The sequence below is a fragment of the Pseudomonas sp. 21LCFQ02 genome (assembly GCF_024129895.2).
Lineage (GTDB): Bacteria > Pseudomonadota > Gammaproteobacteria > Pseudomonadales > Pseudomonadaceae > Aquipseudomonas.
Map to the genome: position 1 here is coordinate 4284734 of NZ_CM178749.1, position 57043 is coordinate 4341776.

General features: G+C 61.5%; 50 protein-coding genes, 1 pseudogene and 2 riboswitches (2 of these 53 cut by a window edge). Of the genes and pseudogenes, 29 read left to right on the forward strand and 22 right to left on the reverse strand.

The annotated features are described in order from the left end of the window. Window positions 1-128, reverse strand: partial view of a glycosyltransferase gene (locus NJC40_RS19585; protein WP_253140885.1) — the start only. Its footprint begins 1186 nt before the window's first position; 128 of the gene's 1314 nt are visible here — the first part of the coding sequence; the start codon lies at window positions 126-128; its stop codon lies off the left edge, out of view. Continuing rightward, window positions 115-480 (reverse strand): response regulator, encoded by a 366-nt coding sequence (locus NJC40_RS19590; protein ID WP_253140884.1) that lies wholly within the window; start codon window positions 478-480, stop codon window positions 115-117. The genes NJC40_RS19585 and NJC40_RS19590 overlap by 14 nt, the downstream gene beginning before the upstream one ends. Window positions 481-734: 254 nt before the next feature. On the opposite strand from NJC40_RS19590, the gene NJC40_RS19595 reads away from it, so the two are divergent. The 5 genes from NJC40_RS19595 to NJC40_RS19615 all read left to right on the forward strand — a co-directional run bounded on the left by NJC40_RS19595 (window position 735) and on the right by NJC40_RS19615 (window position 7471). Next, complete coding sequence (locus NJC40_RS19595; RefSeq protein WP_253140883.1) at window positions 735-4256, forward strand: response regulator; 3522 nt, start codon at window positions 735-737, stop codon at window positions 4254-4256. Between the two features lie 48 nt (window positions 4257-4304). Further along, window positions 4305-5126 carry a CheR family methyltransferase gene (locus NJC40_RS19600; protein WP_492180400.1) on the forward strand — a complete coding sequence of 274 codons (822 nt, stop codon included), beginning with the start codon at window positions 4305-4307 and terminating at the stop codon, window positions 5124-5126. Next, the gene (locus tag NJC40_RS19605; protein ID WP_253140881.1) at window positions 5123-5734 is read left to right on the forward strand and encodes a chemotaxis protein CheB; all 612 of its coding nucleotides are present in this window, start codon (window positions 5123-5125) and stop codon (window positions 5732-5734) included. The genes NJC40_RS19600 and NJC40_RS19605 overlap by 4 nt, the downstream gene beginning before the upstream one ends. Continuing rightward, window positions 5728-6927 (forward strand): hybrid sensor histidine kinase/response regulator, encoded by a 1200-nt coding sequence (locus NJC40_RS19610; protein WP_253140880.1) that lies wholly within the window; start codon window positions 5728-5730, stop codon window positions 6925-6927. The genes NJC40_RS19605 and NJC40_RS19610 overlap by 7 nt, the downstream gene beginning before the upstream one ends. A 166-nt stretch (window positions 6928-7093) precedes the next feature. Beyond that, window positions 7094-7471, forward strand: a complete 378-nt coding sequence (locus tag NJC40_RS19615) for a response regulator (RefSeq protein ID WP_045490917.1) — start codon at window positions 7094-7096, stop codon at window positions 7469-7471. Window positions 7472-7515: 44 nt separating this feature from the next. On the opposite strand, the gene NJC40_RS19620 is transcribed toward NJC40_RS19615, so the two are convergent. Both NJC40_RS19620 and NJC40_RS19625 read right to left on the reverse strand, forming a co-directional pair. Beyond that, window positions 7516-9540, reverse strand: coding sequence for a response regulator (locus NJC40_RS19620; RefSeq protein WP_253140879.1), 2025 nt, complete (start codon window positions 9538-9540; stop codon window positions 7516-7518). After that, window positions 9537-11021 carry an ATPase domain-containing protein gene (locus NJC40_RS19625; RefSeq protein ID WP_253140878.1) on the reverse strand — a complete coding sequence of 495 codons (1485 nt, stop codon included), beginning with the start codon at window positions 11019-11021 and terminating at the stop codon, window positions 9537-9539. Before NJC40_RS19625 ends, NJC40_RS19620 begins: the two co-directional genes overlap by 4 nt. 221 nt (window positions 11022-11242) lie before the next feature. On the opposite strand from NJC40_RS19625, the gene NJC40_RS19630 reads away from it, so the two are divergent. Continuing rightward, window positions 11243-12055, forward strand: a complete 813-nt coding sequence (locus NJC40_RS19630) for a crotonase/enoyl-CoA hydratase family protein (RefSeq protein WP_253140877.1) — start codon at window positions 11243-11245, stop codon at window positions 12053-12055. A gap of 25 nt (window positions 12056-12080) precedes the next feature. Further along, on the forward strand, window positions 12081-12911 hold the full coding sequence (nudC, locus tag NJC40_RS19635; protein ID WP_253140876.1) for an NAD(+) diphosphatase: 831 nt from the start codon (window positions 12081-12083) through the stop codon (window positions 12909-12911). Here the strand turns inward: nudC and NJC40_RS19640 are convergent. The 3 genes from NJC40_RS19640 to NJC40_RS19650 all read right to left on the reverse strand — a co-directional run bounded on the left by NJC40_RS19640 (window position 12879) and on the right by NJC40_RS19650 (window position 15041). Further along, the gene (locus NJC40_RS19640) at window positions 12879-13658 is read right to left on the reverse strand and encodes a TSUP family transporter (protein ID WP_045490926.1); all 780 of its coding nucleotides are present in this window, start codon (window positions 13656-13658) and stop codon (window positions 12879-12881) included. The two genes, nudC and NJC40_RS19640, sit on opposite strands and share 33 nt — an antisense overlap. Window positions 13659-13763: 105 nt before the next feature. After that, window positions 13764-14531 carry an SDR family oxidoreductase gene (locus tag NJC40_RS19645; protein WP_045490928.1) on the reverse strand — a complete coding sequence of 256 codons (768 nt, stop codon included), beginning with the start codon at window positions 14529-14531 and terminating at the stop codon, window positions 13764-13766. 192 nt (window positions 14532-14723) lie between these two features. Continuing rightward, complete coding sequence (locus NJC40_RS19650; RefSeq protein ID WP_045490930.1) at window positions 14724-15041, reverse strand: SCP2 sterol-binding domain-containing protein; 318 nt, start codon at window positions 15039-15041, stop codon at window positions 14724-14726. 248 nt (window positions 15042-15289) lie between these two features. Here NJC40_RS19650 and sohB point away from each other — a divergent pair, with 248 nt between their 5' ends. After that, on the forward strand, window positions 15290-16315 hold the full coding sequence (gene sohB / locus NJC40_RS19655) for a protease SohB (protein ID WP_253140875.1): 1026 nt from the start codon (window positions 15290-15292) through the stop codon (window positions 16313-16315). A gap of 493 nt (window positions 16316-16808) precedes the next feature. Here sohB and NJC40_RS19660 read toward each other — a convergent pair whose 3' ends face one another. Both NJC40_RS19660 and NJC40_RS19665 read right to left on the reverse strand, forming a co-directional pair. Continuing rightward, window positions 16809-17303 carry a DUF934 domain-containing protein gene (locus tag NJC40_RS19660; RefSeq protein WP_045490934.1) on the reverse strand — a complete coding sequence of 165 codons (495 nt, stop codon included), beginning with the start codon at window positions 17301-17303 and terminating at the stop codon, window positions 16809-16811. Next, window positions 17287-18945 (reverse strand): nitrite/sulfite reductase, encoded by a 1659-nt coding sequence (locus NJC40_RS19665; protein ID WP_253140874.1) that lies wholly within the window; start codon window positions 18943-18945, stop codon window positions 17287-17289. Before NJC40_RS19665 ends, NJC40_RS19660 begins: the two co-directional genes overlap by 17 nt. A 594-nt stretch (window positions 18946-19539) precedes the next feature. Between NJC40_RS19665 and NJC40_RS19670 the strand changes: the two genes are divergently transcribed. Beyond that, on the forward strand, window positions 19540-20610 hold the full coding sequence (locus NJC40_RS19670) for an ABC transporter substrate-binding protein (RefSeq protein ID WP_253140936.1): 1071 nt from the start codon (window positions 19540-19542) through the stop codon (window positions 20608-20610). On the opposite strand, the gene NJC40_RS19675 is transcribed toward NJC40_RS19670, so the two are convergent. Further along, a complete protein-coding gene (locus tag NJC40_RS19675) occupies window positions 20592-20822 on the reverse strand; it encodes a DUF2970 domain-containing protein (RefSeq protein WP_253112516.1) in 231 nt (76 codons plus the stop codon). The two genes, NJC40_RS19670 and NJC40_RS19675, sit on opposite strands and share 19 nt — an antisense overlap. Window positions 20823-21131: 309 nt before the next feature. On the opposite strand from NJC40_RS19675, the gene NJC40_RS19680 reads away from it, so the two are divergent. Next, window positions 21132-23078 (forward strand): putative bifunctional diguanylate cyclase/phosphodiesterase, encoded by a 1947-nt coding sequence (locus NJC40_RS19680; RefSeq protein WP_253140873.1) that lies wholly within the window; start codon window positions 21132-21134, stop codon window positions 23076-23078. A 114-nt stretch (window positions 23079-23192) separates the two neighbouring features. Here the strand turns inward: NJC40_RS19680 and metH are convergent, their stop codons facing one another. Further along, window positions 23193-26912 (reverse strand): methionine synthase, encoded by a 3720-nt coding sequence (gene metH, locus NJC40_RS19685; protein ID WP_253140872.1) that lies wholly within the window; start codon window positions 26910-26912, stop codon window positions 23193-23195. Window positions 26913-27085: 173 nt separating this feature from the next. On the opposite strand from metH, the gene NJC40_RS19690 reads away from it, so the two are divergent. The 3 genes from NJC40_RS19690 (at window position 27086) to nfuA (ending at window position 31285) form a co-directional block, all read left to right on the forward strand. Continuing rightward, window positions 27086-29395, forward strand: coding sequence for a fatty acid cis/trans isomerase (locus tag NJC40_RS19690; protein WP_253140871.1), 2310 nt, complete (start codon window positions 27086-27088; stop codon window positions 29393-29395). Between the two features lie 188 nt (window positions 29396-29583). Then, complete coding sequence (locus NJC40_RS19695) at window positions 29584-30603, forward strand: acyltransferase family protein (RefSeq protein ID WP_253140870.1); 1020 nt, start codon at window positions 29584-29586, stop codon at window positions 30601-30603. A gap of 88 nt (window positions 30604-30691) precedes the next feature. Continuing rightward, entirely contained in the window at window positions 30692-31285 is a 594-nt protein-coding gene (gene nfuA, locus NJC40_RS19700) for a Fe-S biogenesis protein NfuA (protein ID WP_045490950.1), read from the forward strand. A gap of 175 nt (window positions 31286-31460) precedes the next feature. Here the strand turns inward: nfuA and cobM are convergent, their stop codons facing one another. From cobM to NJC40_RS19720, 4 genes are all read right to left on the reverse strand, one after another. Further along, window positions 31461-32207 (reverse strand): precorrin-4 C(11)-methyltransferase, encoded by a 747-nt coding sequence (gene cobM / locus NJC40_RS19705; RefSeq protein WP_253140869.1) that lies wholly within the window; start codon window positions 32205-32207, stop codon window positions 31461-31463. An 80-nt stretch (window positions 32208-32287) separates the two neighbouring features. Beyond that, window positions 32288-32689 (reverse strand): cobalamin biosynthesis protein, encoded by a 402-nt coding sequence (locus NJC40_RS19710; protein ID WP_253140868.1) that lies wholly within the window; start codon window positions 32687-32689, stop codon window positions 32288-32290. Window positions 32690-32696: 7 nt separating this feature from the next. After that, complete coding sequence (locus tag NJC40_RS19715) at window positions 32697-33398, reverse strand: CbtA family protein (RefSeq protein ID WP_253140867.1); 702 nt, start codon at window positions 33396-33398, stop codon at window positions 32697-32699. A 13-nt stretch (window positions 33399-33411) separates the two neighbouring features. Further along, a complete protein-coding gene (locus NJC40_RS19720; RefSeq protein WP_045490958.1) occupies window positions 33412-33597 on the reverse strand; it encodes a CbtB domain-containing protein in 186 nt (61 codons plus the stop codon). A 95-nt stretch (window positions 33598-33692) separates the two neighbouring features. Next, window positions 33693-33904, reverse strand: a riboswitch (cobalamin riboswitch). Window positions 33905-33960: 56 nt separating this feature from the next. Then, window positions 33961-34168: riboswitch (cobalamin riboswitch) on the forward strand. A gap of 89 nt (window positions 34169-34257) precedes the next feature. Here NJC40_RS19720 and cobW point away from each other — a divergent pair. From cobW to NJC40_RS19740, 4 genes are read left to right on the forward strand one after another with little or no spacing between them, the layout of a single operon-like run. Then, complete coding sequence (gene cobW, locus NJC40_RS19725; protein WP_045494723.1) at window positions 34258-35325, forward strand: cobalamin biosynthesis protein CobW; 1068 nt, start codon at window positions 34258-34260, stop codon at window positions 35323-35325. A 3-nt stretch (window positions 35326-35328) separates the two neighbouring features. Next, window positions 35329-39093: a cobaltochelatase subunit CobN gene (gene cobN, locus NJC40_RS19730; protein WP_253140866.1), complete on the forward strand. Its 3765-nt coding sequence runs from the start codon at window positions 35329-35331 to the stop codon at window positions 39091-39093. A 27-nt stretch (window positions 39094-39120) separates the two neighbouring features. After that, window positions 39121-40137 (forward strand): magnesium chelatase ATPase subunit I, encoded by a 1017-nt coding sequence (locus tag NJC40_RS19735; RefSeq protein WP_253140935.1) that lies wholly within the window; start codon window positions 39121-39123, stop codon window positions 40135-40137. A 53-nt stretch (window positions 40138-40190) separates the two neighbouring features. Continuing rightward, window positions 40191-40802, forward strand: coding sequence for a vWA domain-containing protein (locus NJC40_RS19740; protein ID WP_253140934.1), 612 nt, complete (start codon window positions 40191-40193; stop codon window positions 40800-40802). A gap of 138 nt (window positions 40803-40940) precedes the next feature. Here the strand turns inward: NJC40_RS19740 and NJC40_RS19745 are convergent, their stop codons facing one another. From NJC40_RS19745 to NJC40_RS19755, 3 genes are all read right to left on the reverse strand, one after another. Further along, window positions 40941-42119, reverse strand: coding sequence for an AAA family ATPase (locus NJC40_RS19745; RefSeq protein WP_253140865.1), 1179 nt, complete (start codon window positions 42117-42119; stop codon window positions 40941-40943). A gap of 5 nt (window positions 42120-42124) precedes the next feature. Next, window positions 42125-42307: a hypothetical protein gene (locus tag NJC40_RS19750; protein ID WP_045490969.1), complete on the reverse strand. Its 183-nt coding sequence runs from the start codon at window positions 42305-42307 to the stop codon at window positions 42125-42127. 465 nt (window positions 42308-42772) lie between these two features. Beyond that, window positions 42773-43039, reverse strand: coding sequence for a hypothetical protein (locus NJC40_RS19755; RefSeq protein WP_045490971.1), 267 nt, complete (start codon window positions 43037-43039; stop codon window positions 42773-42775). A 391-nt stretch (window positions 43040-43430) separates the two neighbouring features. On the opposite strand from NJC40_RS19755, the gene NJC40_RS19760 reads away from it, so the two are divergent. Further along, window positions 43431-44756: a sigma-54 dependent transcriptional regulator gene (locus tag NJC40_RS19760; protein ID WP_045490973.1), complete on the forward strand. Its 1326-nt coding sequence runs from the start codon at window positions 43431-43433 to the stop codon at window positions 44754-44756. On the opposite strand, the gene NJC40_RS19765 is transcribed toward NJC40_RS19760, so the two are convergent. After that, the gene (locus NJC40_RS19765; RefSeq protein ID WP_045490975.1) at window positions 44757-45281 is read right to left on the reverse strand and encodes an AAA family ATPase; all 525 of its coding nucleotides are present in this window, start codon (window positions 45279-45281) and stop codon (window positions 44757-44759) included. It lies immediately after the preceding gene. After that, window positions 45278-45841, reverse strand: a complete 564-nt coding sequence (gene pnuC, locus NJC40_RS19770; protein WP_045490978.1) for a nicotinamide riboside transporter PnuC — start codon at window positions 45839-45841, stop codon at window positions 45278-45280. The genes NJC40_RS19765 and pnuC overlap by 4 nt, the downstream gene beginning before the upstream one ends. Window positions 45842-46094: 253 nt before the next feature. Here pnuC and NJC40_RS19775 point away from each other — a divergent pair, with 253 nt between their 5' ends. From NJC40_RS19775 to NJC40_RS19790, 4 genes and pseudogenes are all read left to right on the forward strand, one after another. After that, entirely contained in the window at window positions 46095-46925 is an 831-nt protein-coding gene (locus NJC40_RS19775) for an undecaprenyl-diphosphate phosphatase (protein ID WP_045490981.1), read from the forward strand. After that, complete coding sequence (locus NJC40_RS19780; protein ID WP_253112489.1) at window positions 46925-47371, forward strand: DUF1294 domain-containing protein; 447 nt, start codon at window positions 46925-46927, stop codon at window positions 47369-47371. Before NJC40_RS19775 ends, NJC40_RS19780 begins: the two co-directional genes overlap by 1 nt. A gap of 119 nt (window positions 47372-47490) precedes the next feature. After that, a complete protein-coding gene (gene pcaD, locus NJC40_RS19785; protein ID WP_253140864.1) occupies window positions 47491-48282 on the forward strand; it encodes a 3-oxoadipate enol-lactonase in 792 nt (263 codons plus the stop codon). 74 nt (window positions 48283-48356) lie between these two features. Then, window positions 48357-48921: pseudogene (locus tag NJC40_RS19790) on the forward strand (LysR family transcriptional regulator); the annotation flags it as partial. A gap of 40 nt (window positions 48922-48961) precedes the next feature. On the opposite strand, the gene NJC40_RS19795 reads toward NJC40_RS19790, so the two are convergent. After that, entirely contained in the window at window positions 48962-50185 is a 1224-nt protein-coding gene (locus tag NJC40_RS19795; RefSeq protein WP_253140863.1) for an RNA-guided endonuclease InsQ/TnpB family protein, read from the reverse strand. Between the two features lie 237 nt (window positions 50186-50422). On the opposite strand from NJC40_RS19795, the gene NJC40_RS19800 reads away from it, so the two are divergent. Together NJC40_RS19800 and NJC40_RS19805 are read left to right on the forward strand one after the other, a co-directional pair. Continuing rightward, window positions 50423-50812, forward strand: coding sequence for a LysR substrate-binding domain-containing protein (locus tag NJC40_RS19800; protein ID WP_290447656.1), 390 nt, complete (start codon window positions 50423-50425; stop codon window positions 50810-50812). Between the two features lie 71 nt (window positions 50813-50883). Further along, window positions 50884-51489, forward strand: a complete 606-nt coding sequence (locus tag NJC40_RS19805; protein ID WP_045490993.1) for an FMN-dependent NADH-azoreductase — start codon at window positions 50884-50886, stop codon at window positions 51487-51489. Window positions 51490-51491: 2 nt separating this feature from the next. Here NJC40_RS19805 and NJC40_RS19810 read toward each other — a convergent pair whose 3' ends face one another. Further along, window positions 51492-52517, reverse strand: coding sequence for an AraC family transcriptional regulator (locus NJC40_RS19810; RefSeq protein WP_253140862.1), 1026 nt, complete (start codon window positions 52515-52517; stop codon window positions 51492-51494). Between the two features lie 292 nt (window positions 52518-52809). On the opposite strand from NJC40_RS19810, the gene NJC40_RS19815 reads away from it, so the two are divergent. The 5 genes from NJC40_RS19815 to NJC40_RS19835 all read left to right on the forward strand — a co-directional run. Continuing rightward, window positions 52810-54051, forward strand: coding sequence for a dienelactone hydrolase family protein (locus NJC40_RS19815; protein WP_045490999.1), 1242 nt, complete (start codon window positions 52810-52812; stop codon window positions 54049-54051). 1 nt (window position 54052) lies between these two features. Continuing rightward, window positions 54053-54856 carry an SDR family oxidoreductase gene (locus tag NJC40_RS19820; RefSeq protein ID WP_253140861.1) on the forward strand — a complete coding sequence of 268 codons (804 nt, stop codon included), beginning with the start codon at window positions 54053-54055 and terminating at the stop codon, window positions 54854-54856. A gap of 84 nt (window positions 54857-54940) precedes the next feature. Next, window positions 54941-56179: a styrene monooxygenase/indole monooxygenase family protein gene (locus NJC40_RS19825; RefSeq protein WP_253140860.1), complete on the forward strand. Its 1239-nt coding sequence runs from the start codon at window positions 54941-54943 to the stop codon at window positions 56177-56179. Window positions 56180-56212: 33 nt separating this feature from the next. Further along, window positions 56213-56749: a flavin reductase family protein gene (locus NJC40_RS19830; protein WP_253140859.1), complete on the forward strand. Its 537-nt coding sequence runs from the start codon at window positions 56213-56215 to the stop codon at window positions 56747-56749. Between the two features lie 39 nt (window positions 56750-56788). After that, window positions 56789-57043: the 5' end (the start) of a SphA family protein gene (locus NJC40_RS19835; RefSeq protein WP_253140858.1), read on the forward strand. 687 nt of this gene lie beyond the right edge of the window; only the first 255 of its 942 coding nucleotides appear in the window; it begins with the start codon at window positions 56789-56791; the stop codon falls past the right edge of the window.

Genomic DNA, 57043 nt, shown 5'->3' on the forward strand with positions numbered 1-57043 from the left:
ATGAAGCATTGCAGCAGTTGCATCACGTGGCCGCTGGCGGCAGAAGAGCGCGGTTCGGGCCAGACGTAACCGATAAACAACAGGCGGGTCAGTTGTCCGTCGCGGTGGTGCAGATCATGGGTTGCCAAGAATGTGTTTTACCTTGTCGCGTAACTGGTCGATGGAGAAGGGCTTGCCGATTGAATGCATGCCTTCGGGAATATCGATGATTTCTGCATAGCCGCTGGCGAACAATACCGGCACCTGCGGGCGGATCTGCCGCGCCTGGCCGGCCAGCTCGGTGCCTTTCATGTCAGGCAGGCCCTGATCGGTCATCAGCAGATCAATATGTATTGCGCTGTCAGACAGCGTTTTCAGGGCTGCAGCGCCGTCTTCGGCTTCCAGCACGGCGTACTCGAGTTCTTCCAGAACATCGACAATCAGCATGCGCACGATGTCGTCATCTTCGACCACGAGAATGGTGCTGGTCTGGGCAGGCATGGGTAACTCCCTAAAAAATGGCATTGAAAGCCGCACTGCGGTGGCTCCCTATGTCTGTAAGTAAAACACCCTCAGAAGTTCCCTTAATGGCTCTGCGCCATAGTACTGCTCCGGTTGCTTGTCGCCATTCTGTGATGCAGGCGACTTATTGCCAATTTATGTCTGAAATTTCAATCCCGTATGGGCGAAAACGGAATCTTTTTGTTAAGTTTGCGTCACACTGTGTCATTTCACCGGGCCATCAGGGATTTTTCATGAATCGTCTGTCCACTGTCGATGAGCAGCGCTTTCGCAAATTACTCGGACGTAACGTCAGCCTGCCGCTGGGTGTCGGCGTGCTCAGCGCGGTGTTTTTCATCATTCTGATCAACTACCTGCTGGCCGCGATCCAGTGGGTCGAGCACACCGATCGGGTGATCAACAACACCAACCGCTCGCTGAAACTGTCGATTGATATGGAAACCGGCCTGCGTGGTTACCTGCTCACCGGCGACGCGCAGTTTCTCGACCCCTATGAGGTCGCCCGGCCGCTGCTCAAGGCCGAGCTGCAAGGTTTGCAGACGCTGGTCAGCGACAATGCGACGCAACTGGACCGCTTCCGCCGCCTGTCGACCCTGCAGGATGAGTGGGACAGCTTTGCCCAGGAGATGATCCAGTTGCGCCGCAGCGCGGGTGATTTCCTGACCCCGACGCGTAATGGGCGTGGCAAGCGGATCACCGATCAGATCCGTGGCGAGTACGACCAGGCGGTGGCCATGGAGCAGCAGCTGCGCCTCAATCGCAACGCTGACGTTACGCGTATCACCATTCTTTCGGTGACGCTCTACCTGGTCTTCGTACTCAGTGTCAGTGCCATCCTGGCCTGGATGGGGCGTCGCGATTTACTCACCTTGTCAAACACTTACGGCACCAATCTGAAGCTGCAGGAAGACAATGCCGAGCGTCTGGAGAAGGTCGCCTGGCTGCGTAACGGTCAGAGTGAGCTGGCCGAGCAGGTGATCGGTCAGTTGACCCTCAATCTGGTCGGCCGCAATGTGCTGCAGTTCTTTGCCCGCTACATGGGCGCTGCGGTGGCGGCGGTGTACGTGCGCCAGGAGCACGGCGGTCTGGTCCGGGTGGCCGCTTACGGTTTTTCTCGCGAGCAGGAACAACACGAGCAATCGCTGTACGCCGGTGAAGGGGTTATTGGTCAGGCGGTCGATGAACAACGGATCCTGACCCTCGATTCGCTGCCCACCGACTATTTCAAGATCAGTTCCGGGCTGGGCACTGGCAACCCGTCCAGCGTGGTGATTGTGCCGACCCGCAATGACGAGCAGGTCAACGGCGTCATTGAGCTGGGCTTTCTGCGTCCTCTGGCTGAGCGTGACATCGAGTTTCTTGAATTGGTGGCCGGCAATGTCGGTACCTCCATCGAAGCGGCGCGTTATCGGCAGCGGCTGCAAGAGGTGCTGAGCGAGACCCAGCAGCTCAATGAAGAGCTGCAGGTGCAGCAGGAAGAATTGCGCACCGCCAATGAAGAGCTGGAAGAGCAATCACGGATCCTCAAGGAATCCCAGGCACATCTGGAAACCCAGCAGGCTGAACTGGAGCAGACCAATGTGCAGTTGGCTGAGCAGGCCCAGGCGCTGGCCGAGCAGCGTGATGCTCTGGACCGCAACAATGACGAACTGAGCAATGCGCAGATCGAATTGCAGGCACGTGCCGACCAATTGCAGCGCTCCAGCCGCTACAAGTCAGAGTTCCTGGCCAACATGTCCCATGAGCTGCGTACGCCGCTCAACAGTTCGCTGATTCTCGCCAAGCTGCTGGCGGAGAACCCGACCCGCAACCTCAGTGACGAACAGGTCAAATTTGCCGAGTCGATCTATTCGGCGGGCAATGATTTGCTCAACCTGATCAACGATATCCTCGATATCGCCAAGGTCGAGGCCGGCAAACTTGAGGTGCGGCCGGAAAACTGCAGCCTGGAGCGACTGCTCGAAGGGCTTGAACGGATGTTCCAGCCACTGGCCCGCCAGAAGCAGCTGCAATTGAGTGTCGAGCTGCAACCCGGTACGCCTGCGCTGTTGCACACCGACGCGTTGCGCCTGGAGCAGATTCTCAAGAACTTGCTGTCCAACGCAGTCAAGTTCACCGAGCGGGGCAGCGTCAGCCTGATCGCTTCGGCGCGGCCTGAGGGCGGCGTGGCGTTTGCTGTCTGTGACTCCGGGATCGGGATCGCCGCTGATCAGCAGCTCAGTGTCTTCGAGGCATTCCATCAGGCTGATGGCACCACCAATCGTAAATATGGCGGCACCGGGCTGGGGCTGTCGATTTCCCGTGATCTGGCCGCCCTGTTGGGTGGTTCGATCAGCGTCTCGAGTACGTTGGGCAAAGGCAGCGTGTTCACCCTGTTGATGCCCCAGGTCTGGGTCGCCTCCGGCGAGGGCAGTGAGCACGTCATTAGTCCGGTGGTCAGCACACCCTCGGCGGGTTTCAGCGCTGCAGCCTTGCCGGTCAGCACCCCGCAACCGGCGCTCGCACCGCCAGAGCCGGGCGAGCCAGCGCTGCCGGCATTCGCCGATGATCGTGAGCTGGCACCCTTTGTGGGGCGTTGCATTCTGGTGATCGAGGACGACGTGACGTTCGCGCAGATCCTCTTCGACCTGGCGCACGAACTGGGTTACCGCTGCCTGGTCGCCCATGCGGCCGATGAAGGGTTTGATCTGGCGGTGCAATACTCGCCCGATGCGATCCTGCTCGACATGCGCCTGCCGGATCACTCTGGCCTGACCGTGTTGCAGCGCCTCAAGGAACAGCCCGGCACCCGGCATATTCCGGTTCATGTGATTTCTGTCGAGGACCGTCAGGAAGCGGCGCTGCATATGGGCGCCATTGGCTATGCGGTCAAACCCACCACCCGTGAAGAACTCAAGGATGTGTTTGCCAAGCTTGAGGCCAAGCTGACCCAGAAGCTCAAGCGTGTGCTGCTGGTCGAGGACGATGCGTTGCAGCGCGACAGCATTGCCCGACTGATCGGTGATGACGACGTGGAGATCACCGCGGTGGGCTTTGCCCAGGAGGCGCTGGACCTGCTGCGCGAGCACGTCTACGACTGCATGATCATCGACCTGAAGCTGCCGGACATGCTCGGCAACGAACTGCTCAAACGCATGGCCGGCGAAGGCATTCGGTCGTTCCCGCCGGTGATTGTCTACACCGGGCGCAATATGACCCGGGATGAAGAAGCCGAGCTGATGAAGTATTCGCGTTCGATCATCATCAAAGGCGCACGCTCGCCGGAACGGCTGCTCGATGAAGTGACGCTGTTCCTGCACAAGGTCGAGTCGCAGTTGTCCAACGAACGGCAGAAGATGCTGCTGACCGCCCGCAGCCGCGACAAGGTGTTCGAGGCGCGGCGCATCCTGGTGGTCGATGACGATGTGCGCAATATCTTCGCCCTGACCAGCGCCCTGGAACATAAGGGCGCGGTGGTGGAAGTGGCGCGCAATGGCCTGGAAGCCATCGACCGTCTTAACGAGGTTCCGGATATCGACCTGGTGCTGATGGATGTGATGATGCCGGAGATGGACGGCTTCGAAGCCACCGCGCAGATTCGCAAGGATCCGCGCTGGCGCAAACTGCCGGTCATTGCGGTCACCGCCAAGGCGATGAAGGACGATCAGGAGCGTTGCTTGCAGGCCGGGGCCAATGATTATCTGGCCAAACCTATTGATCTGGACCGGCTGTTTTCGCTGATCAGGGTATGGCTGCCGAAAATGGAACGTATTTAAGTGCGTGCGGCCAAAGCAGCACGCTGATTTACCTGCTCAGGTTTGTACATGTCCTATGACAAAAACGTCGATATCGAGCTGCGCTTGTTGATTGAGGCGATTTACCTCAAATACAGCTACGATTTTCGCGAGTATTCCGGTGCTTCGATCAAACGCAGGGTGCAACATGCCCTGCGTCAGTTCGAGTGCGGCACCATCTCGGCCTTGCAAGAGCGGGTGCTGCACGACCCGGCCGCGTTCATGCAACTGCTGCAATGGCTGACCATCCCGGTCAGTGAGATGTTTCGTGACCCGTCACACTTTCTGGCGATCCGTCAGGAAGTGGTGCCGCTGCTGCGCACTTACCCATCGCTGAAAATCTGGATTGCCGGTTGCAGCACGGGTGAGGAGGTCTACTCCATGGCCATTTTGCTGCGTGAAGAGGGTCTGCTGGAGCGCGCCATTATTTACGCTACCGATATCAATCCCTATTCGCTGGACAAGGCCAAGCAAGGCATCTTCTCGCTGGACAGCGTAAGCGGCTGGGCGCAGAACTACCGACTGGCCGGCGGTCAGGGCGAGCTGTCGGACTACTACACCTCGGCCTACGATTACGCGATCTTCGACAAGAGCCTGCGCGAGAACGTCACCTTCGCTGACCATAGCCTGGCGACCGACAGCGTATTTTCCGAGACGCACCTGATCTCTTGTCGCAATGTGCTGATTTATTTCAACAAGAAGCTCCAGGATCGGGCGTTCGGGCTGTTCCATGATTCGCTGTGTCATCGCGGTTTCCTGTCGCTGGGCAGCAAGGAAACACTGGATTTCTCGGCCTACAGCGACGTGTTCGAGACGTTGATCAAGCCGGAACGGATCTACCGCAAGTCATGAAAACCCTCTTCGATGAGCACGCTGCTGGCGGGCTGCCGGTTGTGCAGGCGGTGGTGATCGGGGCGTCAGCGGGTGGGGTCGAGGCTTTGCTCACACTTACCGAGGGCATCGCGGCCGACTTTCGGCTGCCGATTCTGGTGGTGCTGCATTTGCCGGAACAACGCAGCAGCCAGCTGGCTCAGGTATTCCAGAACCGGTTGCCGATTGCGGTCCATGAGGCGCGGGACAAGGAAACTATTGTTGCCGGCACCCTGTATTTCGCGCCGGCGGGCTATCACTTGTCGGTGGAGGATGATCTGAGTCTGTCGTTGAGCCAGGAAGACAAAGTGTTTCACTCGCGCCCCAGTATCGACATCCTGTTCGAGTCGGCAGCCGATGCCTATGGCCCAGGGCTTGCCGGTGTGTTGCTGACCGGTGCCAATGACGACGGTGCCCGCGGGCTTGCGCGGATCAGGGCGCTTGGCGGCCTGACCGTGATCCAGAACCCGCAGACCGCCGTAGCGCGGACCATGCCTGAAGCCGGGCTGCGTTTGCAGACCCCCGATTACTTGTTGTCCTTGCCCGAGATCAGGGCCTTGCTGACCCAATTGGAACGAATTGCATGCTGAGTCAGATCCAGGCAAAACTGCTGATCGTCGACGACCTGCCGGAGAACTTGCTGGCCCTCGAAGCGTTGATCCGCCGTGAAGACCGCATCGTCTATAAGGCGCTGTCGGCCGATGCCGCGTTGTCGCTGCTGTTGCAACATGAGTTCGCCCTGGCGATTCTCGATGTGCAGATGCCGGGCATGAACGGTTTCGAGCTGGCCGAGATGATGCGCGGCACAGAAAAGACCAAGAGTATTCCCATCGTGTTCGTCACCGCTGCCGGTCGCGAGATGAACTATGCGTTCAAGGGCTATGAAAGTGGTGCGGTGGACTTCCTGCACAAGCCGCTGGACATCCATGCGGTCAAGAGCAAGGTTAATGTGTTCGTCGAGCTGTACCGCCAGCGCAAGGCCATGAAGCAACAGGTCGAGGCGCTTGAACAGGCCCGCCAGGAACAGCAGGTGCTGCTGGAGCAACTGCAGAGCGCCCAGGCCGACCTGCAGCGCGCTGTGAGCATGCGCGACGACTTCATGTCGATTGTCTCTCACGAAGTGCGTACGCCGCTCAACGGACTGATTCTGGAAACCCAGCTGCGCAAACTGCATCTGGCCAAGAACAACGAAGCGGCGTTCAGCATGGACAAGCTGCGCGGCATGGTCGAGCGGGACGAGCGGCAGATTCAGAGCCTGATCCGGCTGATCGAAGACATGCTCGATGTCTCGCGGATCCGCACCGGCAAACTGTCGATTCGCACCAGCGCGTTCGATCTCGGTGAACTGGTCGGTAACTTGCTGGAAAATTTTGCCGCGCAAGTGGCGGCAGCCGGTTGCAGCCTGCAGTTGACCACCTGTGAGGCGGTCATTGGCGTGTGGGATGAGTTCCGTATCGAACAGGTGCTGGCCAACCTGCTGACCAACGCGTTGCGCTATGGTGCCGGCAAGCCGATTGCCGTCAGGGTCTACGTCGACAGCCGCCGCAACCAGGCGCGGGTCGACGTGACTGATCAGGGCATTGGTATTTCTGCCGAGAACCAGGCGCGGATCTTCCAGCAATTCGAACGCGTCAACGCCGGCCATGCAGTCGCCGGGCTGGGGCTGGGGCTATTTATTTCCGAACAGATCGTCATGGCCCACGGCGGCGAGATACTGGTTGAGAGCGAAGAGGGCAAGGGCTCGACGTTCAGCCTCTGCCTGCCGTTGCAGCCGGTCGTTTAACAGGCGGTTATATGCGTTGGTGGTGCGCAGGGTCATAGTCCTGTCGCAGGCGTGACAGGCGGGGGCCGGTTTTTTCACGGCAATCGCAAATTGTCAGGCAATCTTCGCAACCTCCGTCGTGCACCGTGGTCGTATTGGCAGCTATTTGAAGATTGAAGGCCGTTCCATGAGCGTTGATGCGCAAGACGTTGTACTGATCGTCGAAGACGAACCCCTGATCATGATGCTGCTGGCCGATTATTTGTCCGGCGAGGGCTATCGTGTATTGCAGGCCGAGAATGGCGAGCAGGCGTTCGAGATTCTCGCCACCCGGCCACACCTTGACCTGATGATCACTGACTACCGCCTGCCGGGCGGTATTTCCGGGGTGATGATTGCCGAGCCAGCGGTCAAGCTGCGCCCGGATCTGAAGGTTATTTTCATCAGTGGCTACCCGGCGGAAATCGCCGAGTCCGGCAGCCCGATCGCTACCCGGGCGCCGATTCTGGCCAAGCCGTTCACGATGGAAACCCTGCATACGCAGATCGAGAAGCTGCTGGCCTGAGCCGGCCAGCAGAGACCGGCGACGGTCTCGGGCTGGCACGGGGGTCAGGCCTCGATCATCTCGCGCACTTTGGCGGTCAGGTGGTCGAAGGCGAAGGGCTTACTGATCATCTGCATATCACTGCCAAGAAACTCGCCCCTGACTGCCGCATGTTCGGCATAACCGGTAATAAACAGCACCTTGAGGCCAGGACGTAGCTGGCGGGCAACTTCCGCCAGTTGGCGGCCGTTCATGCCCGGCAAGCCGACGTCACTGATCAACAGATCAATACGCGTCTCTGACTCCAGCAGCGGCAGTGCCGAAGGCGCGTCTGCGGCCTCGACGAAGGCATAGCCCAATTCGCTGAGGACCTCGCTGACCAGCCGCCGTACGGCCGGGTCGTCCTCGACAATCAGCACGGTTTCGCCGGCCCTGGCATAGCTGGCGGCGCTTTGGAATGTCAGTTGATCGTCCTCTTGCTGGCCTCTGTAGCGCGGCAGGAACAGTTTCACCGTGGTGCCACGGCCAACTTCGCTGTCGATGGCAACATGACCGCGTGATTGCTTGCAGAAGCCATAGATCATCGACAAGCCCAGGCCGGTGCCTTGGCCGATGGGCTTGGTGGTGAAAAACGGGTCGAAGGCGCGGTTGACGATGTGCTCGGGCATGCCACTGCCGCTGTCACTGACGCTGAGTAATACATAGTCACCGGGCAACAGGTTTTCATGGGCATCGGTGAAGCGCCGCTCCAGGCGCTGGTTGCGCGTTTCAATGCGCAACCGGCCGCCGTTCGGCATGGCATCGCGGGCATTGAGCACCAGATTGAGCAGTGCACTTTCCAGCTGATTCGGGTCGGCCTCGGCGGTCCATAACCGGGGTTCAAACTGCATATCGAGCTGAATGCTTTCGCTGACGCTGCGCTGGATCAATTCATCCATGGCCTTGATCAGATGATTCATCTCAACCGGTTTGGCGTCCAGCGACTGGCGCCTTGAGAATGCCAGTAAGCGGTGGGTGAGGGCGGCGGCGCGATTGGCCGACGTCACCCCCAGATCGATCAGGCCGCCGAGATCATCGGTGCGCCCGCGAGCAATACGCCGACGCAGCAGTTCCAGGCTGCCGATGATGCCGGTGAGCATGTTATTGAAATCATGGGCAATGCCGCCGGTGAGCTGGCCGACCGCTTCCATTTTCTGCGACTGGCGCAGCGCTTCTTCATTCTGGCGAAGCTGGACGGTGCGTTCTTCGATCTGTTGTTCAAGGGTCTCGTTTAGGCGCCGCAGTTGTACTTCGGCCTGCTTGCGTTCGCTGATATCAGAGGTGACGCCGACCAGCGCGGTGATCTGGCCATTCTTGCCGCGGATCGCCCGGGCCCGCACATCGACCCAGTTCAGTGAGCCGTCTGGCCACAGGTTGCGATACTCGATAATGAAGTCGGCGCCGGTATCGAGACTGCGCTGCAAGGCTGATTGCATGCGTGGCTGGTCTTCGGCATAGACCGCATCGAGCCAGTCGTCATAGCTGAACAGGGTGTGCTCGTGACGACCGTAATGCGCCAGGCTGATCGCCGAGCAACTGAGTTGCAGAAACTCGGTCTCCAGTTGCCAGGAGCCCAGACGGCCTGCGGTCAAGGCGTTCTGCAAGCGCTTTTCGCTTTCCAGCAGATCATCCATGCGGCCCCTGGCCTCGTACTGGCGGCGGCGCCCGCGTATGGCGGTGGTCACCAGGCTGACCAGGGTCATGGGGTGAAAGGGCCGTTCGAGAAAGCTGACGTTGCCCAACTGGGTGCCCAGCCGGGTCGAGGGGTTTTGCTCCGGGCCGCCATGACGGGTCAGCAATACCACCGGCAAGTCCGACCAGGGCGGCTGTCTGGCCAGCAGCCCGAGCAACGGGTTGAGATCGGCGCCGCGCAGCGCCTCGTCGGCGATAATCGCCAGCCCCGCACCAAGGTTCAGTTCAGTGGCCAGCTCGTTGAGATCCTGCACCGCTTTGGCGAGTAAACCCGCCTCGTTGAGGATGTTTATCGCTATCTGGCTGTCGCGCCCGTTGGGCGCCAGGATGATCGCACGTTCGGAAAAGGCCGGGATCACGTCTGGTCATCCTGCAACAGCGGATGGTTGTCGCCAAAGTAGCTGGGTACGCCGCGCAGTACGCCTTGAAACGCATGCAGGGGAGTGCCGATGCGCAGGCCGGTCTGGCCGATCTTGTATTCACGGATCGTTGACTCATGGGTGCCGGTGCGTTTTTTGATAATGGAAATCGCCCGGCGCACCTCGCCCATGGCTTCGAAGTAACGCAGCAGGATGACCGTATCGGCCAGATAGGTGATATCAACAGGGGTGCGCATATCGCCGACCAGGCCATGTTGGGCAACGGTCATGAACGTCGAGGCACCCTGACGATTGAGATACAGCAACAGCTCGTGCATGTGCAGCACCAGCGCGTTCTCTTCCGGCATCGCTGCCTGATAACCGTTGAGGCTGTCGATGATGACCGTCTTGATCTGCTGCTGATCAACGCAGCGGCGTACCCGATGAGAGAACTCACCGGGCGACAGCTCTGCAGCATCCACCTGTTCGACCCATAAACGATCCTGGTCCTGGAACGCCTGCAGGTCGATGCCCATGGCACGCATGCGTTCGTACAACAAGCCTAGCTCTTCATCGAAAATGAACAAGCCGACGCGCTCGCCGCGCGCCATGGCCTGCACGGCGAACACCAGCGAGATCAGCGACTTGCCGGTGCCGGCCGGCCCCAGAATCAGGGTGCTGGAGCCGCTGTCGATGCCGCCACCGAGCAAGTCGTCGAGTTCCTGAATGCCGCTGGTGTACTGCTGGCGCTGGTAATCACTGCGGTGTTCGGCCGCCACCAGGCGTGGGAACACCTGGATGCCGCCCTGGGCAATGGTGAAGTCATGAAAGCCGCCACGGTATTTCTGGCCGCGGTATTTGATCACTTTGAGTCGACGCCGCTCGGCACCGTAGGCCGGGGTCAGTTCCTGCAGGCGAATCACACCATGGGCAACACTGTGCACGGTCTTGTCCAGTGTGTCAGTGGTCAGGTCGTCAAGCAGCAGCACCGTAGTATCGAAACGGGCGAAATAATGCTTCATGGCCAGTACCTGGCGCCGGTAACGCAGCGAGCTCTGGGCCAGCAGGCGGATTTCAGAGAGGCTGTCGATCACCACACGCGACGGTTTTATCCGCTCGACGGCTGCAAACACCTGAGCCACGGTTTCACCCAGCTCCAGGTCCGAGGAATACAACAGGCTTTGATGTTGCTCGGCACTGAGCAGGCTTTCTGGCGGGGTCAGCTCGAAGACCGCGATCGATCCGTCCAGCTCCCAGCCATGGGAGCGGGCGCTGTCGCGCAGCTCACCCTCGGTTTCCGAGAGCGTGATGTACAGCGAGGTCTCGCCGGCCTGCGCACCGGCCAGCAGAAACTGCAACGCCACGGTGGTCTTGCCGGTGCCGGGTTCGCCTTCGAGCAGAAACACATGCCCGCGGGAAAGTCCGCCGCTGAGGATGTTGTCCAGACCATCAATGCCGGTTGCTGCCTTGGATGTACTCAATGAATGCCCTCTCGATACTCGGCGCGTTCAGCCACTATCTGGCCAGTTTAGCTGCGTAGTCTCTGGACACCAGGCGCGGGTACGGGTTCCGGGCAGTCGCCAGGTTGTTTTGGGTGAGGCGCTTGAAGCGGTCCGGCAAATGGCACAAGCGTCGCCTTACGACGGTCATGGCTGCCTTGTTATAGTCCGGCGACGTTGCCTAGCCCGCCAGAGGTTCATTCATGTCTGACTATCAAGCTTTCAATGTCCAGCTCGTTGATAAGGTCGCTCACCTGCAGATCAATCGGCCAGACAAGCTCAATGCGATGAATGCGGCGTTCTGGCGCGAGATCGTCGAGATCTTCCACTGGATCGATGAACACGATGAAATCCGCGCGGTGGTGATCAGTGGCGCCGGCAAGCACTTTTCTTCCGGTATTGATCTGGCGCTGCTGGGCGCAGTGGCGGGTGAGCTGGGCGCTGACGCCGGGCGTAACGCACGGCTGCTGCGGCGCAAGATCGAGCAGTTGCAGGCGTCGTTCACGGCTGTGGCCGAATGCCGCAAACCGGTACTGGCGGCTATTCAGGGCTATTGCCTGGGCGGTGCCATCGACCTGATCGCTGCCTGTGACATGCGCTACGCGGCGCAGGACGCGCAATTTGCCATCCGCGAGATCGACATGGGCATGGCCGCCGACGTCGGCACCTTGCAGCGTTTGCCGCGCATCATCGGCGATGGCCTGTTGCGCGAGCTGGCTTACACCGGGCGCACCGTCGATGCTACCGAGGCCGAGCGTATTGGCCTGGTGAACCGGGTTTTTACCGACCCAGCGCAATTGCTTGAAGAAGTCATGGCCCTGGCCCGACAGATTGCGCAAAAATCGCCGATTGCCATTGAAGGCACCAAACGCATGATCGATTACATGCGCGATCACCGGATCAATGATGGCCTGGAACACGTTGCCATCTGGAACGCGTCCATGCTGCAATCGCCCGATCTCAAGCTGGCCATGCTGGCGCAGATGAACAAGCAAAAGCCGGTGTTCGACGATTGAACCCGGCCTGGACAGGAGTGTGTTGATGACCCGCCGTTGGACCACCGCCGTGCTCGACCCGCAATTGCCTGACGGGCGTGCCGTGGTATGCAGCCCGCAGGGCTTTTTACTGAGTGAAGAGGGCGTGCTGTTTTCCCGGCAATGGCTGGCCGGCCTGCAATTACCCTTGCTCTGTGAACATGGCATCGGCCATTTCGACGGTGAGCCGGTGTATGTCTGGGTGCTGCAGCGCGCCGTAGAGGTCGAAGGACTGGCCTGGCAAGGTCTGCGCCAGTTTATGCTGGAGGGCGATTTTGCGGTCTACCAGAAGCTGGGGTACGCCGCGCAGATCGCTACCTGGGCTCGCGAGCACCGCTTCTGCGGCGCCTGTGGCAAGCCCACCGTGCAGGTGTCCGGCGAGCGCGCGATGTACTGCGCCGATGATGAGCTGCGCTTCTATCCGCGTATCGCGCCGAGCATGATCGTGCTGATCACCCGCGGCGATGAAGTGTTGCTGGCCCGCTCGCCGCGTTTCGTCAGCGGCGTCTACAGCACCCTGGCCGGGTTTGCCGAACCGGGCGAGTCTGCCGAGGACTGCGTGCGCCGTGAGGTGATGGAGGAGGTGCAGGTCAAGGTGCGCAACATTCAGTACGTGGGCAGCCAGTGCTGGCCGTTTCCGCACTCGATGATGCTCGGCTTTCATGCCGAATACGAAAGCGGCGAGATTGTCTCGCAGCCCGACGAGATCGAAGATGCCCGCTGGTTCAGCATCTTTGATCTGCCGCCGCTACCGGCCAGCCGCTCGATTGCCCGCCACCTGATCGAGCTGTACCTGGCGCGCCGCTCAGGCGCCGCCGAACCAGTGCTGCCAGGCTAGCCGCACGGTCAGCGCCAGGACCATGATGATGAATACCGGGCGGATGAATTTGGCACCGCCCTTGATTGCCGTGCCAGCGCCAAAGTAAGCACCGGCCATGACCGCCAGGCCCATCAGCACACCAAGAATCACATCCACCTGGCCGGAGACGGCAAACACTGTCAGGGCCATGGCGTTGCTGACGAAGTTCATGCTGCGTGCCACGCCACTGGCCTTGACCAGGTCGATGGGGTAAGCCATCAGCGTGCTGACCGTCCAGAACGCACCGGTGCCGGGGCCGGCCACACCATCGTAAAAGCCCAGGCCCAGCCCTTGCGGGATCTGGCGCAGTTGTTTGATCGGCGCGTTGCTGTCGGTCGGCGCTTTGGGCGTACCGCCGAACAGCAGGTACAGGCCACAGCCGAAGACGATCAGCGGCAGCATCTGGTTGATCCACTCGGCAGGCAGGTAATGGGCGATTACCGCACCCAGCAGTGCGCCGATGGCGGTGCTGATCAACGCCAGCTTCCATTGCGAGGGATCGAACAGCTTGCGCCGGAAATAGGTGAAGCTGGCGGTGGCCGAGCCGAAGGTGGCACACAGCTTGTTGGTGCCGAGCACCATATGCGGCGGCAGGCCGGCGGTCATTAACGCAGGCGTGGTAAGCAATCCGCCGCCGCCGGCAATGGCATCGATGAAACCGGCCACAAAAGCCACGACGGCGAGCACGGCAAGCGTGAGGGGGTCAACACTGAGTTCAAAAGGCATGGCAAGGACTTGTCGGCAGAAGGGCGCAATGGCTGCCCTGAAGGGCCGACATTCTACCTCTCATCACCGGCCGCTGTCAGATTGACGTCAGTTATTGCACCCCGATCAGGACAGAAACCCACCATCGACATTCAGTATCGCGCCAGTGGTATAGCTTGACCCGGCGCTGGCCAGATACAGCACCGCACCGGCCATTTCATCAGGCGCGGCCACACGCTTGAGCGGGATATGACCCAGCGCCTGGTCGAGAATCGCCGGGTTGCTGACCAATGCCGAGGCGAAGCGGGTGTCAGTCAGGCCTGGTAGCAGGGCATTGCAGCGGATGCCAAACGCCGCACACTCCTTGGCGAACACCTTGGTCATATTGATCACCGCCGCCTTGGTGATCGAATAGATACCCTGGAACTCACCGGGCGAAACACCATTGATTGAGGCCACGTTGATAATGCTGCCGCCGCCGTGCTCGCGCATCAGCTTGCCGGCCTGCACCGACATGAAGAAATAGCCGCGAATGTTGACGTCGACGGTTTTCTGAAAGGCAGCAGGGTCAGTGTCCAGTACATGGCAGAACTGCGGGTTGGTGGCGGCGTTGTTGACCAGGATGTCCAGTCGCCCGAAGCGTTCGCGAATCATGGCGAACAGTTGCTCGATCTGCTCCGGTTCGCCAATGTGGCAGGCCAGCGCAGTAGCCATGCCGCCGTCGGCGATGATGCTCGCGGCTACCTGCTGACAGCCTTCCAGGCGCCGGCTGCTGACAATGACATGAGCGCCCTGGCTGGCCAGCAGCCGGGCGATCGCCTCACCGATACCCCGGCTGGCCCCGGAGACCAGAGCAATCTTGCCGTCGAGATCGAACAGGGTGGTTCTGGCCATGGTTACTCCCGGATTTCAGCGATTGTGTGGATGCGCGTAATAGTGCGTAGGAGCGACTTTAGTCGCGAACCACCATTTGCGCATCCTTCGCGGCTGAAGCCGCTCCTACGGGCGAACTGCTCTTCATGCCCGTTAAGCAGGCATAAAAAAACCGAAGCGCGCAGGCTTCGGTTTTTTGTTTTCCCGGCCAAATTATTGCGGGAACAGCTCGCTGAGCTTCATCGACAGCATCATGTCGCCTTCAATGCGCAGCTTGCCGCCCATGAACGCCTGCATGCCGTCGGTCTCGCCGCTGACGATGCCTTTGAGGGTTTCGCTGTCCATGATCAGGGTGACGTTGGCGTCAGGGTTTTCGCCTTCCTGCAATTGGCAGGTGCTGTCCTTGATGATCAGGGCAAAGTGTTTGTCTTCGTCGGTGACGTTGAAACCGAAGATCAGATCCAGGCCTTTGGCGGCGTCAGGATTGAACTTGGCGTGCATTTTCTGGACTGCATCGGCTACTGAGGTCATGTGTCGATCCTTATTGGAAGTGGGCTGCGCTCGTGCGAGCGGCTGCCATCGGTATCGTCCCGCAATGTGCAGGTGCAGGCGAGGTTAGGGGCATGGCACGGGCCTGTCAACCTGAAATCATACAGCTGTTTGAATTAGCTGTTTCAATGTTTGCACACGTTTGTCGGCTGGTGGTTGATCGGCCTGCTCGGTATGCTTGTTCATCGCGTGCCCGCTATAGAGAGCGCGCCAGCAATCAAGGAGTCGCCGTGGATTTTTTTGCCGATTACGCCAGCTTTCTGGCCAAGACCGTCACGTTGGTGGTTGCCATTGTGGTGGTACTGGTTGCCATCGCTTCGCTGCGCAGTAAAGGGCGTGGCAAGACGGCCGGGCAGTTGCAGGTCACCCGGCTCAATGATTTTTACAAGGGGCTGCGTGAGCGTCTGGAGCATTTGCTGCTCGACAAGGCCCGGCTCAAGGCATTGCGCAAAGAGCAGAGCAAAGCGCTGAAGAAGGAAAAGAAGCAGCCCGAGGCCAAGTCGCGGGTCTATGTGCTGGACTTCAATGGCGATATCAAGGCCTCGGCCACCGAGAGCCTGCGTCATGAAATCACCGCACTGCTGAGCCTGGCCACTGACAAGGATGAAGTTGTCCTGCGTCTGGAAAGCGGCGGCGGTCTGGTGCACAGCTACGGTCTGGCATCTTCGCAACTGGCGCGGGTGCGTCAGGCCGGCATCCCACTGACTATCTGCATCGATAAGGTCGCGGCCAGCGGCGGCTATATGATGGCCTGCATCGGCACCCGGATCATCAGCGCGCCCTTCGCTATCCTCGGCTCCATCGGTGTGGTGGCGCAACTGCCCAACGTCAACCGCCTGCTGAAAAAACACGACATCGACTTCGAGGTGCTGACCGCCGGTGAATACAAGCGCACCCTGACCGTGTTTGGCGAAAACACCGAAAAGGGCCGGGAGAAGTTCCAGCAGGACCTGGAAATCACCCACGAACTGTTCAAGGGCTTTGTCGCCAGCTACCGCCCGCAACTGGACATCGATGAAGTGGCCACCGGCGAGGTCTGGCTGGGGATGGCGGCGCTGGACAAACAACTGGTCGACGAACTCAAGACCAGCGACGAGTACCTGGCCGACAAGGCCAAGGATGCCGAGGTCTTCCACCTGCATTACGCCCAGCGCAAGAGCCTGCAAGAGCGGGTCGGCATGGCGGCGGCGGTTTCGCTGGATGGCATTGCGCTGCGCTGGTGGGAGCGGTTGAGCCAGCAGCGGTTTTGGTCCTGACTTATAGGTGGATGGTGTTGGTGTTGGTGTTGGTGTACATCCTCCACATTGATGTTGGTCTTTAGTCAGCTTTCCACTTTTACAGCGGGTCACTTTTGGTTTCTTTGAGCACAGATGGCACAGACGACGCCAATCGCGACTTGGGCGCTGGCCGAGTGGAGGTGTCGATTTGGTGGGAAAACCGGCAGGGAAGCCGGTTTTAGGCGCGCTGGGCAGGGATGCCCATCGTGCCGACCGCCAAATCGGCACCGGAGCGAGGGAACCCGAAGGGCCAAGCCAGGAGCAGGCGGTTTTGCCTACTTTTTCCAAGAAAAAAGTAGGTCGCCCAGCAGGGCGAAACCTGCCGCCCAGACGCCGCGAAAAGGGATTTTCCATCGCTCGAAATGGCAAGAGTGCTTCGCCAGCAGAGCTGCCTCCCACAACAGCAAAACACCCAACAAAAAAGCCCGGCCCCTTCAACAGGGGCCGGGCTTTTGCAGTACAGCAACAGCAATCAGCGACGACGGAACAGCGGCAGCGGCTCGTCGGTGGCGGCCTGATAGGTCACCGAGAAGTCCTTCAGACTCTCCAGCGCCTCATAGGGGTCTTTGTCCGGGCGGATGGCAAAGGCATCGAAGCCGCAGCGGCGCAGATAGAACAACTGGTCACGCAGCACATCGCCGATGGCGCGCAGTTCACCCTTGAAACCATAGCGATCGCGCAACAGTCGGGCATTGGAATAGCTGCGTCCGTCGGTAAAGGCCGGGAAGTTCAGGGCGATGACCTGGAAGTGCTGCACGTCATCACCGATTTCCTCGGCTTCTTCATCGCTGTCCAGCCACACGCCCAGGCCGCCGTCGCGGGCTTTGAGGGCATGGCCGTGCTCACGCCACAGCACCAGCGGTACGATCAGATCGTCGCAGTTCGACAGGCTGTCAAAGGTCGTGTCCTTGGGTAGCAGGTGCCAGGTTTCATCGACGACTTCGTTGTTCTTAATGATTCGCTGCATAGACGCGCTCCTTGAAAGGGTCGATGCCAATACGGTTGTAAGTGTCGATAAAGCGCTCGTCTTCGGTACGTTTTTCGATGTACACGTTGATCAGCTTCTCGATCACGTCAGGCATGACTTCCTGGGCGAAAGACGGGCCAAGGATCTTGCCCAGGCTGGCGTCACGGCTGGCGCTGCCACCGAGCGACACCTGGTAGAACTCTTCGCCTTTCTTGTCCACGCCCAGGATGCCGATATGACCCACGTGGTGGTGACCACAGGCATTCATGCAGCCGGAGATGTTCAGGTCCAGTTCGCCGATGTCGAACAGGTAGTCCAGATTGTCGAAACGGCTCTGGATCGATTCGGCGATCGGGATCGACTTGGCGTTGGCCAGCGAGCAGAAATCACCGCCCGGGCAGCAGATCATGTCGGTGAGCAAGCCGATGTTCGGCGTTGCGAAGCCGTTTTCGCGCAGCACGTTCCACAGCTCGAACAGGCGCGATTGTTCAACGTCAGCGAGAATGATGTTCTGCTCGTGGGAGGTGCGCAGGAAACCGAAGCTGTACTGGTCGGCCAGGTCGGCGATGGTGTCGAGCTGCTTGTCGGTGACATCACCTGGTGCTACGCCGGTAGGCTTGAGCGACAGCGTAACAGCCACATAGCCGGGTTTCTTGTGCGCGAGGGTGTTGCGTACGCGCCAGCGGGCAAAGCCCGGATGCTCGGCTTCCAGTGCGGCCAGTTCCGCATCCTGGTTAGTCAGCGTTTTATAGGCCGGGTCGACGAAATGTTTGGCAACGCGCTGCAGTTCGGCTTCGGTCAGGGTGGTCTGGCCGCCACGCAGGTGGGCCATTTCGGCCTCGACCTTCTCGGCGAACACTTCAGGCGTCAGCGCCTTGACCAGGATCTTGATCCGCGCCTTGTACTTGTTGTCGCGACGGCCATAGCGGTTGTAGACCCGCAGGATGGCGTCCAGGTAACTCAACAGGTCCTGCCACGGCAGGAATTCGTTGATGAACGCGCCGATCACCGGGGTGCGGCCCAGGCCGCCACCCACCAGTACCCGGAAGCCCAGCTCACCGGCTTCGTTGCGCACCGGCTCCAGGCCGATGTCGTGCATCTCGATCACGGCGCGGTCGCTGGCTGCGCCATTGATGGCAATTTTGAATTTGCGCGGCAGGTAGGCGAACTCAGGGTGGAAGGTGGTCCACTGGCGCACGATCTCACACCAGGGGCGCGGGTCGATGACTTCATCGGCCGCCACACCGGCGAACTGGTCGGTGGTCACGTTGCGCAGGCAGTTACCGCTGGTCTGGATGGCGTGCATCTGCACGGTGGCCAGCTCTTCGAGAATATCCGGGATGTCTTCCAGTGCCGGCCAGTTGTACTGCACGTTCTGGCGGGTGCTGATGTGGGCGTAGCCCTTGTCGTAGTCACGGGCGATCTTGGCCAGCATGCGCGCCTGGCGCGAGTTCAGCTGACCATAAGGAACCGCCACGCGCAGCATCGGCGCGAAACGCTGGACATACAGGCCGTTCTGCAGCCGCAGTGGCCGAAACTCTTCTTCGCTCAGCTCACCGGCCAGGTAGCGGCGGGTCTGGTCACGGAACTGCTTGACGCGGTCCTCGACGATTCGCTGATCGTACTCATCGTATACGTACATATAGGTCCTGCTCTCAGGCTTCAATAATGCTGCGCGGTGGCCGGTCACGTCCCATTCGGGTGGGGCTGCTCCGGGTCCGGCACCATCTGGACAATTCTGCTTCTGCGCGCACGGTCGCGCACTCCATGCGGAGCGGTGGCGAAGATACCAGCTTGCTGATATCGGTAAAAGTGATGTTTATATATATGCAAATCGCTAAAAGCGATATGCATCACGCCATCGGTCATGCCCGCACTTGAAGTATGGTTAAAGGACGTCTTAACTGCACCTATCTCTTATTTTTCCATCTGCATTCCTCCACAAGACCGATAAAAGGCGATGCGATGAGCAACCCACACAAAGCTGGAAAATCCGACAGTTCAGTCGATGCCTGGGCGATCTTCTTTCTTATATTGCTGGTAGCGGGGGCGGGAGTCTTCTGGGTCAGTGGTCAGTAGCGCGCCGGCTCTGCTACCGCCGCTCTCAGCTTTTGCCGCGCCCCGCCGATAACCAGGGTTCAACCCCCCGTGGAGCGGACGGCCACCCTTGGTAAAGGATTTATCGGCGGTCAAGGTTTCAACAGCGAGAGCGGGCTGGCTGGCCCGCTCACTGGCGATGCTGTGCGCGCTGGGTTGTGGCTCTGGCTGGGCGGCGTCAGTGGTATTTCTAAGCCCCGGCCCTGCGTCAGATGGCTATTGGAACAGCTACGCGCGAGTCATGCAGGCCGCTGCGGATGCAACCGGTATGGCATTGCGCGTGGAGTTCTCCGACCGCGACACACGCACCCAGGTCGATCTGGCGCGGCAGACCCTCAAAGGCGATCAGCGCCCCGATTATCTGGTGTTTTCCAACGAATTGAACGTGGCACCGGAAATCCTGCGTCTGGCCGAAGGCAGCGGGGTGAAGTTGTTGCTGGTCAACAACACCCTGAGCCTCGATCAGCGGCGGATTCTCGGTGATTTGTCGCAGCGTTACCCGGACCTGCTCGGCAGCCTGCTCGGTAACGACGAGCAAGGCGGGTATCTGACGGCCAAGCGTCTGATCAAACAACTTGGCCCGCTGACGCCAGGGCAGAGCGTCGACATGCTGGCCTTCTCCGGCACCAATGCCACCCCGGTGTCACTGTTGCGTGAAAAAGGCATGCGTAGGGCAGTGGCTGAACACCCTGAAGTGAACCTGCGTCAGGTGGTGCTGGGTGTCTGGCGCCGCGAGCGGGCGCTGGAGCAGGCGCGCATGCTGTTCAAGCGCTATCCGGACACCCGGCTGGTGTGGGCCGCGAACGAGCAAATGGCCTATGGCGCCATGGACGCTCTGGCAGAGATCGGCGGCGTCGCCGGCCGAGACGTGTTGTTCAGTGCGATCAACGGCACTCCCGAATCATTGCAGGCGTTGCTCGATGGTCGCCTGTCGGCAGTGGCCAGTGGGCACTTCACCCTGGGAGGCTGGGCGCTGGTGTTGCTCAGTGACTATGATCGCCAGCGGGTGGGCGGGCCAATGCCACTGGGTGAGCGTGAGATTGATGTCCTGCAACTGGTGGAGCCAGGCGAAACCGTGCGTCTGCTGGAGGCGGCCAGAGGCGACAGTTACCGGGTCGACCCGCAGGTGTTTACCAGGCCCGCCACGCCCGGCGATTCGCCATTCGCCTTGCGGCATATGCTGCCTGCCAGTCAGGCCCCGACGAAATAAAGCACCAGCCGCGCAATCAACAACAACCCCAAGACAAACACCAGCGTGAAGCCGGCACCGAGCACGATAAAGTGCCAGGGCTTGTCGTGGGCGAAGTCGCGCTCGCGGTTGCGGTTGCTTTGCACGCCGAAGGCCGCGGCCAGAACGCTTTGCAGCATCTGCCAGAAGCCGGGCGGGTCGGGTTTTTCAGGTGGCGGAGTCTGGAGGTGCATAGAGAGGTACATGGGATTGCCCTGCGCAGGCATGTGTCAGGCAGGGTAGTCGCGCAAAGGAGGTATTGCCGGGGCAGGCGACGTACAACCGCTGCCGGATGCCCGACGGTAACAAACCGTACCACTTCGATACCTGCGATGCGGGCAGGAAGGGAACGAAATCAAAGTGCCACTAGTCTTAAGGGTTGCAGAAACCACAGGATCGGCCGATACGATCCCATGAGGGCAGAGTTCAGTCCTGCTCGATCCAGGCTGGAAAGGATCATCCGCTCGGTTATTTATCTGGCTGTATTTTCAGAGCGTCGCCTGATGAAAAAAACACTGCTGGGCGTGCGAGCGTTGATGTCCGTACCCAAGGACAACCCTGGTCTGGTCAAGGCGCAGTACATCGCGCTGTCTCGCCAGTTGCCCATGATGTATTTCATCCTGCTGATCAACACCCTGATGCTGGCCGGCACTCACTTTGCGGTCGCGCCGCGCTGGTTGGTGGTGTATTGCCCGTTGATCATGACCTTGTTCGGCGTGGTTCGTGCGGCGCAATGGATATGCACGCGCAAGCGCACCTGCAGCCCGGCGCAGATGCTGACGGCGCTCAAGCGCACCAATATGCTCGCGCCGTTTGTCGCCGTGGCGTTTACCGCCTGGTCGCTGGCGCTGTTTCCCTATGGCGACAGCTATACCCAGGCGCATGTCGCCTTTTATATGGCGATCACCGTCATCGGCTGCATTTTTTGCATGATGCACCTGCTGCCAGCCGCGCTGGCCACCACGGCAGTGGTCAACACAGCGTTCGTGGTGTTCTTCGCGTCCACCAATATCATTACCTTCATTGCCACTGCGATTGACGTCCTGCTGGTGTCGATCGCCATGCTGGTCATTCTCAAGGCGCAGTACGCCGACTTCACCCGGCTGGTGAACATGCAGGCGCATACGGCAAAACTCAGCGAGGAAAACCTTCACTTGGCCAATCAGGACAGCCTGACCGGGCTGGCCAATCGGCGGCAGTTCTTTTCCCGCCTTGATACGCTGCTGTCCCGTGCCCGCGAGCAGGAGATTCGTCTGGCCGTGGGGCTGATCGATCTGGATGGCTTCAAACCGGTCAATGATCTGTATGGCCATAGCATCGGTGACAAGCTGCTCTATCAGGTTGGCCAGCGCCTGACCGGGCTACTCGACGAAGAGGTGCACCTGGCCCGGCTGGGCGGTGACGAGTTCGGTCTGATCTTCACTCAGGCCATGAGCGACGAGCAGTTGCTTGGGGTTGGCGAAACCATTTGCGCCAGCATGCGCGAGCCGTTTCTGCTGGTCGACATTCCGATTCAGATCAGTGCTTCACTGGGCATTGCGACGTTCCCGGATCACGCAACCTGCGCCACGCAAGTGTATGAGTACGCCGACTACGCCCTGTATCAGAGCAAGCGCCACCGCCCCGGCACGGTCTGCCTGTTCAGCGCAGCCCATCGCCAGCAGCTCAATCGCGAAGGGCTGACCGAGCAGGCCCTGCGCAGGGCCGATCTGGAGGGTGAGTTTTACGTGGTGTTCCAGCCCATCGTGGACATTCGCCGTGAGCAAACCGTCGCGTTCGAGGCCCTGGCACGCTGGGAAAGCCCGGAGTTGGGTAACGTGCCGCCCGGCGATTTCATCCCGATTGCCGAGCGCGTCGGCATGGTCAATCGCCTCACGCTGCCGTTGCTCAGCAAGGCGCTGGAGGCGGCCGCGAGCTGGCCTGCGGGCATGCGCCTGTCATTTAACCTGTCCGCCCACGACTGTGGTTCCGAGGACGCCGCCCAGCAGATCGTCGAGCTGATCAGCAACAGCGGCTTCGACCCGGCCTGTCTCGATCTGGAAATCACCGAAACCGCGGTCATCCAGGACCTGGCGCAGACCCAGCGAGCGATCAGCCGGTTTCGTGAACTGGGCTGCGGTATTTCTCTCGACGACTTCGGCACTGGTTATTCCAGCCTGAGCCAGATCCACGCGCTGTCGCTGACCAAACTGAAGGTCGACCGCACCTTCGTCACCAACATCCACCTCGACCCGGCCAGCTTCAAGATCGTCAAGTCGCTGATTGCCCTGTGCCAGGACATGCAGCTCGAATGCATCGTCGAAGGCGTGGAAACCGCCGCAGAACTTGATGCCCTGAAAAACCTTGGCTGCGCCTGGGCCCAAGGCTACCTGTTCTCCAGACCCATGCGCGCCAGCGACATCGGCGCCTGGCTTGACGGCGAGCAACTGGCCAGGGTCCAGGCGGTTTGATCCGCCGCCCCGGCGCCACGCTGTCGTGCAACAAACCCGCAACCCCCGTAGGACCGGCTTTAGCCGGGAAGCCTTCGCGGCTAAAGCGGATCGCCGCCCGGCCGCTCCTACGGGTTATTCGTCATAGCCAAGGTTCGGTGCCAGCCAGCGCTCGGTGACTTCCAGCGATTGCTGCTTGCGGGCGGTGTAGCTTTCGACCTGATCCTTGTCGACCTTGCCCACGGCAAAATATTGCGCATCCGGATGGGCGAAGTACCAGCCGCTGACCGCCGCGGCCGGGAACATGGCGTAGTGTTCGGTGAGGAACACCCCGCTTTTGCCAGCCGTGTGGATCGGCGTGCCGGCCGGCAACGGGTCGAGCAGGTTGAACAGGCTGCTCTTCTCGGTGTGGTCCGGGCAGGCCGGGTAGCCGGGGGCAGGGCGGATACCGCGGTACTGCTCGCGGATCAGCGCTTCGTTATCGAGTTGCTCGTCGGCGGCATAGCCCCAGTACTCTTTACGCACCCGCTCGTGCAGCCACTCGGCGCAGGCCTCGGCCAGTCGGTCGGCCAGGGCCTTGACCATGATCGCGTTGTAGTCGTCGCCATTGTCCTGATAGGCCTTGGCCACTTCTTCGGCACCGATGCCGGCGGTGGTGATGAACCCGCCCATGTAATCGGTCACGCCGCTGCTTTTCGGTGCCACGTAGTCAGCCAGCGAGAGGTTCGGTTTGTCATCGGGCTTGATGGTTTGCTGGCGCAGGTGATGCAGGGTCGCCAGAGTCCGGCCATCGTCAGCGTAGACTTCCAGGTCGTCATCGTTGATCTGGTTGGCCGGCCAGAAGCCGAACACCGCGCGCGCGCTGATCAGCTGTTCGTCGATCAGTTTACGCAGCAGTTGCTGCGCATCGTCGAACAGAACGGTGGCCGCTTCGCCGACCACTTCGTCGGTGAGGATGCGCGGGTACTTGCCGGCCAGGTCCCAGGAAATGAAGAACGGCGTCCAGTCGATGTACTCGGCCAGCACATTGAGGTCGATGTTTTCCAGCACCCGGGTGCCGGTGAACGTCGGCACTGCCGGGGTGTAGCCGGCCCAGTCAAACTTCGGCTTCTTGGCCACGGCGGCGGCGTAGGGCAGGCGCTCGGTGCGGCTGCTGCGCGCTGCGGTGCGCTCACGCACCTGGACATATTCTTCGCGGGTTTTCTCGACAAAGCCCGGCTTCAGCTCTTTGGACAGCAACTGGGTGGCCACGCCGACGGCGCGTGAGGCGTCGGTGACGTAGATCACCGCGTCGTTACTGTAACGCGGCTCGATCTTCACCGCGGTGTGCGCCTTGGAGGTGGTGGCGCCGCCGATCAGCAGCGGCAGGTGGAAGTCCTGGCGTTGCATTTCACGGGCGACGTGGACCATCTCGTCCAGCGACGGGGTGATCAGCCCGGACAGGCCGATGATGTCGCACTTCTGCTCTTTGGCGACCTGCAGGATCTTCTCGGCCGGCACCATCACCCCAAGGTCGACGATGTCGTAGCCGTTACAGCCCAGCACCACGCCGACAATATTCTTGCCGATGTCATGCACGTCACCCTTGACCGTGGCCATCAGGATTTTGCCCTTGGCTTCGGGCTTGTCGCCTTTCTCGGCTTCGATAAAGGGGATCAGGTGGGCCACGGCCTGTTTCATTACCCGGGCGGATTTCACCACTTGGGGCAGGAACATCTTGCCTGAGCCGAACAGGTCACCGACGGTGTTCATGCCGGCCATCAACGGGCCTTCGATCACCTCGATCGGCCGATTGAACGACAGCCGCGACTCTTCGGTGTCTTCCACGATAAACGCGGTGATGCCTTTGACCAGGGCGTGCTCCAGGCGCTGGTTGACCGGCCAGCCGCGCCACTCTTCGGTTTCAGCTTCTTTGGTGCTGCCGTCGCCACGGTAGTCATCGGCGATGGCCAGTAGCGCGTCGGTGCCTTCCGGGGTGCGGTTGAGCACCACGTCTTCGACCTTCTCACGCAACGCCGCCGGGATCTCGTCATAGATCTCCAACTGGCCGGCATTGACGATGCCCATGGTCAGGCCGTTCTGGATGGCGTGATACAAAAACACCGAGTGGATGGCTTCGCGCACCGGGTTATTGCCGCGGAACGAGAACGACACGTTGGAGACCCCGCCACTCGACAGGGCGAATGGCAGATGGTCGCGGATGTAGGCGCAGGCTTCGATGAAGTCAACGGCGTAGTTGTTGTGTTCTTCGATGCCGGTGGCCACGGCAAAGATGTTCGGGTCGAAAATGATGTCTTCCGGCGGGAAGCCCACTTCATTGACCAGAATGTCGTAGCTGCGCTGGCAGATCTCGCGCTTGCGTGCGGCGGTATCGGCCTGGCCGACTTCGTCGAAGGCCATCACCACCACGGCAGCGCCGTAGCGCTTGCACAGCCGGGCGTGATGCTTGAATGCCTCGACGCCTTCTTTCATCGAAATCGAGTTGACGATGCCCTTGCCCTGGATGCATTTGAGGCCGGCCTCGATGACTTCCCATTTCGAGGAGTCGATCATGATCGGCACTCGCGAGATATCCGGCTCACCAGCGATCAGGTTGAGGAACCGGACCATGGCCGCCTGGGAGTCGAGCATCCCTTCGTCCATGTTGATGTCGATCACCTGGGCACCGGCTTCGACCTGTTGCAGGGCCACTTCCAGTGCTTCGGTGTAGTTCTCTTCACGGATCAGCCGGGCGAACTTCGCCGAGCCGGTGATGTTGGTCCGCTCACCGACGTTGACGAACAACGACTGGCGATCGATGGTGAACGGCTCAAGGCCCGAAAGGCGGCAGGCTTTGGGAATCTCGGGGATCACGCGCGGCGGATGCTTGGCCACGGCCTCGGCGATCGCCTTGATGTGCGCAGGCGTACTGCCACAGCAACCGCCGATGATGTTCAAAAAGCCGCTGGCGGCGAACTCTTCGACCACTTCGGCCATCTGTGCCGGGGTTTCGTCGTATTCACCGAACGCGTTTGGCAAGCCGGCGTTAGGGTGCGCCGAGACGTGGGTGTCGGCTTTGTTCGACAGCTCTTCGAGGTACGGACGCAGGTCCTTGGCGCCCAGCGCGCAGTTCAGGCCGACACTGATCGGGTTGGCATGGCGCACCGAGTTCCAGAATGCTTCAGTGGTCTGGCCTGACAGGGTGCGGCCCGAGGCGTCGGTGATGGTGCCGGAAATCATGATCGGCAGTTCAACGCCGTCTTCTTCGAACACCTGCTGCACGGCGAAGATTGCCGCCTTGGCGTTGAGGGTGTCGAAGATGGTCTCGATCAGGATCAGGTCGGCGCCGCCTTCGATCAGGCCACGGGTGGCCTCGGTGTAGTTATCGACCAGTTCGTCGAAGGTGACGTTGCGATAGCCGGGGTCGTTGACGTCCGGTGAAATCGAGCAGGTGCGGCTGGTCGGGCCGAGGACGCCGGCGACGAAGCGCGGGCGGTCCGGGGTTTCGAGGGTTTTCGCATCGGCCACCTGGCGGGCGATACGTGCGCCTTCTACGTTGATCTCGTAGACCAGCGCTTCCATGCCGTAGTCGGCCTGGGACACTTTGGTGGCGTTGAAGGTGTTGGTTTCAAGGATGTCGGCACCGGCATCCAGATAAGCCTTCTCGATGGCACCAATCACGTCCGGGCGGGTCAGAAGCAGCAGGTCGTTGTTACCTTTGACGTCGCTGGGCCAGTCGGCAAAGCGCGCGCCGCGATAATCCTGCTCTTCGAGCCGGTAGCTCTGGATCATGGTGCCCATGCCGCCATCGAGGATCAGGATCCTCTGTTGTAGAGCATTCAGGAGAGCTTGATGGCGGGCGCTGCGATCAGACATTGAGGGCTACCTAGCAAAGGCCACAGATGAAAAGGCCGTATAAAGAAAGGCCGAAATAATACCAAAGCACGACCGTTTTAGCGTTGCTCGGGCATTTACATGAAAATTGCTCATCTTGGCGACCTTGAACCGTTATAGACTGATGGCCATTGGCCTTGGGGAATCAACCGGATATGCCGTACCGTCTGCTGGCAGGACTTGCCTTGTTGCTGTCATGCTGCACGCTCCAGGCGCGTGATTTGCCTGTACCTGCTGCCTCACCTGTTTCCTACACCCGTGATATCCAGCCGATCCTCACCGACAAGTGTGTGGCCTGCCACGCCTGCAACGATGCGCCGTGCCAGCTTAATCTGGGCAGCGGCGAGGGCGTGTTGCGCGGGGCCAATAAAGTGCCGGTGTATCAGGGCGAGCGCTCTCGGGCGGTTGACCCGACCCGGCTGTTTTACGATGCCAATGGCACGGCGGCCTGGCAGCGCAAGGGCTTTTATTCGGTGCTTGAGGCACACGGCGGGCAAGCGGCGTTGATGACCCGGATGCTGGAGTTGGGTCAACAAAAGCCGTTGCCGCCCAACAGCAAGATTCCGGATGACATCGTGTTGGGCCTGAACCGCGAAAACCTTTGCCCGTCGCCGGAGGAGTTCAACGGCTACGCTGGCGCGCACCCGACCCAGGGCATGCCCCTGGCGGTGACCGGCCTGACCGCCACTGAGCACCAGACCCTGCAACGCTGGCTGGCGGCCGGCGCGCCGATAGACCAGCAGCCGCTGCAGGCCAATGCCGTGGAAGCGGCGCAGATCAAAGAGTGGGAAGCGCTGCTCAACCGCCCCGGTGCCAGCCAGGCGCTGGTCGGCCGCTGGCTGTATGAGCATCTGTTTCTGGCGCACATTTACTTCGACAATGGCGACCCCGGACATTTCTTTCAGTGGGTGCGCTCGCGCACCCCAAGCGGCAAACCGGTGGACATCATCGCTACCCGGCGGCCCAACGACGATCCTGGTCGCACCGAGTTCTACTACCGTCTGGTGCCGGTGCAGGGTGTGATCGTCCACAAGACCCACATCACCTACGCGCTGAGTGCGCAGAAGCTCAAGCGTGTGCAGGAGCTGTTCTATAACAACGACTGGCACGCCAGCGCTGTGCCGGGTTACGGCCCAGGGCATCGGGCCAATCCGTTCCTGACCTTCGAGGCAATTCCGGCCAGGGCGCGCTATCAGTTCATGCTCGATAACGCCCAATACTTTGTGAACAGCTTCATTCGCGGGCCAGTATGCCGGGGGCAGATCGCCACCGATGTGATCCGCGACCACTTCTGGGTGCTGTTCCAGGAGCCGGCCAGCGACCTGTACGTCGACGATGCCCGTTATCAGGGGCAAGCTACACCGCTGCTGGCCATGCCGGGGCAGAACGATGACGTCGGCAGTGTTCTGAGTCTGTGGCTGTCCTACAAGGATCGGCGTAACGACTATGAAAACCTGCGGCGCGATCACTACGCCGATGCGCCGCCGGCCGATTGGTCGACGCTGTGGAAGGGTAACGACAATGCCTTGTTGACGGTGTTTCGCCACTTCGACAGTGCCACGGTAAGCAAGGGCCTGATTGGCGATGTGCCCAAGTCCACCTGGCTGTTCGACTATCCGCTGCTGGAGCGCACCTATTACCAGTTGGTGGTCAACTTCGATGTGTACGGCAATATCGCCCATCAGGCCCAGACCCGGCTGTATTTCGATCTGATCCGCAACGGCGCGGAAATCAACTTCCTGCGCCTGATGCCGGCCAACCGGCGTGAAGCGTTGCTCAGCGACCTGTATCAGGATTCGGGCAAGATCAAGATGTGGCTCGATTACCAGCGCATCGATGACGACACGCCGAGCCGTCTGCAACTCGATGAAAAGCACACGGTGCGCGACTTTGCCCGGCAATTGATCCAGCGCATGGGGCCGCTGAATGCGGCTGCGGACCCGATCAACCGTTGCCCGGCTTCCGGTGCCTGTGTGCGTGCCGGGCTGGCACCGCAACTGGCCCATGCCGAGCAGGTGCTGAGCCGGCTGGCGGCAAAACCTGCGGGGCAACTGAAGGTCATCGAGTGGATGCCCGAGGCCACCATGCTGCGGGTGGCCGACAGCAGCGGCCAGCGCGAGGTGTACAGCGTACTGCGTAACCGCGCCCACAGTAATGTGGCGTTCCTGCTGGGGGAATCGTATCGCTATCAACCCAGGCTCGACACCCTGACGGTCTACCCCGGGGTGCTGAGCAGCTACCCGAACTTCATGTTCAACGTGCCGGCCGGCGAGGTTGAGGCCTTTGTCGAGGCGATGCGCCAGGTCAGCGATCAGCCAGGCTTCGAGAGGCTGGTCGAGCGTTGGGGTGTCAGGCGTACCCACCCGCAGTTCTGGAGCCTGTTCCATGACCTGAGCCGCTACATTCAGGAGCATGACCCGCGAGAGTTCGGGGTGCTGGATATGAATCGTTACGAGAACCTCTGAGGTCCGGTTCTGATCGCTGGTTTTCAGCTGCAGGCCTTGCCAGACATGGCCTGCAGCCATTATCGATTGACCGGCGGTACGGGTTTTTCAAGACCTTTTGTGATTTGCGGCTGTCAGTAAACCTGCGTGTCCCGCCAACCCGGTGCGGACGATTCAGTGAGAGCACAGCGCACACACGAGGTTCAGGAATGCTGATTTCGGTTCAGGCCCTGCGGGCAGTCGCGGCATGGGTAGTGGTATGTCATCACTTCATGCAGATCTTTTTTGATTTCAAGGCCAGCGGGCCGATCGGCGAGTTTTTCGTCGCCAAGGGCGCGGTAGGCGTCGATATCTTTTTTGTCATCAGCGGCTTGGTCATCTACCTGTCGACCCACGAGCGGGACATGCCTGCCTCGCGCTTCATTGCCTTGCGCCTGTTACGTATCGTGCCGGCCTATTGGTTGTACACCCTGGCCATGGGCCTGTTATTGCTGTTCGCTGCGCCGTGGCTGCCGCATCAGGTGATCGGCTGGCAGAACTTTCTGCTGTCGCTGTTTTTCATTCCTTCGGAAAACCCCGGCGGCTACGGCCTGTATCCGACCCTCAATGTCGGCTGGACGCTGAATTACGAGATGCTGTTCTACCTGTTGTTCTCGATGGTGTTCCTGTTCGAGCGTCGCCATCGGCCACTGATCATTGCCAGTGCGTTGTTCGTGGTGACCGAGGTGCTGGCGCGCAGCGGTCTGATCAGCCGCTTCTACGGCAACGACATCGTTTATGAATTTCTGCTGGGTATCGGTATTGGCATGGCCTATCAGCGTGGCTGGATTCGCCAGGCGGTGTGGCTGCCGCTGGCCGGTGTGGCGCTGGGGCTGTTGCTGATCCAGAACCTCGACAATAGCCAGCGCCTGCTGCACTGGGGGCTGCCGAGTGCCTTGATCGTACTGTGTTGCGTATCGCTCGAACCGCTGTTTCGCGGCAGCAAGCTGCTCAAGAGCCTGGGCGACTGTTCCTATTCGGTCTACTTGCTGCACGTGTTGGTGCTGTATGGCGGGCTGCTGTTGGCCCAGCGTTACAGCCTCAACCCGTACATGGTGTTTGCCTGCTGCGTGCCGGTGATTGCGGTGGGGGCCTGGCTGAGCTACGAGTGGGTCGAGAAGGGCCTGTATCAGCGCATGCGCGCCAGGCTGGATGCACGGCGCAGCGGGCGCCAGGCGCAGGCGGTTTGATGAATTGGTGCTTTCCTGACAACAGCACTAGGTTTTGTGCGCCGCCCTCGATTGGCGTAAACTCCCGGCAAGTCTGCGAGGAATGTTCATGACCGCCATAACCATAACTGATGCTGCCCACGACTACCTGGCTGATCTGCTGGAAAAGCAGAATACCCCCGGTATAGGCATCCGTGTTTTCATCACCCAGCCCGGCACTCAATATGCCGAGACCTGCATCGCCTACTGCAAGCCCGGCGAAGAGAAGCCAGAAGACAAGGCTCTGGGCCTCAAGCGCTTCACCGCCTGGATTGACGGCTTCAGCGAAGCCTTTCTGGACGACGCGGTGGTCGATTACGCCACCGACCGCATGGGCGGCCAGCTGACCATCAAGGCGCCCAACGCCAAGGTGCCGATGGTCAATGCCGACAGCCCGATCAACGAGCGCATCAACTACTACCTGCAAACCGAGATCAACCCGGGGCTCGCCAGCCACGGCGGTCAGGTCAGCCTGATCGACGTGGTGGAAGAGGGCGAGCAGAACATTGCCGTGCTGCAATTCGGCGGTGGCTGCCAGGGCTGTGGCCAGGCGGACGTAACCCTCAAGGAAGGTATCGAGCGCACCTTGCTCGAGCGCATTCCCGAGCTGCACGGCGTGCGCGACGTGACCGACCACACCCAGAAAGAAAACGCCTACTACTGATTGTTGTCTGGTGTTTCCCATGCTCGTAGGAGCGGCTTCAGCCGCGAAGCATTAAGCATGTTTTCGCTGCTAAAGCAGCTCCTACGTCAGCCTCAATACAGTTCGCTTAAGCACTGAATGCCCCCGGCGGCTCCCACCGGTCCAAATAAACAGTATTGACGTTACTTCCGTGCCCTCAAGGCCGGTACAGATGCGCATGCCCGGCCCGATACAGCGCCGACTCTGCAAAGTTGTCTGCCGCCAGCACCCGCCCCACAACGATCAATGCGGTGCGCCGAAAGCCTTTGGCCTGCACCTTTGCCTCGATATCGGCCAGCGTGCCGCGCACCCAGTCCTGGTCCGGCCAGCTGGCGCGGTGCACCACTGCAATCGGGCAGTCGACGCCATAATGCGGTAATAGCTCTTCAACAATCCGCCCGATATTCTTGATCCCCAGGTGGATCGCCATGGTCGTGCCGTGGCGTGCCAGGTCGGCCAACGCTTCGCCGGCCGGCATCGGTGAGGTGTCGGCGTAGCGGGTCAGGATCACGCTTTGGGCGATGTCCGGCAGCGTCAGTTCGGTTTCCAGCAACGCCGCGCAGGCGGCGGTGGCGGTGACGCCGGGGATGATTTCGAATGGAATCTGCAGTTCGCGCAGGCAACGAATCTGCTCGCCGATCGCGCCATACAGGCTCGGGTCGCCGGAGTGCACGCGGGCCACATCCTGGCCCTGTGCATGAGCAGATTTCATCAAGGCAATGATCTGTTCGAGGTGTAATTCGGCGCTGTTGACCACTTGGCTGGCGCCATGCCCCTCCAGGACCGCCACCGGCACCAGCGAGCCGGCATAAATAATGACCGGGCAGCTACGAATCAAACGCTGGCCTTTGACGGTAATCAGCTCCGGATCGCCGGGGCCGGCGCCGATGAAATAGACAGTCAATCGTTACTCCAGAACAAGACGGCGAGTGCTTTGTGGGAGCGAGCTCTGCTCGCAAAAGGGCCCTCACAGGCTATAGAAATTCAAGGGTGCTGGTCAAAGGCGCTAATCGCCAAGGCAAATGTCGCCTGGCGAGTCTTGCGGTACTCGATCAACAGCCGCGCAGGGGCATTGCCTAGCTGGTTGGCAAGGGCCAGCGCCGCGCTTTCAGCCACCCCATAACAGCCGGTATGGGTCAAAGTCAGCGCCGAGCGATGAGTCAACTGCGGCTCGAACGCCTGCAATTGCGCAGCGCTGAAAAACACCAGTGGCAACTGCAACTGCCCGGCCAATTGCAATAAGCCTGGGGTCTGGCGGCGTTTGTCGATTGAAGCCAGGCCGCTGACGGCGTCCAGGGTCAGGCCGTGTTGCGCCAGGCTGGCTTCAATCAACGCCAGCAGCGCCTCGGCCGGGCAGTCCTGATGACAGCCCAGCCCGATCGCCATGCAGCTGTCAGGACTGGCGGGCATGGCTGCGGCGGAACAGCCAGGCACTGACGGTGCCCAGGGCAACCCAGAACACTACGTTGGTCACCAGCGAGGCGATGATGAACTGCGATTCCAGCGCCTCGGGTGCCAGGCTCGAATGCTCGACCGGCTGCGGCGCACCGAACAGATGCGGGGCGATCAGCCAGGCAGCGCCCAGCAGTTTCAGCCATAGGCTTTGGCCAAACACCATCAGTGCCAGACCCGCGGCCGTGGCGGCAGCGGTGGAAATCCACCAGGTCTGGCGCTGGCCCAGTTCGGCCGCCGCGGTGCCCGGCAATTCAGGCGGCAGGCCGAGGGTCGGGGCCAGGACGAACACGGCAAAGCCGGCCAGTCCCCAGAACGCGCCCTGCGCCGTGCTGTTCGGCGCGCGCAGGGTATACAGGCCTGCCAGCATCAGGGCAAACCCGACCGCCACCACCAGATTACCGCCGGTGGTCGACAGCAGCCGCTGCCAGCCGTCTTCAGGCTCCCAGGCTTTGGCGTCGTGCTCGTGGCTATGGGCCGCCCCTGGTTCGCCCGCATGGCTGTGCTCTTGGGCGGCTGGGGCTTGCTCGAAGGTTTCTGCCTCAAGAATCAGCGGCGTGACCCACAGGCTTTGCACCAGGGTCAGCAGCAGGGCGGCGAGCAGGCCGCTGAAACCTGCGGTGTGCAGGATGCGCTTGAACATGACGGGCTCTCGATCAATGGCACGGGAAGGCGGCGCTGTGGCGCGTATCGTGGGCGGCGTTGTGCACCGCATCGATATGCGAGAAACCGGCGAAATACACCAGGCTGCAACCGATGACGACAGCGCCGATGGCGGCTGTCAGGCGCTGGCTGAGAGTGGCGGGGGTGGTGACCGACTGGCTGCTGCTGATGCTCGACATGACACTGGCCTCTTGTTGTGAAACGGGCAGGCATGCGCACCAACCCCACCATGAAAATGGCAGGCATCGACGGCGCCCGCCCACCGCGGGGTTGTCCAATAAAGTGATTGCGGGCCGGTCTCCGGGCTTGCGAGGGACACACAGGGTGTCTGACAAAGATCGCCTTCCCGCGCGTATGCACAGTGGATAGACCTTTCGCTCGCTTACCGTTGCGGGGGCAGCACCGGACTTTGTCTGGTCAATGGACCTGAGCAGCACCGGTTTCCCGTTTCACCCCGTGAGGGGCACCCGTAACAAGGTGTGTAGCAGAGCATGGGCGTTCAGTAACGTCAATCTCGGCGTTGACCTGTCGGTGCCCACTGCGTAGCCTTGCGGCCTTGAGGTTCCTTACGCGAGTGAGGCTAAGACGGGAATGCGGTCCCAGATCTGGAAAGTCCGCAGCTGCCCCCGCAACTGTAAGCGGTCATGTTCGCTGCCGTGCCACTGCTCAACGAGCGGGAAGGCGCAGTGAATGCCTTGAAGTTCAAGGCTCCCCGCAAGCCAGGAGACCTGCCTCTAAGCATTCTCACTACAACCGGGCGGGGTGATCCGGTGGCGATCTCCAGCGAGCCATGCGCCGCTGTCGTCCTGCTTGCCCGCCGTATTGCCAAAGGGCATCCGATGAAAACACTGGCCAAGCTCCCCGTCACCATCGTTACCGGCTTTCTCGGCTCGGGTAAAACCACCTTGCTGCGGCATATGCTCGACAACGCCGAAGGGCGCCGTATCGCGGTGATCGTCAACGAATTTGGCGAGTTGGGCATCGACGGTGAAATCCTCAAGCAGTGCACCATCGGTTGTACCGAAGAAGAAGCCAGCGGTCGGGTTTACGAACTGGCCAATGGCTGCCTGTGCTGCACCGTGCAGGAAGAGTTCTTCCCGGTGATGCGCGAACTGGTCGAGCGGCGTGGCGATCTGGACCATATCCTGATCGAAACCAGCGGCCTGGCGCTGCCCAAGCCGTTGGTACAAGCTTTCCAGTGGCCGGAAATCCGCAACGCCTGCACCGTTGACGCGGTGATCACCGTGGTCGACAGCCCGGCGGTCAAGGCCGGCACTTTTGCCGCCTACCCCGATCAGGTCGATGCGCAGCGCAAGCTCGACCCTAACCTGGACCATGAGTCGCCGCTGCACGAGCTGTTTGCCGACCAACTGGCCAGCGCTGATCTGGTCATCCTCAACAAGGCCGACATGATCGACGCTGACGGTCTGGCCGCCGTGCGCGCCGAAGTGGCTGAAGAACTGCCGCCGGCGGTCAAGGTCATCGAAGCCAGCAACGGCCGCCTGCCGCTCAACGTTCTGCTGGGGGTTGGCGCCGAGTCTGAACTGCACATTGACGGGCGCAAGACTCACCATGATTCTCACCATGACGGTGAGGAGGATGACGATCACGATCACGACGCTTTCGATTCGATCTCCATCAAGCTGCCGCAAGCCGAAGAGGCTGTGTTGCTCAGTGCCCTTAATCAACTGGTGGTCGAATACGGCATCCTGCGCGTCAAGGGCTTCGCGGCCATCCCTGGCAAACCGATGCGCTTGCTGATTCAGGGCGTGGGTACGCGCTTTGACAAACACTTCGACCGCGCTTGGCGAGCCGATGAAGAGCGCGCCACGCAACTGGTGCTGATCGGTCAGGAACTGGACGCCGCTCAGCTTGAAGCGCGTCTGAACGCGGCACTGGCCGGCTGACCCATGCACCTGCTGCGAACCCAGCCCGGCGGCTTTGTACCCGACGACAGCATTGCCGATCTCGGCCAGACCCCCGCCGAGCTGGTGATTCTCTGCAGCGGCGACTCCAGCCTCGCGCTGCTGGCCGAAGCCGCCCGGCAACTGCCGGATGACTACCCAAGCCTGCGCCTGGCCAACCCGATGCAGGTCCAGAACCATGCGTCGGTCGATCTGTATGTCGAAGACGTGCTGCAGCATGCACGGTTGATCCTGATCTCGCTGCACGGCGGCATTGGCTACTGGCGCTACGGCGTCGAGCGGCTGATGGAGCTGGCCGGGCGCGGCGTGCAGGTGATCCTGGTGCCCGGTGATGATCGCCCGGACCCTGAGCTTGCCGATCTTTCCACGGTGCCGGCCGCCGAGCGTGACCGACTCTGGCAGTACCTGCGTCAAGGTGGGCTGGATAACGCGCTGAACCTGTTCCATTGCGTGGCCAGCCACTGGTTGCAGCGCCGTTACCCTTGGCAGGAACCGCAGGCCTTGCCGCGCACCGCGATTTATCATCCGCAGCACGGCACCACCGAGCTTGCCGGTTGGCAAGCCGACTGGGACAGCGCCGCGCCGGTGGCGGCGCTGCTGTTCTACCGCTCGCACTTGCAGGCAGCCAATACCGGTTTTATCGACCTGTTTTGCGCCCGTTTACAGGCCCAGGGCCTGAATCCGCTGCCGATTGCCGTCGCCAGCCTGAAGGAGCCTGGCTGCCTGAGCGTGGTCGAAGACTGGCTGGACCAAGTCGATGCCGCGCTGATTCTGAATACCACCGGCTTTGCCCAGTCCAGCCCGGAAGCGCCGCATCTGCGCCCGTTTCGCCGCAATATCCCGGTGATCCAGGCCATTTGCGCACAAGACAACGAGCCGGCCTGGCAGGCCAGCGAGCTGGGCCTGGGGTCCCGTGACCTGGCCATGCACATCGCCTTGCCGGAACTGGACGGGCGCATCATCAGCCGACCGATCAGTTTCAAGGACCTGGCCTGGCGCAGTGAGCGCAGCCAGTCTGATGTGGTCTGCTACCGCGCCCAGCCAGAGCGCATGGACTTTGTCGCTGCCCTGGCGCACAACTGGGCGCAACTGGCCCGGCTGGCCAATGCCGACAAGCGTGTTGCACTGATTCTGGCCAACTACCCGACCCGCGATGGGCGTATCGGCAACGGTGTCGGCCTGGATACCCCGGCGGCGGCGCTGAATATTTTGCGCGCCATGCAGCAGCAGGGCTATCCGGTGCAGGACCTGCCCGCCAGCGGTACCGAACTGATCCAGCAGTTGCTCGGTGGCGTGACCAACGACCTGGAAACCCTGGACCTGCGCCCCTGCCAGCAAAGCATGGCGCTGGACGAGTACCTGCAGGCCTTTGCGCAACTGTCGAGCGCCAATCAGGCGGCCGTGACTGAGCGCTGGGGCGCGCCGCAGGCTGACCCGATGTTTCGCAGCGGACGTATGATGATCGCCGGCATCCGCCTGGGCCTGACCTTCGTCGGTATTCAGCCGGCGCGGGGTTATCAGGTCGATCCGAGCGCCGTTTACCACGACCCCGACCTGACACCGCCGCATGGTTATCTGGCGTTCTACTTCTGGCTGCGCAAGGCCTATGGCATGCATGCGGTCATTCATGTCGGCAAACACGGCAACCTGGAATGGCTGCCGGGTAAAGGCGTAGGGCTGTCGGCCGAGTGTTGGCCTGATGCGATTCTTGGCCCTACGCCCAATATCTATCCGTTCATCGTCAATGATCCGGGCGAGGGCGCCCAGGCCAAGCGGCGTACCCAGGCGGTGATCATCGATCACCTGATGCCGCCATTGACCCGCGCCGAGACCTACGGACCGTTGCGCGACCTTGAGCTGCTGGCTGACGAATACTACGAAGCGCAACTGCTCGACCCGCGCCGTGCCCGCGAGCTGCAAAAGCAGATTCTGCAACGGGTGCGCGACACCCGGCTGGATCAGGAATTGGGGCTGGAGGCGTCGAGCAACGCCGAAGAGGATGCCGCGCTGTGGTTGCCGCGGCTGGACACTTATCTGTGTGACTTGAAGGAGTCGCAGATCCGCGACGGCCTGCATGTGTTTGGCGAGTCGCCCAGTGGCCGCCTGCGGACTGACACTTTACTGGCTTTGCTGCGCATCCCGCGGGGTGACGGTCGCGGCGCACGCTCGAGCCTGTTGCGCGCCTTGGCCAAGGCCTTCGGCCTGGGCTTTGACCCGCTCGACTGTGCGTTGGCCGAACCGTGCGAGCATCCGCGCCCGGCCGCCTTGCTGACGCTCAGTGATGATCCATGGCGCACCTTGGGTGACAGTCGCGAGCGGCTCGAATTGTACGCCGCCGGCCTGATCGAACGGGTTAGCGCCGGCCAGGCGCTGCTTGATGTGCCGCAGCACGAAGACCTGCAGTTGATTCTGGAGCACCTGCGCGAGCTGGTGGCGCCGCGCCTGGATGCTTGCGGGCCGGCCGAGATGCAAGGGCTGCTCGACGCCCTGGCCGGGCGTTTCGTGCCGGCCGGCCCTAGCGGTGCGCCGAGCCGCGGGCGGCTGGACGTACTGCCGACCGGGCGCAATTTCTTCAGTGTCGACGTGCGCAATCTGCCGACCCCGACCGCCTGGCGCATCGGCTTTCAGTCCGCCAGCCTGTTGCTGGAGCGGCATCTGCAAGACCATGGCGACTACCTGCGCCAACTGGGCCTGTCGGTATGGGGCACGGCGACCATGCGCACCGGTGGCGACGACATCGCCCAGGCCATGGCCCTGATGGGCGTACGTCCGGTGTGGGCGACCGGCAGCCAGCGGGTCGATGACTTCGAAATCCTGCCGCTGAGCTTGCTTGATCGGCCGCGGGTGGATGTGACCCTGCGGGTATCGGGGTTCTTTCGCGATGCGTTCGCCAGCCTGATCAAGCTGTTCGATGCCGCCGTGCAGGCGGTGGCGGCGCTGGATGAGCCTGACGACATGAACCCGCTCGCTGCCCGGGTGCGCCAGGAGCGTCTTGAGCTGCAAGCCAGCGGCATGGATGCCGAGCAGGCTGCACGTCAGGCCGGCTGGCGGATTTTCGGCGCCAAGCCCGGCGCTTATGGGGCAGGCGTGCAGGGTGCTATTGACGGTCGCCTGTGGCAGAGCCGTGACGACCTGGCCGAGGTATACCTGAACTGGGGCGGTTACGCCTACGGCGCCAGTGATGACGGCACGCCGGCCCGCCAGGATTTTGCCCGACGCCTGTCGCAGGTCGAGGCGGTGCTGCAAAATCAGGACAATCGCGAGCATGACTTGCTCGATTCCAATGACTATTACCAGTTCCAGGGCGGCATGCTCGCCGCCGCCGACACCCTGCGCGGCGCCAAGACTGCCAGCTACCACGGCGATCATAGCCAGCCCGACTTGCCGAAGATCCGTACCCTCAAAGAGGAGCTGAACCGGGTGATCCGTTCTCGGGCGGCTAACCCGAAGTGGATCGACGGCGTGAAGCGCCACGGTTATAAAGGCGCCTTCGAGATGGCTGCGACCCTGGATTTCCTGTTCGGTTTCGATGCCACCACTGAACTGATCGACGACCACCAGTACGAGTTGCTGGCCGACGCTTATCTGCTGGACGGCGCAACCCGTGAGTTCATTCAGCAGCACAACCCTGACGCGCTGCGCGACATGACCGAGCGCATGCTCGAAGCCCAGCAGCGCGGCCTGTGGCAGGCGCCGGGCGACTATCGTGAAGCGCTGGAAACCTTGCTGCTGGATATTGAAGAGAATTGAATCGTGCTTAATACCACCCCTATTGATCTGGCCGATGTCGCCCCACACTTCCCGCTGGCGGCGGTGGTTGGGGCCGATCAGCTCAAGCTGGCTTTGTGTCTGACCGCCATCGACCCGAAAATCGGCGGGGTCCTCATCGAAGGCCCACGGGGCATGGCCAAATCGACCCTGGCCCGTGGCCTGGCCGACCTGCTGGCAGGCGGTGCGTTTGTCACGCTGCCGCTGGGCGCCAGTGAAGAGCGTCTGGTCGGCACCCTCGACCTGGATGCGGCGCTGGGCCAGGGCAGGGCGCAGTTCTCTGCTGGTGTATTGGCCAAGGCCGATGGCGGGGTGCTGTATGTCGATGAGGTCAACCTGCTGGCCGATCACCTGGTGGATTTACTGCTCGACGTCGCGGCCAGTGGCACCAACCTGGTGGAGCGTGACGGCATTTCCCATCGCCACGCAGCGCGCTTCATCCTGATCGGTACGATGAACCCGGAGGAGGGCGAGTTGCGTCCGCAACTGCTCGACCGCTTTGGCCTTAACGTAGCCCTCAGTGGCCAGACGCCACCGACCGAGCGTGGGCAGATCATCCGCCGCCGTTTGCAGTTCGACAGCGACCCGCAGGCTTTCTGCGCTCAATGGCAAGGCGAGCAACAGGCGCTGCAACAACGCTGTGCAACGGCCCGTGAGCGGCTCAACCGCATTGAGCTGGACGAACAGAGCCTGAACCAGATTAACCAACGGTGTTTTGCTGCCGGGGTCGATGGCTTGCGGGCCGACCTGGTCTGGCTGCGCGCTGCCCGCGCTCACGCCGCCTGGCGCGGCGGCGAGGCGATTAGCGAGGAAGATATCGACGCAGTGGCCGAGTTTGCCTTGCGTCATCGTCGTCGTAATACCACCCCTATCGAAGATTCTGCTACCGAGTCCAGATCGCATTCCAACCCCTGTAATCAGCCAGAACAGCAGGATTCAGGCCAGGGCAGTTGGGGTGAATTACCGGCGCAGAATGTGCCCACCGCGCAGCGCCGGCAAGTGCCGAGCTGGCCAAAAAAGCCCTAGGCATTCGTCCCCGCCAGGCCAAGGGGGCGGATGCCAGCCCCAGGCGCGGCACACTGGCCGGTGGCCGACTTGGCGCCGCACGGGCAGGGCAGCATGGGCCAATTGCCTGGCTGCCGACGTTGCTGCGCGGCCGGCCCAAAGCCGCCCGCGACCTGATCCGCCAGCCGCGCAGCCAGCGCCCGCAAGAGCTGCTGCTGGTGGTGGTCGACGCCTCCGCCTCGACCCGGCGCAATCAGGGGCTGAGCCTGGCCAAAGGCGTCCTGGCACAGACCTTCGACGATGCCTACCGCCGCCGGGCTCGCCTGGCATTGCTTACCGCCAGCGGCAGTCAGCCACGCTGGCAGCATCAAGGGCTCAAGGCTTCACGCGCTTTGCAACCCTGGCTCGACAGCCTGGGCGCGGGCGGCGGTACCCCGCTGGCTGAAGCGCTACACCAAGCGGCGCAGTGGCTGAGCCAACGGCGCAAGCGTCATCCTGCAGAGCAGCAACGGTTGTTGGTGCTGACCGATGGACGTCTCGCGCAGTTGCCAGCCTTGCCGGTGTTCGATTGCCCGGGGTTGCTGGTGGATATCGAAACCGGGCCGATCCGGCTGGGGCGGGCAAGGGCGCTGGCGGATGGATTGAGGGTCGAGTACCGGCACGTAGAGGATCTGCGATATGCCTGATACCGCGTCTTCGTATATCAGATAGTGCACATGTGGGAGCGACTTTGGTCGCGAAGGGGTCATGACATTCACAGCAAATGTCCTGGTTTTACTGGCCTTTGCGTCGGAGTGCCGCCACACCAAGGTCCATCCCCGCGTTCACGCCGGCCACTGCCACGCCGGCCCATCCAGCAAACCATGCTGCCCTTGCACTCGGGTCTGGCCCAGCTCCTTTTCCAGCACCAGACTGACACAATCCGGCGATTGCTCCAGCGCCTCTACCAGGCGGCTGGAGTGCGACACCACCCAGACCTGACTGCGCGTCGCCGCTTGAGCGATCAGCCGGGCCAATGCTGGAAGCAAGTCCGGATGCAGGCTGCTTTCCGGTTCGTTGAGCACCATTAGCGCGGGCGGGCGCGGGGTGAGCAGGGCGGCGACCAGCAGCAGATAACGCAGGGTGCCGTCGGAAAGCTCACTGACCAGCAGCGGACGCAGCATGCCCGGTTGTTGCAACGCGAGGATGAACAGACCATCGCGCACCTGGATTTGCATGGTGGAGCCGGGAAACGCATCGTCGATGGCGGCATCCAGCGCTTGCGGATCGCCAATCTCACGAATGGTCTGCAGCGCTGCGGCCAGATCGCGGCCACTGTGGTGCAACACCGGGGTGCGGGTGCCCACCTGTGGCTGGCGGGCCGGCGCCGCGTTGTCGGTGCGGAAATGATCGTAGAAACGCCAGTCGCGCAGCTGATTGCGCAGGGCTTCGATCTCCGGGCAGTCCAGGCTGCCACCGGTATCGAACAGGCTGTAAAACTCTGGCAGGCGGTTGCTCAAGCTGCGCCATTCGCGGTTGTCACGCATCCGCACGTTCGGGCCTTTGCGCTCCACCAGTACGGCGGCCGGGCGATACACGGGACCTGCCCAGATCACCTCGCGCTTGATCTGTGGGTCGCGGCTGAACAGTGACGGGCTGAGACGGCCTTCGCCGGAATTGGACTCCGGCAGACCCAGGCTTAGCGCGTAACTGAAGTCCTCACCGGCAAACCCCAGGCGCATGCGTTGTGGCGTGCGGCGGTGCAGGCCTTGCACCGGAGCCTCACCGCGTAATACGGCCTTGGAAAACGTCTCCGGTCCCGCCCAGAAACATGAATCCAGCCCACCCTCGCGAGCAATACCTTGCACCACCCCGTCCTGGGCGGTCTCTGCCAGCAAGCGCAGGGCGCGATACAGGTTGGACTTGCCGCTGCCGTTGGCTCCGGTGACCACCGTCAATTTGCCCAGCGAGAGTTGCAGGCTGTGCAGGGAGCGATAGTTTTCGATGGCGAGGGTATGTAACAAGGGCGTCAGACCGGCGAGTTGGTGTTGTGTGCTGCGCGGATAGCGTTAGCCTTATCGATGATTTGCTGCTGCTCAGCCGCGGCACGACGCTGCACCTCGGCATAAAACGCTTCGCGCTCGGCATGAGAGGTGTATTTGTAAAACTGTGCCAGTCGGGCAAGTGGTTTTTCAGTCGGCTTCTGCATCATCGCCGTGCTCTGACGGTGAGGACCTTCATAAGGTGCTTCTCACTGTAGGGCTCAGGGATAAGCAGGTCAATCAAGCCGCCAATGCGCGATCCAACAGGTTTTGAGTGTTGGCAGTGGATTGTCTTGCAAAAGCTGGCTGTTGCTGGATGGGATGAGATCCGAGGATACGCAATGATTGCAGCGCACCTTTGATGGTGCGCTGGCAGATAAGACGTCTTGGGTGAAGCGATTCAAGTTCGCCCTGTTTTGCGTTGTTGCACGCAGGCAGTCCTGATCAAAAATCGTAACGCAGACTCACCGTCGCGCTGCGTGGTTCGCCTCAGGTATAAGTGCTGTCGATGATGGGGGGGGACTTTTTGTCCAGCAATGTGCTGTTTGATGGCGCGTAAACGTGGCACTAAAAGTGGCGTTTGATCATTGCCAAACGCCACTTTTAAAGTAACCGAGTCGTCAGTTACTTGAACTTCAGGCTGGCATGGTCCAAGGCTGAAGTGCGTGGCCATCGCGGCTTAGTTCTTCACGAGCCTGTTGCAAGGCATTGGCCAGTTGCACGGGATCGGAGTAGGTGCCGCGTGGAAGTTGTTGGCGTCCGATACGTGCGCTGAAGCGGTCGAGCACGGTCAGGCTGATTTCGCCGCTGCCATCTTGCGGGCCCCAGGCCACGCATTTGAAGGGATGGAAGGCTTTGCCAGCAATCAACAGTGCATCATTAAAGCGCAGTGGGGCGTTCATGGTCTATTCCTCAAAAGAGCCCAATCAGTCCAATGCAGTCTCGTCGGTGGGCTCACCAATCGGCTGCTTATTGATGTTGATGTCTGTCGAACATCACAAGTCACACATCTCGCGATTTATTTTCAGATTTTTTACGTGAGTAGCGTCATGTAGTAATCCTACGCAATTTTATCGCTTGTGCTGGCGCAACTAAGACTGTGGCTATCGCGCAAGGTTCCCCGCCGCACAAGTGTATAAGCGCACAAACAGTCGCTGGTTATGAGGCTTAGATCCAAACGGTACAAGGCACTGTCAAATTTTTGCTAATGTAACAATCCAAAGCTTCAACATCCTGTTTACAAAGCGAATTTTGATAAATCTCAGCGACGCCGCGCGCCAAGGAATACACCCCATGAATGAACCGGCCCCTACGCGACGTCTGTTGATCGTAGATCCCTGTGACGATTGTCATCAGCTGATTCCCGTGCTGCACGCGGCGGGCTGGGCGGTTGACAGCAGTTCACTGGAGTCTGCGCTGAACCTGGGTTGTGATGTCGGCCTGATCCGCCTGATGCCTTATCACTTTGAACATCCTGAAGCCGTGCGGGAGCTGATTACCCGCAGCAATACCGAATGGATCGCGGTGCTGACCGCCGAAGATCTGCGCCGCGAGAAGGTCGGTGATTTTGTCTGTGAATGGTTTTTCGACTTCCACACCCTGCCGTTCGACATTACCCGGATGCAGGTTACCTTGGGGCGGGCATACGGGATGGCCCGCTTGCGTGCTCAGGGCGCGGCGCAGGTTCAGGTTTCTGACCAGGAAATGCTTGGCGAAAGCCGGCCGATTCGCGAGTTGCGGCGGCTGCTCGGCAAGCTGGCACCGACCGACTCTCCGGTGCTGGTGCGCGGTGAGCGCGGGACCGGCAAGGAGCTGGTGGCGCGAACCCTGCACAACCAGTCACAACGCCGTAACCAGCCGTTTGTGGCCGTGCATTGCGGGGCGATTGCCGAGCATCTGGTGCATGCCGAACTGTTCGGCCACGAGAAGGGCGCCTTCAACGGCGCTCAAGAGCGCAAGATCGGCAAGATCGAGTCGGCCAATGGCGGCACGCTGTTTCTGGATGAAATTGGCGACCTGCCGCTTGAGGCGCAGGGGCAGTTGCTGCGTTTTCTTCAGGACCGGCAGATCGAGCGGATAGGTGCCAGCGAACCGGTCGCGGTGGATGTCCGAGTGATTGCCGCTACCCATGTCGACCTGGAAGCCGCGATTCGCAAGAAGCGCTTTCGCGAAGATCTCTACTACCGGCTCAATGTGCTGCAGGTCGGCACCGCGCCGTTGCGCGAGCGGCATGGCGATCTGGCGATGCTGGCCAACTACTTTGCGCACTTCTACAGCCAGGAAACCGGGCGTCGGGCGCGTAACTTCAGTCAGGACGCATTGATCGCGATGGGCAAGCATGACTGGCCGGGCAATGTTCGTGAGCTGGCCAACCGGGTGCGACGGGGTCTGGTGCTGGCCGAAGGGCGGCAGGTAGAGGCCAGCGACCTGGGGCTGCTGGGCGAGGAAGAGATCTCCAGCACCATGGGCACCCTTGATGATTACAAGTCACGGGCCGAGCGTCAGGCGCTGTGCGATGTGCTGACCCGCCACAGTGACAATCTCAGCGTGGCGGCCAAGGTGTTGGGCATTTCGCGACCGACCTTCTACCGGTTGCTGCACAAGCACCAGATTCGCTGATCAGCGTCCCAGCAGTTCGCTGACGGCCTGCATGACCCGCTCATGGCGCAGTTGCCAGTCACCTTCAATCACTTGATAACGCTGGTCGTTGGCGTGCAGCCACTGGCGGCTGGCCTCGAAGAATGCCAGGCGCTCGTTCAGGTCGGGCTGGCAGCGCTGACCATCGTCACACCAGGGCACATCCTTGGGGCTGAGCAGCAGGTGCAGATCGTACTGGCGGGCCAGCAGTTGAGCTTCCAGCCAGGCCGGGCAGTCATTGAAGATCGTGCGGCTCCAGAGCATGTTGCTCAGCAGGTGGGTGTCGAGAATCAACAGCGCCGGGGCACTGGCGCGGGCGGCATCCTCCCAGGCCAGCTGGCCTTGCGCGATGGGCGTGATGTCGGCATAAACCGTGTCACGGCCTTCGCGGTCGATGAAGTGGCGCACGTACTCGCCCACCTGTACACCGCCGAAACGCGCGTGAATTTCACCGGCCAGCCAGCTTTTGCCGCTGGACTCGGGGCCTGCCAATACCAGAACCTTCATCGCGCCGGCACCATCGCAGTGCGCCACTCACGCCAGCCCTGGATGGCCAGCAAGGTAAACAGTGCGTACAGCGCTGCGGTCAGGTACAGCGCTTTATAAAGGAACAAACCAACGAAAATGACATCAAGGACGATCCACAATGGCCAGCATTGCAGGCGCTTCTGGGCCATCCACACTTGTGCCACCAGGCTGAAGCCGGTGAGCGCAGCGTCCAGCCACGGCTGGGCAGCGTCGGTAAAGTGGGCCATGCCGGCGCCGAGTGCGGCGCTGATCAACGCCCCGATTGCCAAGCCCGTCCACACGGCGCCATTACCCAGCGCAGTGACTGCACGCACCGGCAGCCCCTCGCCATGCCGGGTCCATTGCCAGAACCCATACACCTGAAGTACGGCGTACACCAGTTGCAAAAGCATGTCCGAGTACAGCTTCACATCGAAAAAGATCCAGCTGTAGATAAGCACCATCACCAGGCCGATCGGCCAGCACAGCGGGTTTTGCCGCACGGTCAGCCAGACCGCAAGCGCGCCCAGTGCGGCAGCGAACAGTTCAATCCCGGACATGCAGGCTCCTTGCAGAAGGCGGGTAAATGGAAACGGGCGGCGATTGTAAGCCGTTGTCAGACTTTGAGGGAGCCTGCCGCACCCAAATGTGTGGTAACAGTCGTACAGCCAGCCGACAGGCGAACTGATTCAGCCTCTGCTAGGATTTGCCCGCTTTGCGCGCCGCCGGCCATGGCAGTCCGGCGCTCGCCTATTGCTTACCAACCACAAGACTGACCGGCGTGCCGACAGGCGGCGCCGCTATGGGGGAATGATGGATGTATGGGCCGCCGTCCAGGCGTTGATTCTGGGCATTGTGGAAGGTTTGACGGAATTTTTGCCGATCTCAAGTACCGGTCACCAGATCATTGTGGCTGACCTGATCGGCTTCGGTGGTGAACGGGCCATGGCGTTCAACATCATCATCCAGCTCGGTGCGATTCTGGCGGTGGTCTGGGAGTTTCGCAGCAAGATCTTCGAGGTGGTTCTCGGCCTGCCGCGTCAGCGCCAGGCGCAGCGCTTCACCGGCAACCTGCTGATTGCTTTCATGCCAGCGGTGGTGCTGGGCGTGCTGTTTGCCGACCTGATCCATCACTACCTGTTCAACCCGATTACCGTGGCCGTGGCGCTGGTGCTTGGCGGGATCGTCATGCTCTGGGCCGAACGCCGTGAGCATGTGATCAAGGTCGAGCAGGTCGATGACATGAAATGGACCGACGCACTGAAGATCGGCTGTGCCCAGTGTCTGGCGATGATCCCCGGCACCTCGCGGTCCGGCTCGACCATCATCGGCGGCCTGCTGTTTGGCCTGTCGCGCAAGGCTGCCACCGAGTTCTCGTTCTTCCTGGCCATGCCGACCATGGTCGGTGCGGCGGTGTATTCAGGCTACAAGTACCGTGACCTGTTCCAGCCGGCTGATTTTCCGGTGTTCGCCATCGGTTTCGTGGTGTCGTTCATCTTCGCCATGATCGCCGTGCGCGGTCTGTTGAAGTTCATCGCCACTCACAGCTACGCGCTGTTCGCCTGGTACCGGATCGCCTTTGGTCTGCTGATCCTGGCCACCTGGCTGTTCGGCTGGGTCGACTGGTCCACGGCGCAAGGCTGATGAGCCGCACACGCAGCCCGGCGCCTGCGCGTCAGCAACCACGCCAACAGCCCCACCAGCCAGTGCGTGCGCTACGCATCAAACTGCTGGTGGGGCTGGGGTTGTGTGCGCTGCCGGTGGCAGGCATCGCCGGCAGGTGGCCGCAAAGTGCCATGCTGGTCTGCGCGGCGCTGTACCTGCTGATGAGCCTGCTTGCCTTGCTGCTGTATCGGCACGACAAGCGTCAGGCCGGGCAGGGCGGTCAGCGCGTTGCCGAAAATACCTTGCACCTCATTGAACTGCTCGGTGGCTGGCCCGGTGCGTTGCTGGCCCAGCAGCTGTATCGACACAAGACCCGCAAACTGTCCTTCCAGATCGTATTCTGGCTGATCGTGATCGCGCACCAGATCTTCTGGGTTGACTGGGTATTGCTGGAGCGGCAGCTGTCGGCGTTTTTGCTGGTCTGAAGCCGATTGACCTGCCAGGCGTCGAAGCTGTTCGATAGTCGCACGAATAATCGCCCCGTGGATTGTCTCAGCCCGGTGCCCTCGCTAGTGTGCAGCTTTTGACTGATCTGGAGCCGCGAATGTCTGCCGTGCAACTTGCCGATGGCGAACTCAACTACCTGCTCGAAGGCCCGGCCAATGCCCCGGTGCTGGTGCTGTCCAATTCACTGGGCACTGACCTGCACATGTGGGACAACCAGATCGCGGCGTTCACCGAGCACTTTCGCGTGTTGCGCTACGACACTCGTGGGCACGGCCGTTCGCTGGTCACCGAAGGCCCGTACAGCATCGAGCAGAACGGCCGTGACGTACTGGCCTTGCTTGACGCGCTGGATATCCGCCAGGTGTATTTCTGTGGCCTGTCGATGGGCGGCCTGATTGGCCAATGGCTGGCGATCAACGCCCCGCAGCGCCTGCACCGGGTGGTGCTGTGCAACACCGCAGCGAAGATCGGCAGTGCCGAGATCTGGGATCCGCGTATCGAGACAGTGTTGCGCGACGGACCTGCGGCCATGGTTGCGCTACGTGATGCCTCGATTGCCCGCTGGTTCACCGCGCCATTTGCCAGCCGTGAGCCGGGCAAGGTCGAACCGGTGGTCGGCATGCTGGCCCAGACCTCGCCGCAGGGTTACGCCGCCAACTGCGCGGCGGTACGCGACGCCGATTACCGTGAGCAGATCGCCTCGATCAGGTTGCCGGTGCTGGTGGTCTGTGGCACTCAGGATGCAGTGACCACCCCTGAACATGGCCGCTTCATGAGCGAGCGCATCGTCGGTGCGCAGCAGGTCGACCTGCATGCCGCGCACCTGTCCAGCGTCGAAGCCGGTGCGGCATTCAGTGAGCCGGTGCTGGCGTTCCTCACCGCGCAGTGAACGCGCGCGCCAGGCCTGCCTGTCCGGGCAGGCCGCTGGCATAATGGCCGCTTCGACCTGTTCAAGGTGCTGCGGTGTTCGATCTCAACGATCTCTACTATTTCGTCCAGGTGGTCGACTGCCAGGGCTTTGCCGCTGCCAGCCGCAAGCTGGGCATTCCCAAATCCAGGCTTAGCCGGCGCATTGCCGGGCTGGAAGAGCGCCTGGGTGTACGTCTGATCCAGCGCTCCACGCGCAAGTTCGCGGTCACCGAGAGTGGCCGCAGTTATCACGCCCATTGCCTGGCGATGCTGGTCGAAGCCGAGGCGGCCGAAGAGTCGATCATGCGCTCGCGCGCCGAGCCACAGGGGCGGGTAAACATCAGTTGCCCGCCAATGCTGGCAACCATCGGGGTCAATCAGGCGATTGCGCGCTTTATGGCCGAACATCCCAAAGTCGAGGTCCATGTCGAAAGCACTAACCGGCGCGTCGATCTGCTCGCTGAGCAGGTGGATATCGCGCTGCGCGCCATTGGAGGACGACGGGCTGGTGGTCAAGACCCTCGGCCACAGCGGCCAGGCGCTGGTCGCTCATCCGGATCTGGCCGCCCGGCTGGCGGCCGATGCGGGCATTGAGGCGTTGTCCGGGTTACCCAGTTTGACATCCTCCCCGGCCTGAAGGCCGGAGATTCCTACGGCGCTCAGGCGCGGCTTCGAGCCGCCCCCGAGTCGCTTCGGTGGGTTCCTGCTGCTGGCGCCATGACCTCTGCGCTCACTTCACAGGCTAACCGGGCGTGTCCCGCCCTTAGTACATTGATCGCCCCGACCACATCAGCGTTGCCTTCGGAACCACATCCCACGCACCTGAACAGCGCTTGCGTCTGGCGGTTGGCCGCCGACACATGGCCGCAACAAGGGCACGTGCGGCTGGTATTTTGCGGCGGCACGGCAATCAGCCAGCCGCCGCGCCACGCCAGCTTGTAGTCCAGCTGGCGGCGGAACTCGAACCAGCCCTGATCGAGGATGGCCCTGTTCAGGCCAGACTTGGCCCGAACGTTTCTTCCCGGCGCCTCGGCCGTACCTGCCGCCGACCTGGACATATTGCGTACCTGCAAGTCCTCGATACACACCATCGCGTGGTTTTGGCTGATCGTGGTGGAGCACTTGTGCAGGTAGTCGCGGCGGGCATTGCCGATGCGCGAGTGAATGCGCTGGACGCGGGCTTTCGCTTTCTTCCAGTTGCGGCTGAATCTGACCTTGCGGCTCATCGCCTGCTGCGCTTTGCACAGCGCGGTTTCATGGCGTTTGAAGCTGTTCAGTGGTGCGTAGAACGAACCATCCGAAAGCGTGGCGAAGCGGGCAATGCCCATGTCGATGCCAACTGCCGCACCCTGTGCCGTGGGCTGCTCATCGATCTGGCGTTCGGTCTGGATACTCACGAACCACTTGCCACACGACTGGCTCACGGTGATGTTCTTCACAGTACCCAGCGTCTCGCGGCTGTTGCGGTAGCGCAGCCAGCCCAGCTTGGGCAAGAACAGGCGGCTGTTGGTCTGGTCGAGCTTGATCTGTTTCGGGTCGGGATAGCGGAAACTGTCACGCTGCCCCTTCTTCTTGAACCGGGGAAAGTCGGCTCGCTTGGCGAAGAAGTTGGTGTAGGCCCGTTCCAGATCCTTGAGGCTCTGTTGCAATGGGTGAACAGGCGCATCGGCCAGCCATGCGGTTTGCGGGCTATGGCGCCACTCGGTCAGCAACTTGCACAGGCCCGCATAGCCGAGCTTGTTCTCGCCTTGCTCGTGGCGCTCCTTCTGCAACGCCAGCGCCTTGTTGAAGACGAAGCGACAGGAGCCCGCAAAGCGGCGCATTTGCCGCTCCTGCTGACCGTCTGGCATGAGTTCGTACTTGAAGGCTTGAAGTCGTTGCATCCTGCTCTTGAGCCATGAGCAATGAAGACGACATTAGGCGCGGACGGCACGGTGTTTTCAAGGTGCATGACCATGGGGTCTTTGTAACGAAATACCGCCGTATAAGGGCATCTGTGTCGCCGTGTTACTGCGCATCATCCTGTGGCGGTGCGTACATCGAACAGCAGCAGAGACCCCACTGCAACCAGGGACGGCTACGCCGTCCGCTCTATCCCTCCCCGCCCTGAACGGCGGGGCTTGTCGCGCTCCCGATGGGTCAGTCAGGGCGCAGCCAGCCATGAGTATTGCTGGCGGCTGCAGACCGGACCAGGCCGGTACCGCGAGGTGCGACATAGCCCGCGGCTGGTCAGCTCGGACCTGAATATCCTGCGCGATGCGGCTTTGCAGGGGGTGGGCATCGCCCAGTTGCCGCAAGTCATGATCGAACAAGACATTGAGCAAGGGCGCTTGGTGGAGTTGTTTGCCGATCATCCACCTGCCTGCGGCGTCGTGCATGCCGTATTCGCTTCCCGACGCGGCTTGCTGCCAGCCGTTCGGGGGCTGCTGGATGCCTTTGCCCAAGTGTTTGCCGATATCCAGGTTGATTGTTCCGGCAGTAGAACGAAGCGTCGCATTTACCCCGACTAATCAATTATTGTTACTGCCGCTAGGATGCTGCCCACGTATCGCCATCAGGCGAATTTCATTCCGGAGGCATCATGACTATTCTGCACATCGATTCGAGCATCCTCGGCGAGCACTCGGCTTCTCGCCAGCTCAGCCTGCGTGTCGCCCAGGCAATTCAGGCCGCTGAGCCTGACAGCCAGCTGGTGTACCGCGATCTGGCCCGTGATGAACTGGGGCATTTCTCCGCTGCCAGCCTGGCCGCCGCCGGTACCCCTGAGCAAAGCCGTAGCGCGGCGCAGCAACAAGAGGCCGCGCACAATCAGGCGATTCTCGACGAGTTCCTCGGCGCCGACGTGCTGGTGGTCGGTGCGCCGATGTACAACTTCACCATCCCCAGCCAGCTCAAGGCCTGGTTCGACCGCATCATGGTGGCGGGCAAGACCTTTCGTTACAGCGAGAGCGGGCCTGAAGGTCTGTGCACCGGCAAAAAGGTGATCGTGGTTTCTACCGCCGGCGGTCTGCATGTCGGCCAACCCACCGGCGTCGGCCATGAAGAACTGCTCAAGGCGCTGTTTGGCTTCATTGGCATTACAGAGGTGAAGTTCGTCCGTGCCCATGGCCTGGCTTACGGTGATGAACCGCGCGCGCAGGCGTTGCACGCGGCGCAGCAAGACATTGAAGAGACGCTGCTGGCCTGATGTCACTGGGCGCGAAAACGCAGGGTCGCTGACGGCAACTCACCGTAGCGCTTGCGGTACTCCTGCGAGAAGCGTCCCAGATGGGCGAAGCCCCATTTCATCGCAATATCGGTCACTGATGCCTCATGGTTGGCGCACAGTTCACTGTGCACCCGCTCCATGCGCACATCGCGCAGGTACGCCATGGGGCTGGTGCCGGTGAACTCGCGAAAGCCGGCGAACAGGCTGCGCACGCTGACCTGCGCCTGGTCGGCCAGTTGCTCGATGCTCAACGGCTCGTGGGCATGGGCGCGGATGAACTCCTCGGTGCGCTTGACGAACCAGGGCGACACCCGGCGCCGGTCGCCCGGCGTCTCCAGGCTGCGCAGGTTGTTTGGCTGGCCATAGATCAGGGCATTGAGCAGGGTCGACTCGAACTGCTTGAGCACCAGTGGCTGGTGGATCGGGTGGGCGTCACAACTGAGCGCCTCGATCAGGGTCGCGAGCAATTGCAGAAAGTAACTGCCCCCCGGTGTGTCCAGGCACATTTGCGGGGCAAACTGCAGCGGGCGATCGAGGTGGTGGCCCAGGTGCTGGCGGCAATGGCGTTCCAGGTCGCTGCGCTCCAGGCGCAAGGTCAATTGCGGTGAGTCCGCTGCCCAGCGCATCTGCACCGGGCTGTCTGGCGATATCAGCGAAGCACAGGCGGGCGATGAGGTGAAGGTCTGGCCTTCACAGTGAATCTCGGCGCTGCCACGCATCGGCATCTGCAGTAAAAAGAAGCTCTCCAGCCGACCGGGGTCGATGATGACCTGCGCGCCGTATTCCAGGCGGCTAAGCGACAGGCTACCGCGCCGCAGGTGGTGCATCGAGGCGCTGATTGCCTGTGACGCCCTGGCCGAGCGCAATTCATGGGCCTTGAACACGGTGCTGACGTTATTGCGGATGCTGTCGGCATCATTAAGCAGAAACAGCCTGTTCGCCGGGGTGAACAGCCGGGTGTCTGCAAAACGATCGCTGCCGGTCGCCAATCGGGTCTCGGAGTTCATGGGGTACCTCTCGCACGCACGGTATGCGAGCAGAGTGTGCAACCCTGTTACCGGGCTTTTGCACTATCCGGATACTGCATGCAGCCAGCGGACAGCGGTGCACTTCTGCTGTTTCTTATGACCACTTGAAGCGGCCTTTACACCAGAATTAGCAATAGCTGCGCCAGTTTTGCCGGGGTTCGTGCATTTTCAGTTTCCTGCACGCAGCGGACAGCCCTGCGCTGGGTGGATAGTTAGCCGCAGCCGCCCGCCGCAAGAATGTTTCCAACTTCCCCATGTTGGAGACATGCACATGAAAGGTCGCTATATCGAGATCAGCGCATCAGGCGGCGAAAGGTTCAGTGGTTACCTGGCGCCTGCGGTGGGCGGTAAAGGTCCGGGTGTGGTGCTGTGCCAGGAGATTTTCGGCGTCAACCTGGCCATGCGTGAAGTGGCCGATCAGTTGGCCGAAGAGGGCTATACGGTGCTGGTGCCGGACCTGTACTGGCGGCAGGTGCCGGGCATCGAGCTGGGTTACACCGACAAAGACTTCGCCATTGCCTACTCGCTGTACCAGGGCTTTGCTGAAAACCTTGGTGTTGACGATATCGCCAGCAGCCTGGCGGCCCTGGTGCAGTTGCCGGAGTGCACGCCGGGCGCCCAAGCGGTGGTCGGTTACTGCCTGGGCGGCAAGCTGGCCTATCTGGCCGCCTGCCGCTTGCCGCAAGTGGCCTGCGCAGTGGGTTACTACGGGGTCGGCATCGAAAATGCCCTGGCTGAACTCGAAGGCTTGCAAGGCCGGCGGCTGGTGCTGCACCTGGCCGGCAATGATCAGTTTTGCCCGCCAGCGGCGCAGGCACAGATCCAGGCTGCGGCTGCCCAGACAACCGGCCTGACCTGCCACCTGTACCCCGGCGTCGACCATGCGTTTGCCCGGCCTGCCGGTCATCACTTCGACAAGGGCGCGGCGCAGATCGCCCACGAGCGTACCGTGGCGGCGCTGCGCCTGAGCATCGGCCCGGATTACGACCTGTCGGCGCTGTGGGAAGAGCACATTCGCCATGAGTTCGATACCCGCGACGTGCCCGCGACCATGGCCACTATGGTTGCTGAACCCTATGTCAACCATATTCCAACCATGACCGGCGGGGTGGGTTACGCCCAGCTCAGCCGCTTCTACCAGCACCATTTTGTGCACGGTAACCCCGCCGACATGGCCCTGACGCCGATCTCGCGCACCGTCGGCCAGACCCAGATCGTCGATGAGTTCATCATGACCTTCACCCACGACAGCGTCATCGACTGGATGCTGCCCGGCGTGCCGCCCACCGGGCGCAAGGTCGAGATCCCGATGCTGGGCGTGGTGCGGTTTCGCGGGCCGAAACTGTGCCATGAGCACATCTATTGGGACCAGGCCAGCGTGCTGGTCCAGATTGGCCTGCTGGACCCCGCCGGGTTGCCGGTGGCCGGACGCGAGACCGCCGACAAATTGCGCGACGAGCGCCTGCCGTCCAACACCCTGATGCCCAATTGGGCCGCCAGTGTGGAGGCCTGAGATGAGCGAGTTCATTCGTAACGACGCCCTCAACGGCAAGCTGGCACTGGTCAGTGGCGGCGCAACCCTGATCGGCATGGCCGTGGCCCGCGCACTGATCGACGCCGGTGCCAGAGTGGTACTGCTGGACATCGATGCCGGCGCCGGTGAGCGAGCGGCCGAGCTGTTGGGCGAGGGCGGCGCATTTGTGGCCCTGGACATCACCGATGATGCTGCGCTGGCCCGTGCCACCGCAGATATCCGTGAACGCTTTGGCACGGTGGACCTGCTGATCAATCTGGCCTGCACCTATCTGGACGACGGCTTTGCTTCGCCGCGTCAGGACTGGTTGCGCGCCCTGGACGTCAATCTGGTTTCGGCCGTGGCGCTGGCGCAGGCACTGCACTCGGACCTCAAGGCGCGCCGCGGTGCCATCGTCAACTTCAGCTCGATCTCGGCCAGTTGCGCGCAGACCGGGCGCTGGATCTACCCGGTGTCCAAGGCCGCGATGCGTCAGCTGACCCGCAGCATGGCCATGGATTTTGCCGCGGACGGTATCCGGGTCAACTCAGTGTCGCCGGGCTGGACCTGGTCGCGAGTCATCGCCGAGGTCAGTGGTGGCGAGCGCAGCAAGGCCGACCGTGTCGCGGCCGACTACCACCTGCTGGGCCGGCTCGGCGAGCCGCAGGAGGTCGCCAGTGTCGTGGCGTTCCTGTGTTCGCCTGCGGCCAGCTTCGTCACCGGTGCCGATTACGCCGTCGATGGTGGTTACTCGGTGATGGGCCCGGAACAGAACCGCCCGGCCATCGCGCGCCTGGCTATGTAGGAGCGGCTTGAGCCGCGAACAGCAGCCGCAAACAGCAACAGCGGCGCCCGTCAGCGCCGTCCCAATAAGCCGTGGAGAATAACAATGCGTCGAATCGCTATCGTCGGAGCCGGCCAGGCCGGGCTGCAACTTGCCTTGGGTCTGTTGGCCAAGGGATATCAGGTAACCCTGGCCACCAATCGCACGGCTGAGCAAATCCAGGCCGGCAAAGTGATGTCCAGCCAGTGCATGTTCAACACCGCGCTGCAGACCGAGCGCGACCTGGGTATCAACTTTTGGGAAGAGCAATGCCCTGCGGTAGAAGGCATTGGCCTCAACGTGCTCAACCCCGAGGTGCCGGGCCAGTCGTTGTTCAGCTGGAGTGCGCGGCTGGAGCGCTACGCGCAATCGGTGGACCAGCGTCTGAAGATGCCGGTGTGGATGGACACGTTCGTCAAGCGTGGCGGCGAGTTGCTGATCGAAGACGTCGGCATCACTGAGCTGGAGCGCCTGTCGGCCAGCCACGACCTGGTACTGCTGGCGGCGGGCAAGGGTGAGGTGGTCAACCTGTTCGCCAAGGACCCGCAGCGCACCGCATTCAGCACCCCGCAGCGGGCGCTGGCACTGACCTACGTGCAAGGCATGACCCCGGTGTCGCCGTACTCGCGGGTGGCGTTCAACCTTATTCCGGGGGTCGGTGAATACTTTGTGTTCCCGGCCCTGACCGTCAATGGCCCCTGCGAAATCATGGTGTTCGAGGGCATTCCCGGCGGCCCGCTGGATTGCTGGCAGGGCATCAACGACCCCGACCAGCATCTGCAAAAGAGCCTGGAGCTGGTACGCCGTTACCTGCCGTGGGAAGCCGAACGCTGCGCCAACTTACGCCTGACCGACGACAACGGCTTTCTGGCCGGACGCTTCACGCCGATGGTGCGCCGCCCGGTGCTGACCTTGCCGTCCGGTCGCCAGGTGTTCGGCATGGCCGATGCGCTGGTGGTCAACGACCCGATTACCGGCCAGGGCGCCAACAATGCCGCCAAGTGCAGCAAGGTGTATCTGGACGCAATTCTTGCCCAGGGTAGCCAGCCGTTCAGCGGCCAGTGGATGGAGCAGACCTTCGAGCAGTACTGGAGCTACGCCCGCCACGTCGTGGAGTGGACCAACAGCATGCTGCAACCGCCAGCGCCGCACCTGCTGCAACTGCTCGGCGCGGCCAGCGCGGTGCAGCCGCTGGCCAGCGCCATCACCAACGGTTTTGACGACCCACGCCGGTTCGCGCCCTGGTGGTTCGACGCCAGCCAGTGCCAGCACTTTATCCAGAGCATGAGCCAGCAGGCCGCTTGATCAATACAACGATAACAACGAGGAGCACCGACCATGAATGCAGCCGCCACCACCCCTGCTGAACTCACTGAAGTGCAGGGCCGCGATGTGCGCGAATTGCGCAACCTGCTGGGCCAGTTCGCCACCGGCGTGACCGTGATCACCACCCGCACCGCCGACGGGCGCAACGTCGGCATGACCGCCAATTCGTTTTCCTCGGTGTCGCTGGACCCGCCGCTGGTGCTCTGGAGCCTGGCGCGTTCGGCCTTGAGCATGAATGACTTTCTGGGCGCCAGCCACTTCGCCATCAACATCCTCGGTGCCGACCAGCACGAGATATCCGGCCAGTTCGCCAGGCCCGCCACTGACAAGTTCGCCGGCGTGCCCTACGCCCTGGGCAAGGCCGACATGCCGGTACTCGACGACGTAGTCGCGGTGCTGGTGTGCCGTAACGTCACCCAATATGAAGGCGGCGATCATCTGATTTTCATTGGTGAAATCGAGCAATACCGATACAGCGGCGCAGAACCGCTGGTCTTTCACGCTGGCAGGTATCGGGTCGCCTCAGTGCATCCGACGCTGGGTCAGTGAAGCACTGCCTCCATTTTCAGCTGTAACGGGACGCCAATGATGAGCAGAACAACCCTTTCGACCTGTGTAATGGCTGTCGGCCTGGCCAGCGCTCCGCTGGCCGGTGCCTACGACTTGCCGGCCCTCAACCTGGGCCTGACCAGCTTCATGGACGGCGGCCTGCCGGCCGGCGGTGGCTGGTACTTGCAGCAGTACTTCCAGAACTATTCGGCCAACCACCTGCGCGACCAGAACGGCAAGGACCTGGGCCTGCCCAAGCATGCCGTGGACTACCAACTGTGGCTGACCCAACTG

Excerpts from the sequence above, each read along its gene's own strand:
- cobW (WP_045494723.1), top strand. The coding sequence starts at position 34,258 with ATGAAAACACTGGCCAAGCTCCCCGTCACCATCGTTACCGGCTTTCTC.
- NJC40_RS19795 (WP_253140863.1), bottom strand. The coding sequence starts at position 50,185 with ATGCAACGACTTCAAGCCTTCAAGTACGAACTCATGCCAGACGGTCAG.
- NJC40_RS19720 (WP_045490958.1), bottom strand. The coding sequence starts at position 33,597 with ATGTCGAGCATCAGCAGCAGCCAGTCGGTCACCACCCCCGCCACTCTC.
- NJC40_RS19695 (WP_253140870.1), top strand. The coding sequence starts at position 29,584 with ATGCTGATTTCGGTTCAGGCCCTGCGGGCAGTCGCGGCATGGGTAGTG.
- NJC40_RS19600 (WP_492180400.1), top strand. The coding sequence starts at position 4,305 with ATGTCCTATGACAAAAACGTCGATATCGAGCTGCGCTTGTTGATTGAG.
- NJC40_RS19640 (WP_045490926.1), bottom strand. The coding sequence starts at position 13,658 with ATGCCTTTTGAACTCAGTGTTGACCCCCTCACGCTTGCCGTGCTCGCC.
- NJC40_RS19645 (WP_045490928.1), bottom strand. The coding sequence starts at position 14,531 with ATGGCCAGAACCACCCTGTTCGATCTCGACGGCAAGATTGCTCTGGTC.
- NJC40_RS19715 (WP_253140867.1), bottom strand. The coding sequence starts at position 33,398 with ATGTTCAAGCGCATCCTGCACACCGCAGGTTTCAGCGGCCTGCTCGCC.
- NJC40_RS19765 (WP_045490975.1), bottom strand. The coding sequence starts at position 45,281 with ATGAAGGTTCTGGTATTGGCAGGCCCCGAGTCCAGCGGCAAAAGCTGG.
- metH (WP_253140872.1), bottom strand. The coding sequence starts at position 26,912 with ATGTCTGATCGCAGCGCCCGCCATCAAGCTCTCCTGAATGCTCTACAA.
- NJC40_RS19805 (WP_045490993.1), top strand. The coding sequence starts at position 50,884 with ATGACTATTCTGCACATCGATTCGAGCATCCTCGGCGAGCACTCGGCT.
- NJC40_RS19675 (WP_253112516.1), bottom strand. The coding sequence starts at position 20,822 with ATGCACCTCCAGACTCCGCCACCTGAAAAACCCGACCCGCCCGGCTTC.
- NJC40_RS19680 (WP_253140873.1), top strand. The coding sequence starts at position 21,132 with ATGAAAAAAACACTGCTGGGCGTGCGAGCGTTGATGTCCGTACCCAAG.
- NJC40_RS19670 (WP_253140936.1), top strand. The coding sequence starts at position 19,540 with ATGCTGTGCGCGCTGGGTTGTGGCTCTGGCTGGGCGGCGTCAGTGGTA.
- NJC40_RS19650 (WP_045490930.1), bottom strand. The coding sequence starts at position 15,041 with ATGACCTCAGTAGCCGATGCAGTCCAGAAAATGCACGCCAAGTTCAAT.
- NJC40_RS19815 (WP_045490999.1), top strand. The coding sequence starts at position 52,810 with ATGAAAGGTCGCTATATCGAGATCAGCGCATCAGGCGGCGAAAGGTTC.
- NJC40_RS19810 (WP_253140862.1), bottom strand. The coding sequence starts at position 52,517 with ATGAACTCCGAGACCCGATTGGCGACCGGCAGCGATCGTTTTGCAGAC.
- NJC40_RS19780 (WP_253112489.1), top strand. The coding sequence starts at position 46,925 with ATGAGCCGCACACGCAGCCCGGCGCCTGCGCGTCAGCAACCACGCCAA.
- NJC40_RS19760 (WP_045490973.1), top strand. The coding sequence starts at position 43,431 with ATGAATGAACCGGCCCCTACGCGACGTCTGTTGATCGTAGATCCCTGT.
- NJC40_RS19630 (WP_253140877.1), top strand. The coding sequence starts at position 11,243 with ATGTCTGACTATCAAGCTTTCAATGTCCAGCTCGTTGATAAGGTCGCT.
- NJC40_RS19590 (WP_253140884.1), bottom strand. The coding sequence starts at position 480 with ATGCCTGCCCAGACCAGCACCATTCTCGTGGTCGAAGATGACGACATC.
- NJC40_RS19660 (WP_045490934.1), bottom strand. The coding sequence starts at position 17,303 with ATGCAGCGAATCATTAAGAACAACGAAGTCGTCGATGAAACCTGGCAC.
- pnuC (WP_045490978.1), bottom strand. The coding sequence starts at position 45,841 with ATGTCCGGGATTGAACTGTTCGCTGCCGCACTGGGCGCGCTTGCGGTC.
- nudC (WP_253140876.1), top strand. The coding sequence starts at position 12,081 with ATGACCCGCCGTTGGACCACCGCCGTGCTCGACCCGCAATTGCCTGAC.
- NJC40_RS19595 (WP_253140883.1), top strand. The coding sequence starts at position 735 with ATGAATCGTCTGTCCACTGTCGATGAGCAGCGCTTTCGCAAATTACTC.
- NJC40_RS19830 (WP_253140859.1), top strand. The coding sequence starts at position 56,213 with ATGAATGCAGCCGCCACCACCCCTGCTGAACTCACTGAAGTGCAGGGC.
- NJC40_RS19750 (WP_045490969.1), bottom strand. The coding sequence starts at position 42,307 with ATGATGCAGAAGCCGACTGAAAAACCACTTGCCCGACTGGCACAGTTT.
- nfuA (WP_045490950.1), top strand. The coding sequence starts at position 30,692 with ATGACCGCCATAACCATAACTGATGCTGCCCACGACTACCTGGCTGAT.
- pcaD (WP_253140864.1), top strand. The coding sequence starts at position 47,491 with ATGTCTGCCGTGCAACTTGCCGATGGCGAACTCAACTACCTGCTCGAA.
- NJC40_RS19710 (WP_253140868.1), bottom strand. The coding sequence starts at position 32,689 with ATGGCGATCGGGCTGGGCTGTCATCAGGACTGCCCGGCCGAGGCGCTG.
- NJC40_RS19605 (WP_253140881.1), top strand. The coding sequence starts at position 5,123 with ATGAAAACCCTCTTCGATGAGCACGCTGCTGGCGGGCTGCCGGTTGTG.
- NJC40_RS19610 (WP_253140880.1), top strand. The coding sequence starts at position 5,728 with ATGCTGAGTCAGATCCAGGCAAAACTGCTGATCGTCGACGACCTGCCG.
- cobN (WP_253140866.1), top strand. The coding sequence starts at position 35,329 with ATGCACCTGCTGCGAACCCAGCCCGGCGGCTTTGTACCCGACGACAGC.
- NJC40_RS19615 (WP_045490917.1), top strand. The coding sequence starts at position 7,094 with ATGAGCGTTGATGCGCAAGACGTTGTACTGATCGTCGAAGACGAACCC.
- NJC40_RS19665 (WP_253140874.1), bottom strand. The coding sequence starts at position 18,945 with ATGTACGTATACGATGAGTACGATCAGCGAATCGTCGAGGACCGCGTC.
- NJC40_RS19690 (WP_253140871.1), top strand. The coding sequence starts at position 27,086 with ATGCCGTACCGTCTGCTGGCAGGACTTGCCTTGTTGCTGTCATGCTGC.
- NJC40_RS19820 (WP_253140861.1), top strand. The coding sequence starts at position 54,053 with ATGAGCGAGTTCATTCGTAACGACGCCCTCAACGGCAAGCTGGCACTG.
- NJC40_RS19825 (WP_253140860.1), top strand. The coding sequence starts at position 54,941 with ATGCGTCGAATCGCTATCGTCGGAGCCGGCCAGGCCGGGCTGCAACTT.
- NJC40_RS19775 (WP_045490981.1), top strand. The coding sequence starts at position 46,095 with ATGGATGTATGGGCCGCCGTCCAGGCGTTGATTCTGGGCATTGTGGAA.
- NJC40_RS19755 (WP_045490971.1), bottom strand. The coding sequence starts at position 43,039 with ATGAACGCCCCACTGCGCTTTAATGATGCACTGTTGATTGCTGGCAAA.